This window comes from Aurantimicrobium minutum, from assembly GCF_029892845.1.
GTDB lineage: Bacteria > Actinomycetota > Actinomycetes > Actinomycetales > Microbacteriaceae > Aurantimicrobium > Aurantimicrobium minutum_B.
On sequence record NZ_JARXVT010000005.1, the window covers coordinates 1 to 56,511 of the forward strand.

Annotated in this window: 57 protein-coding genes, 3 tRNA genes, 1 rRNA gene and 2 pseudogenes (1 of these 63 only partly in view); 43 read left to right on the plus strand and 20 right to left on the minus strand. The window is 54.7% G+C overall.

What is annotated here, in order from left to right; translation table 11 throughout:
* The 3 genes and pseudogenes from M2118_RS07040 to M2118_RS07050 all read right to left on the minus strand — a co-directional run.
* Positions 1-269 (minus strand): annotated as a pseudogene (locus M2118_RS07040) (helix-turn-helix domain-containing protein); the annotation flags it as partial.
* 250 nt (positions 270-519) lie between these two features.
* Positions 520-1,890, minus strand: a complete 1,371-nt coding sequence (locus tag M2118_RS07045) for an NAD-dependent succinate-semialdehyde dehydrogenase (protein WP_280795231.1) — start codon at positions 1,888-1,890, stop codon at positions 520-522.
* 106 nt (positions 1,891-1,996) lie between these two features.
* Positions 1,997-2,069: transfer RNA gene (locus M2118_RS07050), tRNA-Arg, on the minus strand.
* A gap of 57 nt (positions 2,070-2,126) precedes the next feature.
* Between M2118_RS07050 and M2118_RS07055 the strand changes: the two genes are divergently transcribed.
* Positions 2,127-2,468 carry a hypothetical protein gene (locus tag M2118_RS07055; protein WP_280795232.1) on the plus strand — a complete coding sequence of 114 codons (342 nt, stop codon included), beginning with the start codon at positions 2,127-2,129 and terminating at the stop codon, positions 2,466-2,468.
* On the opposite strand, the gene M2118_RS07060 is transcribed toward M2118_RS07055, so the two are convergent.
* The gene (locus M2118_RS07060; protein ID WP_280795233.1) at positions 2,469-3,422 is read right to left on the minus strand and encodes an EamA family transporter; all 954 of its coding nucleotides are present in this window, start codon (positions 3,420-3,422) and stop codon (positions 2,469-2,471) included.
* Between the two features lie 58 nt (positions 3,423-3,480).
* On the minus strand, positions 3,481-4,569 hold the full coding sequence (locus M2118_RS07065; protein WP_280795234.1) for an alpha/beta fold hydrolase: 1,089 nt from the start codon (positions 4,567-4,569) through the stop codon (positions 3,481-3,483).
* Positions 4,570-4,607: 38 nt separating this feature from the next.
* Here M2118_RS07065 and msrA point away from each other — a divergent pair, with 38 nt between their 5' ends.
* From msrA to M2118_RS07090, 5 genes are all read left to right on the plus strand, one after another.
* Positions 4,608-5,132, plus strand: coding sequence for a peptide-methionine (S)-S-oxide reductase MsrA (msrA, locus tag M2118_RS07070; RefSeq protein ID WP_280795235.1), 525 nt, complete (start codon positions 4,608-4,610; stop codon positions 5,130-5,132).
* Positions 5,133-5,257: 125 nt separating this feature from the next.
* The gene (gene ssb, locus M2118_RS07075) at positions 5,258-5,728 is read left to right on the plus strand and encodes a single-stranded DNA-binding protein (protein WP_280795237.1); all 471 of its coding nucleotides are present in this window, start codon (positions 5,258-5,260) and stop codon (positions 5,726-5,728) included.
* Between the two features lie 84 nt (positions 5,729-5,812).
* Positions 5,813-6,292, plus strand: a complete 480-nt coding sequence (locus M2118_RS07080; RefSeq protein WP_280795238.1) for a DUF6993 domain-containing protein — start codon at positions 5,813-5,815, stop codon at positions 6,290-6,292.
* Between the two features lie 16 nt (positions 6,293-6,308).
* Positions 6,309-7,991, plus strand: a complete 1,683-nt coding sequence (ettA, locus tag M2118_RS07085; protein WP_280795239.1) for an energy-dependent translational throttle protein EttA — start codon at positions 6,309-6,311, stop codon at positions 7,989-7,991.
* A 9-nt stretch (positions 7,992-8,000) separates the two neighbouring features.
* Positions 8,001-8,489, plus strand: a complete 489-nt coding sequence (locus M2118_RS07090) for an acyl-CoA thioesterase (RefSeq protein ID WP_280795240.1) — start codon at positions 8,001-8,003, stop codon at positions 8,487-8,489.
* A 68-nt stretch (positions 8,490-8,557) separates the two neighbouring features.
* Here M2118_RS07090 and M2118_RS07095 read toward each other — a convergent pair whose 3' ends face one another.
* Together M2118_RS07095 and M2118_RS07100 are read right to left on the minus strand one after the other, a co-directional pair.
* On the minus strand, positions 8,558-9,055 hold the full coding sequence (locus tag M2118_RS07095; RefSeq protein ID WP_280795241.1) for a hypothetical protein: 498 nt from the start codon (positions 9,053-9,055) through the stop codon (positions 8,558-8,560).
* On the minus strand, positions 9,045-9,236 hold the full coding sequence (locus tag M2118_RS07100; protein ID WP_280795242.1) for a helix-turn-helix transcriptional regulator: 192 nt from the start codon (positions 9,234-9,236) through the stop codon (positions 9,045-9,047). Before M2118_RS07100 ends, M2118_RS07095 begins: the two co-directional genes overlap by 11 nt.
* A 145-nt stretch (positions 9,237-9,381) precedes the next feature.
* Here M2118_RS07100 and M2118_RS07105 point away from each other — a divergent pair, with 145 nt between their 5' ends.
* Positions 9,382-10,140 carry a DUF3800 domain-containing protein gene (locus M2118_RS07105; protein ID WP_280795243.1) on the plus strand — a complete coding sequence of 253 codons (759 nt, stop codon included), beginning with the start codon at positions 9,382-9,384 and terminating at the stop codon, positions 10,138-10,140.
* Positions 10,141-10,187: 47 nt separating this feature from the next.
* Here M2118_RS07105 and M2118_RS07110 read toward each other — a convergent pair whose 3' ends face one another.
* A complete protein-coding gene (locus M2118_RS07110) occupies positions 10,188-10,619 on the minus strand; it encodes a ubiquinol-cytochrome c reductase iron-sulfur subunit (RefSeq protein ID WP_280795244.1) in 432 nt (143 codons plus the stop codon).
* Positions 10,619-11,494 carry an acyl-CoA thioesterase gene (locus M2118_RS07115; protein WP_280795245.1) on the minus strand — a complete coding sequence of 292 codons (876 nt, stop codon included), beginning with the start codon at positions 11,492-11,494 and terminating at the stop codon, positions 10,619-10,621. Before M2118_RS07115 ends, M2118_RS07110 begins: the two co-directional genes overlap by 1 nt.
* Before the next feature lie 65 nt (positions 11,495-11,559).
* Here M2118_RS07115 and M2118_RS07120 point away from each other — a divergent pair, with 65 nt between their 5' ends.
* Positions 11,560-12,192, plus strand: a complete 633-nt coding sequence (locus M2118_RS07120; protein WP_280795246.1) for a hypothetical protein — start codon at positions 11,560-11,562, stop codon at positions 12,190-12,192.
* Positions 12,193-12,204: 12 nt separating this feature from the next.
* Here M2118_RS07120 and M2118_RS07125 read toward each other — a convergent pair whose 3' ends face one another.
* From M2118_RS07125 to pepN, 3 genes are read right to left on the minus strand one after another with little or no spacing between them, the layout of a single operon-like run.
* Positions 12,205-12,594 (minus strand): globin, encoded by a 390-nt coding sequence (locus M2118_RS07125; protein WP_280795247.1) that lies wholly within the window; start codon positions 12,592-12,594, stop codon positions 12,205-12,207.
* Positions 12,591-13,235, minus strand: a complete 645-nt coding sequence (locus M2118_RS07130) for a mechanosensitive ion channel family protein (RefSeq protein WP_280795248.1) — start codon at positions 13,233-13,235, stop codon at positions 12,591-12,593. Before M2118_RS07130 ends, M2118_RS07125 begins: the two co-directional genes overlap by 4 nt.
* 4 nt (positions 13,236-13,239) lie before the next feature.
* Positions 13,240-15,786 (minus strand): aminopeptidase N, encoded by a 2,547-nt coding sequence (gene pepN / locus M2118_RS07135; RefSeq protein WP_280795249.1) that lies wholly within the window; start codon positions 15,784-15,786, stop codon positions 13,240-13,242.
* Between the two features lie 64 nt (positions 15,787-15,850).
* Between pepN and M2118_RS07140 the strand changes: the two genes are divergently transcribed.
* The 6 genes from M2118_RS07140 to M2118_RS07165 all read left to right on the plus strand — a co-directional run bounded on the left by M2118_RS07140 (position 15,851) and on the right by M2118_RS07165 (position 20,902).
* Complete coding sequence (locus M2118_RS07140; protein ID WP_280795250.1) at positions 15,851-16,342, plus strand: ribose-5-phosphate isomerase; 492 nt, start codon at positions 15,851-15,853, stop codon at positions 16,340-16,342.
* Between the two features lie 6 nt (positions 16,343-16,348).
* On the plus strand, positions 16,349-17,329 hold the full coding sequence (locus M2118_RS07145) for an Fpg/Nei family DNA glycosylase (protein ID WP_280795251.1): 981 nt from the start codon (positions 16,349-16,351) through the stop codon (positions 17,327-17,329).
* A 3-nt stretch (positions 17,330-17,332) separates the two neighbouring features.
* Positions 17,333-18,817 (plus strand): amidohydrolase, encoded by a 1,485-nt coding sequence (locus M2118_RS07150; protein WP_280795252.1) that lies wholly within the window; start codon positions 17,333-17,335, stop codon positions 18,815-18,817.
* Between the two features lie 3 nt (positions 18,818-18,820).
* Entirely contained in the window at positions 18,821-19,741 is a 921-nt protein-coding gene (locus tag M2118_RS07155; RefSeq protein WP_280795253.1) for a carbohydrate ABC transporter permease, read from the plus strand.
* Positions 19,734-20,570, plus strand: a complete 837-nt coding sequence (locus M2118_RS07160; RefSeq protein WP_280795351.1) for a carbohydrate ABC transporter permease — start codon at positions 19,734-19,736, stop codon at positions 20,568-20,570. The genes M2118_RS07155 and M2118_RS07160 overlap by 8 nt, the downstream gene beginning before the upstream one ends.
* A 194-nt stretch (positions 20,571-20,764) precedes the next feature.
* Positions 20,765-20,902: a hypothetical protein gene (locus tag M2118_RS07165; RefSeq protein WP_280795254.1), complete on the plus strand. Its 138-nt coding sequence runs from the start codon at positions 20,765-20,767 to the stop codon at positions 20,900-20,902.
* On the opposite strand, the gene M2118_RS07170 is transcribed toward M2118_RS07165, so the two are convergent.
* Together M2118_RS07170 and M2118_RS07175 are read right to left on the minus strand one after the other, a co-directional pair.
* The gene (locus M2118_RS07170) at positions 20,899-22,203 is read right to left on the minus strand and encodes a Y-family DNA polymerase (protein WP_280795255.1); all 1,305 of its coding nucleotides are present in this window, start codon (positions 22,201-22,203) and stop codon (positions 20,899-20,901) included. The genes M2118_RS07165 and M2118_RS07170 overlap by 4 nt on opposite strands.
* Positions 22,196-22,633: a LexA family protein gene (locus M2118_RS07175; RefSeq protein ID WP_280795256.1), complete on the minus strand. Its 438-nt coding sequence runs from the start codon at positions 22,631-22,633 to the stop codon at positions 22,196-22,198. Before M2118_RS07175 ends, M2118_RS07170 begins: the two co-directional genes overlap by 8 nt.
* A gap of 181 nt (positions 22,634-22,814) precedes the next feature.
* Here M2118_RS07175 and M2118_RS07180 point away from each other — a divergent pair, with 181 nt between their 5' ends.
* Entirely contained in the window at positions 22,815-23,579 is a 765-nt protein-coding gene (locus M2118_RS07180) for a hypothetical protein (protein ID WP_280795257.1), read from the plus strand.
* Positions 23,580-23,684: 105 nt separating this feature from the next.
* Here M2118_RS07180 and M2118_RS07185 read toward each other — a convergent pair.
* Positions 23,685-23,758, minus strand: a tRNA-Gly gene (locus tag M2118_RS07185).
* A 129-nt stretch (positions 23,759-23,887) separates the two neighbouring features.
* Here M2118_RS07185 and M2118_RS07190 point away from each other — a divergent pair.
* The 3 genes from M2118_RS07190 (at position 23,888) to M2118_RS07200 (ending at position 25,705) form a co-directional block, all read left to right on the plus strand.
* Positions 23,888-23,965, plus strand: a tRNA-Pro gene (locus M2118_RS07190).
* Positions 23,966-24,005: 40 nt separating this feature from the next.
* A complete protein-coding gene (tig, locus tag M2118_RS07195; RefSeq protein ID WP_280795258.1) occupies positions 24,006-25,370 on the plus strand; it encodes a trigger factor in 1,365 nt (454 codons plus the stop codon).
* A gap of 74 nt (positions 25,371-25,444) precedes the next feature.
* Entirely contained in the window at positions 25,445-25,705 is a 261-nt protein-coding gene (locus M2118_RS07200) for a gamma-glutamylcyclotransferase (RefSeq protein WP_280795260.1), read from the plus strand.
* Here the strand turns inward: M2118_RS07200 and M2118_RS07205 are convergent.
* The gene (locus M2118_RS07205) at positions 25,694-26,326 is read right to left on the minus strand and encodes a LysE/ArgO family amino acid transporter (RefSeq protein ID WP_280795261.1); all 633 of its coding nucleotides are present in this window, start codon (positions 26,324-26,326) and stop codon (positions 25,694-25,696) included. The two genes, M2118_RS07200 and M2118_RS07205, sit on opposite strands and share 12 nt — an antisense overlap.
* 102 nt (positions 26,327-26,428) lie before the next feature.
* Between M2118_RS07205 and M2118_RS07210 the strand changes: the two genes are divergently transcribed.
* The 5 genes from M2118_RS07210 (at position 26,429) to M2118_RS07230 (ending at position 30,633) form a co-directional block, all read left to right on the plus strand.
* Complete coding sequence (locus M2118_RS07210; protein WP_280795262.1) at positions 26,429-26,683, plus strand: zf-TFIIB domain-containing protein; 255 nt, start codon at positions 26,429-26,431, stop codon at positions 26,681-26,683.
* Between the two features lie 184 nt (positions 26,684-26,867).
* Positions 26,868-27,455 (plus strand): ATP-dependent Clp protease proteolytic subunit, encoded by a 588-nt coding sequence (locus M2118_RS07215; RefSeq protein WP_280795263.1) that lies wholly within the window; start codon positions 26,868-26,870, stop codon positions 27,453-27,455.
* A gap of 27 nt (positions 27,456-27,482) precedes the next feature.
* Positions 27,483-28,115 (plus strand): ATP-dependent Clp protease proteolytic subunit, encoded by a 633-nt coding sequence (locus tag M2118_RS07220; RefSeq protein WP_280795264.1) that lies wholly within the window; start codon positions 27,483-27,485, stop codon positions 28,113-28,115.
* Between the two features lie 148 nt (positions 28,116-28,263).
* The gene (clpX, locus tag M2118_RS07225) at positions 28,264-29,559 is read left to right on the plus strand and encodes an ATP-dependent Clp protease ATP-binding subunit ClpX (RefSeq protein WP_280795265.1); all 1,296 of its coding nucleotides are present in this window, start codon (positions 28,264-28,266) and stop codon (positions 29,557-29,559) included.
* A 123-nt stretch (positions 29,560-29,682) separates the two neighbouring features.
* A complete protein-coding gene (locus M2118_RS07230) occupies positions 29,683-30,633 on the plus strand; it encodes a methylenetetrahydrofolate reductase (protein ID WP_280795266.1) in 951 nt (316 codons plus the stop codon).
* A 61-nt stretch (positions 30,634-30,694) separates the two neighbouring features.
* Here M2118_RS07230 and lexA read toward each other — a convergent pair whose 3' ends face one another.
* Positions 30,695-31,369, minus strand: coding sequence for a transcriptional repressor LexA (gene lexA, locus M2118_RS07235; protein WP_280795267.1), 675 nt, complete (start codon positions 31,367-31,369; stop codon positions 30,695-30,697).
* Positions 31,370-31,638: 269 nt separating this feature from the next.
* On the opposite strand from lexA, the gene M2118_RS07240 reads away from it, so the two are divergent.
* The 6 genes from M2118_RS07240 to M2118_RS07265 all read left to right on the plus strand — a co-directional run bounded on the left by M2118_RS07240 (position 31,639) and on the right by M2118_RS07265 (position 36,100).
* Positions 31,639-32,091 (plus strand): LysM peptidoglycan-binding domain-containing protein, encoded by a 453-nt coding sequence (locus M2118_RS07240; RefSeq protein ID WP_280795268.1) that lies wholly within the window; start codon positions 31,639-31,641, stop codon positions 32,089-32,091.
* A gap of 81 nt (positions 32,092-32,172) precedes the next feature.
* Positions 32,173-33,267 carry a histidinol-phosphate transaminase gene (locus tag M2118_RS07245; protein WP_280795269.1) on the plus strand — a complete coding sequence of 365 codons (1,095 nt, stop codon included), beginning with the start codon at positions 32,173-32,175 and terminating at the stop codon, positions 33,265-33,267.
* Positions 33,268-33,286: 19 nt separating this feature from the next.
* Entirely contained in the window at positions 33,287-33,895 is a 609-nt protein-coding gene (hisB, locus tag M2118_RS07250; protein ID WP_110233659.1) for an imidazoleglycerol-phosphate dehydratase HisB, read from the plus strand.
* Complete coding sequence (hisH, locus tag M2118_RS07255; RefSeq protein ID WP_280795270.1) at positions 33,892-34,524, plus strand: imidazole glycerol phosphate synthase subunit HisH; 633 nt, start codon at positions 33,892-33,894, stop codon at positions 34,522-34,524. Before hisB ends, hisH begins: the two co-directional genes overlap by 4 nt.
* A 20-nt stretch (positions 34,525-34,544) precedes the next feature.
* Positions 34,545-35,279, plus strand: a complete 735-nt coding sequence (priA, locus tag M2118_RS07260) for a bifunctional 1-(5-phosphoribosyl)-5-((5-phosphoribosylamino)methylideneamino)imidazole-4-carboxamide isomerase/phosphoribosylanthranilate isomerase PriA (RefSeq protein ID WP_280795271.1) — start codon at positions 34,545-34,547, stop codon at positions 35,277-35,279.
* Between the two features lie 8 nt (positions 35,280-35,287).
* Positions 35,288-36,100 carry an SseB family protein gene (locus tag M2118_RS07265; RefSeq protein ID WP_280795272.1) on the plus strand — a complete coding sequence of 271 codons (813 nt, stop codon included), beginning with the start codon at positions 35,288-35,290 and terminating at the stop codon, positions 36,098-36,100.
* A 27-nt stretch (positions 36,101-36,127) separates the two neighbouring features.
* Here M2118_RS07265 and M2118_RS07270 read toward each other — a convergent pair whose 3' ends face one another.
* Both M2118_RS07270 and M2118_RS07275 read right to left on the minus strand, forming a co-directional pair.
* Entirely contained in the window at positions 36,128-37,795 is a 1,668-nt protein-coding gene (locus M2118_RS07270) for a YhgE/Pip family protein (protein WP_280795273.1), read from the minus strand.
* A gap of 2 nt (positions 37,796-37,797) precedes the next feature.
* Positions 37,798-40,554, minus strand: coding sequence for an MMPL family transporter (locus M2118_RS07275; protein ID WP_280795274.1), 2,757 nt, complete (start codon positions 40,552-40,554; stop codon positions 37,798-37,800).
* Positions 40,555-40,660: 106 nt separating this feature from the next.
* Between M2118_RS07275 and M2118_RS07280 the strand changes: the two genes are divergently transcribed.
* A complete protein-coding gene (locus M2118_RS07280; RefSeq protein ID WP_280795276.1) occupies positions 40,661-41,335 on the plus strand; it encodes a TetR/AcrR family transcriptional regulator in 675 nt (224 codons plus the stop codon).
* Here M2118_RS07280 and M2118_RS07285 read toward each other — a convergent pair.
* A complete protein-coding gene (locus M2118_RS07285) occupies positions 41,332-41,688 on the minus strand; it encodes a DUF1844 domain-containing protein (protein ID WP_280795278.1) in 357 nt (118 codons plus the stop codon). The two genes, M2118_RS07280 and M2118_RS07285, sit on opposite strands and share 4 nt — an antisense overlap.
* A 257-nt stretch (positions 41,689-41,945) precedes the next feature.
* Here M2118_RS07285 and infC point away from each other — a divergent pair.
* The 13 genes and pseudogenes from infC to M2118_RS07350 form a co-directional block, all read left to right on the plus strand.
* Positions 41,946-42,500 (plus strand): annotated as a pseudogene (gene infC, locus M2118_RS07290) (translation initiation factor IF-3); the annotation flags it as partial.
* Between the two features lie 243 nt (positions 42,501-42,743).
* Positions 42,744-42,938: a 50S ribosomal protein L35 gene (rpmI, locus tag M2118_RS07295; protein ID WP_110233635.1), complete on the plus strand. Its 195-nt coding sequence runs from the start codon at positions 42,744-42,746 to the stop codon at positions 42,936-42,938.
* 32 nt (positions 42,939-42,970) lie between these two features.
* Complete coding sequence (rplT, locus tag M2118_RS07300; RefSeq protein WP_280795280.1) at positions 42,971-43,357, plus strand: 50S ribosomal protein L20; 387 nt, start codon at positions 42,971-42,973, stop codon at positions 43,355-43,357.
* 8 nt (positions 43,358-43,365) lie between these two features.
* Positions 43,366-44,169 (plus strand): TrmH family RNA methyltransferase, encoded by an 804-nt coding sequence (locus tag M2118_RS07305; RefSeq protein ID WP_280795281.1) that lies wholly within the window; start codon positions 43,366-43,368, stop codon positions 44,167-44,169.
* A 46-nt stretch (positions 44,170-44,215) separates the two neighbouring features.
* Positions 44,216-45,256 (plus strand): phenylalanine--tRNA ligase subunit alpha, encoded by a 1,041-nt coding sequence (gene pheS / locus M2118_RS07310; RefSeq protein ID WP_280795282.1) that lies wholly within the window; start codon positions 44,216-44,218, stop codon positions 45,254-45,256.
* A complete protein-coding gene (pheT, locus tag M2118_RS07315; RefSeq protein ID WP_280795283.1) occupies positions 45,256-47,796 on the plus strand; it encodes a phenylalanine--tRNA ligase subunit beta in 2,541 nt (846 codons plus the stop codon). Before pheS ends, pheT begins: the two co-directional genes overlap by 1 nt.
* Before the next feature lie 60 nt (positions 47,797-47,856).
* Positions 47,857-48,900, plus strand: a complete 1,044-nt coding sequence (gene argC, locus M2118_RS07320) for an N-acetyl-gamma-glutamyl-phosphate reductase (protein ID WP_280795284.1) — start codon at positions 47,857-47,859, stop codon at positions 48,898-48,900.
* A complete protein-coding gene (argJ, locus tag M2118_RS07325; protein ID WP_280795285.1) occupies positions 48,897-50,066 on the plus strand; it encodes a bifunctional glutamate N-acetyltransferase/amino-acid acetyltransferase ArgJ in 1,170 nt (389 codons plus the stop codon). The genes argC and argJ overlap by 4 nt, the downstream gene beginning before the upstream one ends.
* Before the next feature lie 16 nt (positions 50,067-50,082).
* The gene (argB, locus tag M2118_RS07330; RefSeq protein ID WP_280795286.1) at positions 50,083-50,976 is read left to right on the plus strand and encodes an acetylglutamate kinase; all 894 of its coding nucleotides are present in this window, start codon (positions 50,083-50,085) and stop codon (positions 50,974-50,976) included.
* Positions 50,976-51,899 (plus strand): ornithine carbamoyltransferase, encoded by a 924-nt coding sequence (gene argF / locus M2118_RS07335; protein WP_280795288.1) that lies wholly within the window; start codon positions 50,976-50,978, stop codon positions 51,897-51,899. The genes argB and argF overlap by 1 nt, the downstream gene beginning before the upstream one ends.
* Before the next feature lie 25 nt (positions 51,900-51,924).
* The gene (gene argH, locus M2118_RS07340) at positions 51,925-53,364 is read left to right on the plus strand and encodes an argininosuccinate lyase (RefSeq protein WP_280795289.1); all 1,440 of its coding nucleotides are present in this window, start codon (positions 51,925-51,927) and stop codon (positions 53,362-53,364) included.
* Positions 53,365-54,654 (plus strand): tyrosine--tRNA ligase, encoded by a 1,290-nt coding sequence (gene tyrS, locus M2118_RS07345; protein WP_280795290.1) that lies wholly within the window; start codon positions 53,365-53,367, stop codon positions 54,652-54,654.
* Positions 54,655-55,213: 559 nt separating this feature from the next.
* Positions 55,214-56,511, plus strand: a 16S ribosomal RNA gene (locus M2118_RS07350); it runs 223 nt beyond the window's last position.

Below are 56,511 nucleotides of genomic sequence, written 5' to 3' on the forward strand. Positions count from 1 at the left end.
CGTTTGACTTGCTGACGAAGCTGGTCGGCTTCGTTGGCCGTTGCTGGACTCGTGGAAGAACCGACAGGTCTTCCTTTGGGTTTGGGCATCAAAGCCTCATCCCCACCTGCTCTCCATTGACGAGTCCACGTGGTCACGAGTTGAACAGAACGCAACTCAAACTCAGCCGCGAGTTCCATCTTTGTTGCGCCAGCAAGGAAACGTTCGACTACTTCCTTTTTGATTTCAAAAGGAAAAGAACTTTTGGTTTTACTCTCCACAAGACAAAGCCTGCCATGAAGCATCCACCTGCGATGGAAGTGTTTGACCACAGCCGATGAAAATCCGTAACGGCTTGCGGCAGCAACATAACCGAGGCCGGATTCAAAGAGATCAACGAGCTGTTCTCGTTGAGAAGTTGTGAGTGAACTAGATGGTTTCAAAGAAATACTCCCCAGAAATTGGAAACTGATTAATCAGTCCAACTTTTGGGGAGCAGTTCATATCGGCCAGGGAATCTTTGGTAGCTCTATTTCTGAATTACTTCAGAATGCGGATGAGCTTGCGGTTGACGAACTCTTCGATACCGAAGCGACCCAGTTCACGTCCAAAGCCCGAACGCTTGATGCCACCGAAGGGAAGCTCAGGGCTGTCGAGGCCTACGCCGTTGACGTAAACCATGCCTGCTTCGATCTGGTTTGCTACGCGCATGACCTGTGCCTTATCGGTGGAGAACAGGTAGGAACCCAAACCGAATGGAGTGTCGTTAGCCAACTCAACAGCTGCAGCTTCATCCTTCACCGAGTAGACAATGGCGACAGGGCCAAAGAACTCTTCGTGGTGTGCGTCCATACCTGGCTTGACGTCAGTCAGGACAACACCGGAGAAGTAGGTACCGCTGCGGTCACCACGTGCGTGCAAGGTTGCACCCTGCTTGACGGCGCGAGAGACCTGCTCTTCAAGACCGTCTGCTGCACCTGCAGAGGAGAGAGGACCAAGGTATGTGCCCTCGTCCATGGGGTTCGAAGGAGTCATCTCGAGCATCTTGGCGGTGAACTTCTCCAAGAACTCTGCGTAGAGGCTTTCGATCACGACAAAACGCTTGGCTGCGTTGCAGGCCTGAGCGTTGTTGTCGTTACGACCAGCGATAGCTGCCTCAACAGTGGCATCCATGTCGTCGGTGCTCAACAGGATGAAGGGGTCTGAACCGCCGAGCTCAAGAACAACCTTCTTGAGGTGACGACCTGCGGTTTCTGCCACAGCAGCACCGGCGCGCTCGGAACCGGTCAGGGAAACACCCTGAACGCGAGGATCTGCGATGACGCCCTCGATCTGCTTCGAGTCTGCATACAGGTTCTGGTAGGCACCAGCGGGGAAGCCAGCGTCGTTGAAGATCTTCTCCATAGCGGCTGCCGACTCAGGGCACTGTGAAGCGTGCTTGAGCAAGATGGTGTTACCCAGAACAAGGTTGGGGCCGGCAAAGCGAGCTACCTGGTAGTAAGGGAAGTTCCAGGGCATGATGCCCAGGAGCACACCGAGAGAAGAACGGCGGATGAAGGCTTCGCCTTCACCTTCGAACTCGGGGATGGCTTCGTCGGCGAGGAACTTCTCGCCGTTGGTGGCATAGAAAGAGTAGATGTCTGCGGTGAAGTCGACTTCACCGAGAGCCTGCTCGTAAGGCTTGCCCATCTCGCGAACGATCGTCTCTGCCAGCATCTCTCGACGGTCGCGGTGGAGCTGAGCAACCTTCTCGATCAATACTGAACGCTCAGCCACAGTGGTGGTCTTGGACCAGCCCTGGTGAGTTGTGTGTGCAGCGTCAATGGCTGCAGAAATCTGTGCATCTGAAGCTTGGGCGAAAGGCGTTCCAGCTTCTCCGGTTGCAGGGTTAGTAACGATGTAGTTGCTCATATCCACTCCTATGTGGCACTAGATGGTGTTGATTCGATGATAACTGTTCGGCTCCTAATAGATATAGGGGGAGCAGATAGTCACAGCATTTTCTGGGCAAACAAAGTCCCCCCGGCAGGAATCGAACCTGCGACCAAGAGATTAGAAGGCTCTTGCTCTATCCACTGAGCTACGGAGGGTTGGCTTACAAGTTTACCCGTCCAGAACTGTTACCCCACCCTCGGTATGGTTGAACTATGGATGACGAAACTATCGAGGTAGTAGGCAAGATTACTCACACCTACCTCTTTGTCCTTCACACAGGTGAATCGGTCCACCGCAATATCGCTGTGAAGATGGTTGCCGAAGAGCTGGGCCTCATTGATGACACATCAAAGAAAGAACTCGTCGAGTTGGCTCAAGAAAAGCTGATGCCCTTTCTCGATGTGTTACTCGAGTCCGGCTTCCTGCTCTCACGTCCTCAAAAAGAGGTCATGATTGCGCCCAAGGGTCTCGACGCCCTGATTGATAACGAAGGTACGTTTGGGAAAGCGTTCCTCGAGGCACACATGCCACTCGCGCTCACTACCGAGCTATAGCTAGTTCTTTCGGGTGGGAATTGCACCCGTTGATATCGCGAGGTCAAGGTCAACGACCTTGCCACCTCGTGCAGTCTGAGCCAAGATGATGCCCGCAGTGACAATCAGTGCACCCAGGATTTGAATCAAACTCAGGGATTCTCCGAGCCACAGCCACGCCACGATGAAGGCAAAGATCACTTCAGACGAGGCGACAATGCCGGCAGAGGTGGCGCTGAGCAAGCTCAGTGACTTGAAAGACATGTAGAACGCTACGAAAGACCCCATTGTGAGGATCCAGAGCAGGGGTGCCCACAGCGGAACATAGACGGCTGCAAGTGATCCAGTTAACGAGATGGACTTGCTGAACATAGTGAAGTCCATGTCTTGCCAGCCGCTTAAGAAAAACCAGAACAGCGAAGCGAACAGCATTGACCAGAATGTCATCGCCACAACGTTCATACCCTTAAGGGCACGTTCACCGATTAGGAAGTAGATCGTGTAGGAAGCTGCTGCAATGAGGGCAAAGATCATGCCCAGGCCATCAACACTCGAATTCCACATCTCGGCCACAATGCCCAAGCCAATGAGCACCAAGACAATGGCCACCCAGAGCCTGGCGCGAACTTGTTCTTTGAAAAAGAACCGCGCAATAACGGCGACAGCAAGCACGGCCAAGTATTCGAAAAGCAGTGCGATTCCTACAGGGATGCGTTCAATTGCGAGTGCATAGAACCACTGCAACATCGCCACGCCCAGGACACCCAGTGCTGCCATGGCTAATAAGCGCTTGAAGCCAATTTTGAAGGCAGAGCGCTCGGTGAATAACAACACGATGCCGGCGACCACCATGGTTGCTGTGGCGCGGAAGAAGGTCATCTGGGCTGCGGTGACGCCCTCGGAGAGGACGAGTTTGACCACGCTTCCGTTCGAACCGAACAAGAGCGCGGCCAGGAAGCCAATGATGTAACCCATAACGTTTCTAATCTAACGAACAATGGCCCCCATGCTGGGGGCCATTGAGGGTAAATACCTAGAACTTGGCGTTGAGCCAGGTTCGTGCCTCGTCCACACTGCTCTGTGGCAGTGAGAAGTGGTCATCGTTGGGGTAGGTCGAGGAGCTAATGTCTCCACCGAGTGCCGTAATTGCATCGATGTATCCCAGCTGCCAGGGCAGTGGACATGGACCATTGGGGTCCTGTCCGTCAATGAGTACCAGCACTGGAGCGATCGGCTTCACACGAGCAGCAGAGGCCTCGATGAAAGCGGGAAGCCAGATGGGGAGTTTCTCCTTCTTGACGTCCAGGATTGCACCCTGGTGCTTCCAGGCGCGCACGAGAATATCGCTCAAGTGGTGAACGGGGGCAGTGTTGTAGTTCTCTTGGAAAATTTGCTTGCCCAGGGGAGTGAACACGTCATCGAGGGACAGTGTGTCCGGGAAAGCAGCAGTCATTGAGGCAAGCATCATGTACATGTGGCCATCCGGAGGAGTGGGTGTTCCGGTGCCGGCAAGTGCTGCCTGAGTCTCAGGAAGCTTGACGGCTACTCCTGGAACGCCGGGAGACATGGCAACAGTTCCGACAAGTTCCAGATCGCCATAGGCAGCTGCGTCGAGTTCAGCTGCTGCAGCTGACGTTCCGCCACCCTGGGACCAACCAATGCAGCCAAACTTGGTTCCAATACCAAGATCCATCTCGCGAGCAGCATGAACAATGTTCACGGCGTCCAGTGCATTGGTGCGGTTCACGGTGTATTGGTGAACTCCGGGAGTACCAAGACCCTGGTAGTCGGTTGCGACAACAACCCAACCTTCATCAAGGAACTTCTGAAGTCCCGGGATACCGTAGTCAATCTGAGTCGTAGAACCGGAATCAAAGTAGCTCACCAATTCGCGTGCAGGGTCTGGTTGTGCCGAAGGGCAACCGGCATCGCCGATACCGGTCGTGCCATGCGCCCACGAAAGAACCTTGCGGTCATTTCCAGCAACACTGGGGGTGATGACAAGACCTGTGGACTCGGTCTTCTTGCCATGCAGATCGGTCGAGTTGTAGTGAATGCGGTAAGCGACAGCATTCTTGATTGACGTTTCAATCTTTTCGCTCGTCAGCAGAAAAGTACTCATGTGTATCCCCTTGGCTCAGATGTCTCTAATCTAGAGCCATGACAACTTTCGTAGTAGCTGGTGGCTGTTTCTGGTGTTTAGATGCGGTCTACCGCAGTCTCAATGGCGTCTCTGATGTCATTTCCGGATATGCCGGAGGAGAGAAGCCCAACCCTACATATGAAGAAGTGTGCACCGGCACTACCGGCCACGCTGAAGTCGTCAAAGTTGTCTTTGACGAGGCAGTTATTCCTGCAGAGGTCATCTTGGATGTGTTCTTCACTCTGCATGATCCACGCCAGCTCAACCGTCAAGGTAATGACGTGGGAACCCAGTATCGCTCCGCCATGTTCTATGACGGCGAAGCACAGAAAGAACTCTTCCAAGCATCCATTGATCGCGCCAACGAGTACTGGGGTGGGGGACTGGTCACCACTCTTGAGCCCCTGGGCGAGTTCTTTGACGCAGAGGAATATCACCAGAACTTCTTTGCCCGTAACCCTGGGCAGGGCTACTGCCTTGCCGTTGCTGTGCCTAAGGTCAACAAGGTTCGCGCCTCGTTCGCGAGCTACATCAAGGACTAATTTCTCCTAGTCCTCCACAGGGCTATGTCTTTCGTCATTCGCCTCAGATGAGGGTGACCTTGTGCTGCCTTGGATTGATCTGACGCATTCTTCGTTCACGTATTCACGAACGAAAGGACGTCATCATGACGGACAACATCACCCTCACCGGATTGGTTGCGACCACTCCGCGTCACCTCACTACAAGCGAGGGACTCGCCATCACGAGTTTCCGTCTGGCTTCCAGCCAGCGTCGCTTTGATCGAGCGAGCAACCGCTGGGTTGATGGCGACACCAATTGGTACACCGTCTCTAGTTTCCGCTCGCTTGCTGAAAATGCGGCAACCTCTGTGTCCAAAGGAGATCGCGTCATCGTGACGGGAAAGCTGCGCATTCGAGATTGGGAAAACACCGATCGCTCCGGCACAACAGTTGAAGTTGAAGCTGAAGCGCTGGGTCATGACCTCAGCTGGGGTATTTCTTCCTACACCCGTAACTCGTCCTCATCAGAGGTTTCCTCTGTCGCTGAAGATGACTGGGGTGGAATTCCTGACAAAGATGGCGACGAAGAGGACCTTCCTCTTGCAGCCAAAGGTCGCAAGAAGGTTGCCGCATAGCTTCTAAGCCGTGCTTGGAGTTAAAACTCAGAACGCCCCCTTTAGACTTGGGGGCGTTCTGTCGTTATGGAAGAAAGGGGAGTCGTGAACACTCGCGTTATTGCCGCCGCACTTGCTCTTTCCAGCGTTTTCGCCCTTTCTGCCTGCGCAACGACCGCCACTGCTCCTGATGATCAGAAGAACTCAACAGCAACAGCAACGACCACAGAAACTAGTAAGCCAGCACAAGACCCCGTGCTTCTGCCCAACGGCAGCGCAAAAGACAACTTGTATTACTTCACGTGGGTGATTGAGAAAACCCTTGCTGCAGATCCTGCAGCAGATTCCTTTGCTGTTGCACAAGCAGTTGGTGCTGCTGGCTTTGATCCGGCCACTGTGCAGTTCACTTTCTCGCGCACTGCCGCAGGTTTAGCTGCCGACACTTCTGAAGTTGCAGTTCAATTTGGTGGGCAATGTCTGATTGGCCAGTTTGGCCCTGTCGCGCCCAAGGTCATCTCACGAGTGTTGCCGGTTTTGGCCACAGGTGGATGTCTTCTTGGAACGGAAGTTCAGAGCCTGGGCTAACACCTAGAATTGAGCCATGGCTGAGTTCATTTATTCCATGGTTCGTGCCCGCAAGGCAGTGGGCGACAAGCTCATTCTCGATGACGTCACAATGTCGTTCTTCCCTGGCGCCAAGATTGGTGTCGTTGGACCCAACGGTGCTGGTAAGTCGACCATTTTGAAGATCATGGCGGGACTCGACACCCCCTCTAACGGTGAAGCCAAACTCAGCGCTGGATACTCGGTGGGCATCCTGATGCAAGAGCCTGTACTTGATGAGACCAAGACTGTTTTGCAGAACGTGCAGGACGGCGTTGGCGAAATCATGGGCAAGATCAATCGTTTCAACGAGATCTCTGCCGCCATGGGTGAGCCCGATGCAGACTTTGACACCCTTCTCGCTGAGATGGGCACCCTCCAGGAAGATATTGACGCAGCAAACGGCTGGGACCTTGATTCTCAGCTTGCACAGGCCATGGACGCCCTCCGTTGCCCTCCCGGAGACTGGCCCGTAGACAAGCTCTCTGGTGGAGAAAAGCGTCGTGTTGCGCTCTGCAAGCTCTTGTTGCAAAAGCCTGACCTGTTGCTCCTCGATGAGCCCACTAACCACCTCGATGCGGAGTCTGTGCTCTGGCTCGAGCAGCACCTATCCAAGTACCCCGGCGCTGTCCTTGCCGTCACACACGACCGTTACTTCCTCGACCACGTCGCTGAGTGGATCGCCGAAGTTGACCGCGGTCACCTCTACCCCTACGAGGGTAACTACTCCACCTACCTCGAGAAGAAGCGTGAGCGTCTTGAGGTACAGGGCAAGAAGGACGCCAAGCTTGCTCGTCGTCTCTCAGAAGAACTCGACTGGGTTCGCTCGAACGCCAAGGGTCGCCAGGCAAAGTCCAAGGCACGTCTGGCACGTTACGAAGAGATGGCTGCGGAGGCTGAAAAGACCCGCAAGCTCGACTTTGAAGAAATTGTTATTCCTGCAGGTCCTCGTTTGGGTTCTGTCGTTCTTGAGGTCAAGAACCTCAAGAAGGGCTTCGGTGATCGCACGTTGATTGACGGCCTGTCTTTCTCGTTGCCCCGTAACGGCATCGTCGGCATCATCGGTCCCAACGGTGCTGGTAAGTCGACCCTGTTCAAGACCATTGTGGGTTTGGAAGAGGCAGATGGTGGTGAAGTCAAGATTGGTGAAACCGTCAAGATTTCCTACGTTGACCAGAGCCGTGGCGGCATTGACCCCAACCTCAACCTCTGGGAAGTTGTTTCAGACGGTCTGGACTTCATCCAGGTCGGAAACGTCGAAATCCCCAGCCGCGCGTATGTCTCCACCTTCGGATTCAAGGGGCCAGACCAGCAGAAGAAGGCGGGTGTGCTCTCCGGTGGTGAGCGCAACCGCTTGAACTTGGCGCTAACCCTCAAGCAGGGTGGAAACCTTCTCCTGCTCGATGAGCCCACAAACGACTTGGACGTGGAAACTCTTGGAAGCCTTGAGAACGCTTTGCTCGAGTTCCCCGGTTGTGCTGTGGTCATCACACACGACCGGTGGTTCCTTGACCGCATTGCGACCCACATCCTTGCCTACGAAGGCACGGACGAGAACCCCAGCTACTGGCACTGGTTCGAGGGCAACTTCGAGTCGTACGAAGAAAACAAGATCGAGCGCCTCGGTGCCGATGCGGCTAAGCCACACAGCAGCACCTACCGCAAGCTCACCCGCGACTAGGACATGACAATGCGTTTACACATCCCCACCAGTATCCGATGGTCTGACCTGGATGCCTACGGGCATGTGAACAACGCAGCCATGTTTGGCCTGCTCGAGGAAGCACGTATTCACGCGTTCTGGGCAGGAGACTCCGGTCACGGAGATGATCACTTAGCAACCCGCATTCTTGAAGGTGGGCCTACGGCTGACACCTTTACTCTGATTGCGCATCAAGAAATCGAGTACCTGGCTCCGATTCCGTACATGCGTGAACCGCTTGATTTGCAGATGTGGCTCGGCCACGTTGGTGGTGCCAGTCTGGACGTTTGTTACGAGATTTACTCGCCCACCCAAACAGCTACTGAGGAAAACCCACAGCAGCTTTTTGCCAAGGCGACGACCACCATCGTGCTCGTTGAAGCCAAGACCACAAAGCCTCGACGCCTCACGGAAATTGAGCGTGAAGCGATTGCGCCTTACACAGGCGAGAACATCGCGTTCAAGCGCCGTAGTTAATTGTTTACAAACCATAAAGTTCCCGTGAGTTTTCACGGGAACTTTATGGTTTGAGGTAAACGAAGGAGCTACTTCACTTTTCGCGTTACGGCTATCACACTGGACAAGATAGCAATCACTCCGAAAATAGCTAGGACATAAACGGATGAGTAGCTGTAGTAATACAAGGCAGTGGGGGAGCAGACTAAATCACTTGATCCGTGGGGCTTAAAACAGTCGGAGAATCCAAAGTCATCTGAGTACCATACGTATCCGCTGTAGAACAGAATGCTGGCGAAAATAGCGAATATCAAGGCCAGGGTTAGTTTGCCAACGAGGCTAAATCCCCACTCAATCTGCTTGGCTTCGCGTTCATCCCTGGGGTTCAACATCAAGATACGCTCAAAGGGAGTGCTTGATTTTCTTTTCACGACAAAACTGAGCGTCAGCAAAATTACTCCCAGGATGATTGCTGGTATCGAAATATTTGGGGATTGAAAAACAAGGAATTCAATCCCGAAAATAATGGCGATAATCCCCAGAAGAACGGGAATTGCTGAACTGTTTACCCGTCGTTTAGTCAACATAAAATACCTCTTCTACATTTGATTTGAAATATCGTGCAATACGGACAGCGAGTTCAAGCGAAGGGGAGTATTTCTCAGTTTCAATGGCATTGATTGTTTGGCGAGATACGCCTAACAACTCTGCCAAGTCTGCTTGAGAGAGTTCCGCTTTGGCTCGAAGATCGCGGAGTGAACTTTTCATATGTAAAGCATGCTTTACATCTTCTTGAATGTCAAGCAAACTTTACAACTGAATTTCCAGAGAAATTGGAAATCAAAGGCATCGCTTTGAGCGGTGCCTGTTATAGTTATCTCGTTGGGCTGGTCGCGAGACCCGGGTCCACATCATGGCGAAGGAAGTCCTTCGCTACACAAAAATGACGGGGGATTTTTCCTCCGTCATTTTGTTTTTGGCGAATGGGGTAGCGGTGTCGACGCTAAGTATTTTCGTCGATGAGTCGGGGGACTTCGGCGAGTCAAGCCTGGGATATTACGTTGTTTCAATGGTTTTTCATGAACAGAAACAACTGCTCCAAAAGGATTTGGATGTACAGCAAGAGAATCTCACATACACCGATATGGGTGACCACACTGTCCACAGCGGGGCAGCAATTCGGGGCGAAGCGGAATATCGAAATATTTCGCTGAATGTTCGCAAGGCAGTCGTTGACCGACTATTTTCATTTGTTCGTAGCGCGCCAATTTATCATGAGACACTCTTTTTCAAGCGGAAAGATGTGAAGGACCGACTTGCTCTGGAAGCAGCAATTTCCAGAGGTCTGGGCGGTTTTCTTCAAGAACTAAGCACATATTTTCGATGTTTCGATAACGTCATCATTTATTACGACAATGGCCAAGCGGAACTCACCAGAATTCTTAATGTTGTTATGAATGCATATTTTTTGAACGTTGAATTTAGAAATGTTGCACCATCTGAATACCGACTTTTCCAAGCTGCTGATCTTTATTGCACCCTAGAACTCCTTAGAGGAAAAGACGAAGACAATGCATTGACAAAGTCAGATCTCTATTTCTTTGAGTCTGCTCGAAAGTTGCGCCAGCAATATCTCAAGAAGATTTCGAAAAAGAGACTGCCAAGTACTTAATCGTGAGTCGTGAGTCGTGAGTCGAGGGGGCTAAGTATCTAGCGCGCTTACGCGGTGTAAATCACGCCGTCCCGAACCTCAATAGGAATTTCGGGAAGTGGCGTCGGAGCAGGACCGCTGAGAACCTTGCCGTTGGTGGGGTCAAAGAACGACGCGTGGCAATCGCACACGATTTCCTTGTCGCGACATCCCACTAAACAACCCTGGTGAGTGCAGACAGCACTAAATGCTTTGAACTCACCTTCAGTAACTTGGGTGACAACCACGGGGACGTCGTCAACAGTGAAGTTAAGTCCGCCACTGACGGGGACGGCGCTGGCTTTGCCAACCTCAACGCCTGTCTGTGTGGCAACTGTTGGCGCTGCCGTTTCTTCTGCAGAACAACCGGCCAAGCCGATAGCAATTCCAGCTGCTCCAACTGCGCCAAGGCCCAGCACTTCGCGTCGAGAAAGCTTGGGAGTGAGATTACGTGCAGCCATTACTTGTCCAATCCGGGAACGCGAACCATGCCCTCTTGGGCAACAGAAGCAAGAAGTATTCCTTCTCGAGAATAAATCCGCCCAAGTGATAAACCGCGACCGCCCTGAGCACTCGGCGATTCTTGGACATAGAGCATCCACTCATCCACCCGGCCAGTGCGGTGGAACCACATCGCGTGGTCGAGGCTGGCTGCTTTGAGTCCAGGAGTGGCCCAGGGGATGCCGTGCTTGCGATAAATCGGTTCAAGAATTGTGTAGTCACTGGCATAGGCCAATGCTGCACGGTGAAGCTGAGGGTCATCGGGCAGGGGAGAGAGTGCCTTCATCCACACTGCTTGATGCGCAACTTTCTCACCTTTCACACTCATGTAGATAGGTGATTCACAGTGGCGAAGATCAAAGGGGCGTTGCGTCGCCCAGTACTGTGCCACAGGGTGGTCAATGGGACCAAGAAGTTCTCCTGCGGTGGGCAAGGACTCAGGTTCTGGTAATCCAGAAGGCATCTCCATCTGGTGATCCACACCAGGATCTTCATCCTGGAACGAGGCAATCATGGAAAAGATGGGTAAACCATCTTGGTAAGCCTGTGTTCTGCGCGTGGAGAACGAGCGACCGTCGTGGATACGGTCAACAGAAAACTCGATCGGCTTGGTAATGTCGCCTGCGCGCAGAAAATATCCATGCAAAGAGTGAACGGGGCGGTCATCCTGGAGAGTCTTTGAAGCTGCAATCAGGGACTGCGCAAGCACCTGTCCGCCATACACGCGACCGTGTGGCATGAATTGGCTGGGCGCAGAAAAACGGTCTTCACCATTGACGGCAGGTTCTTCGGTCAGGTGCAGAGTCTCGAGTAAAGCCTCGATGTTTTCGTGCATATGTTCTGGCTGCATAAGTCCCTCGTGCGTGGAGATGTGTTTCATTCGCTAGTTTAGGTTGCGAGATGACGAATACGGTGACCCTCGCAAGCGAGCACGACTCTGCAGACCTGCAGACCTTCCTTGAACGTGCAGAACGCCTCGGCGCAGAACATGTCTGGCTGGTCGGTGCAGGTACTGCTCTTGCTGCATACGTGGCGGTTCTGACCCCGCAAGGTTTGCTCGACATCGCTCCTACTGTGCTTGGTTTGCGGGTCTTCGAGCGCGTGGAAACCGAGTCACTCGACATGGTGGTCCAGGTTCGAGCCATGCTCGATCGCCTGGCCCACGACAAAATCACTATTCCTTTACCCGTGGGGCAAGCAGGTATTTCGTGGACAGGTGTTGCGCCACCCCGTTCAGGCTGGGCGCCTCTGGGCACCATGTTGGAGATTGAACTTCAGCTCACTGCGAAGGCAGGAATCGAAGAGGTAGCCAAAGCCAACGGCTTGGGAACCAACATTGTCACTGCTGTTCGCGAGGAAGTGTGGCGCAGACCACTCAATGTTCAGAACACAGAAACTCCCAAGACTGTCCCAGCTGGTGTTGCTTTTGCAGGCTTTGGCTTGGGGTTCTTTGGAACTGGAATTGCCCAAGTGACGTCGTCAGGGGCATGGACCCGCATTGCGACCGAGCGCGGTCACATTTTGACTAAATAGCTAGCGAAGTAGCTAGTCCTCGAACGTATTCGTCATTGCATATGCCGCACGCTCGAGGTACTCGAGCAGTGTTTCGCGCTGTAGAGGCGGGAGCTTGAGGGTGTCCACAGCATGCTCCATGTGACCTAACCAGCGGTCACGTGCATCAGGGTTGATTTTGAAGGGCATGTGGCGCATGCGCAGGCGAGGGTGTCCACGGGTGTCGCTATAGGTGCTGGGGCCACCCCAGTACTGCTCAAGGAACAGTTTGAGGCGCTCTTCTGCTGGGCCTAAGTCTTCCTCGGGATACATGGCCTTCAGAACTGGATCCTTGGCTACGCCCTTGTAAAACTCATGAGCAAGCTTGGCAAAGACAGGCTCGCCGCCCACTTCGTCATAGAAGGAGAGAAGTTCTTCGCTCATGCTTTCTTGGCCGAGCTAGGCTTCTTGGTTTTTGCCGCAAAGCGCTTGGGGTCACCATAAGACTTGTTTCCCACCCGCACGATCTCACCGTTGCGCACGAACCAGATCGTGCCATCTTCACCGCGCAACGTCGTGATGCGCAAGCCGACTGATTCCACAACACCGGAAGCCAGACCTAGGTCAACAACATCTCCCACACCGAGCTGGTCTTCAAAGACCATGAACATGCCGTTGAGAACGTCCTTGATGATGTTCTGAGCGCCAAAACCCAGTGCTGCAGTTCCGATACCGGCGGTTGCAACAATCGCGGTCACCGAGACGCCGAGGACCTGCAGGATCTGAATGATCGAGACGCAGACAATGCTCCACGTGATGAAGTTGTGGAACACAGTTCCCATGGTCTTGGTGCGCTGCACCTGACGACTGGCTGTGACGCCTGCTGGAACTCCTACAGGGCCGATGTGGTCTGATGCGCCACCGTTCTTTTTGCGGGCCTCAGAGACCAGTCGTTTGATGACTTTGTCGCTGACTGCTAGCAGGATGGCGCGCAAGATGATGGCAACAAGAATGATCAATGCCACATTGAAGGGAATCTCTGCTGCGTGATAGACCGCAGCAACCCATGACCAGAAGGAATCCATAGTTCTATCCTTGCTTGTCGCGTGCCTGAGCTGCGAGTGTGCGCTCAGTGCCAGCCAAGTTCTCCACGATCAAACGACGTAGAGGTGCAGGAGGGTTGTTCTTCGCGAGGTAGTCACGAGTTGCCTGCGCCAGTGCTTCGTTTGCCAGGGGAGCGGGGTAGTAGCTCTCGACGAGTTCTTCTGCGATGGCGTAGCTGCGGCTTGCCCAGATCTTCTCGATGGAGTCGAAGTACTGCTTCACAAAAGGTTCGAGCACTGCGAGGTCCTGAGCCTTATTGAAGCCGAGGCCTGTTGCGCGCACGATCAAGTTGGGCTTGTCGTCGTCAACCCAGACCGAGTTCCAGGCAGTCTGCTTCTGAGCCAGCGAAGGCAGTGCTGCCTTCGCATGCGCAGCGGACTGTGCACCGGTCGCTGTGTTGTCTTCTGCAAGATAGCCATCGATGTCTGCCTCGGTGGCGTGGCCACCGGCAGCGAGAGAAATGAGAAGTTCCCAACCCAGGTCAGTGTCGATGTCGAGATCACCGAGTGAAATCTTGCCATCGCGCAGTTCTTTCACATGAGTGAGGTGCTCATCAGTTGCGGCAAGGGCTGCGAAGCTACGTAGGAACTGGAACTGGTTATCGCTACCTGCTTCTGCTGTTTTGGCTAGGGTCCACAAGGCATCTGCCACGCGCACGGTCTGTGCTTCGCGGGTAGCAGGATCCACATAGCTGGAAGCAACCAGCAGAAGCTGTCCCAAGACGGTGCGGACAACAGTGGATTCGGACTCCGTGGCAATGTTGCCGAGAACCAAGTCGATGAAGTCGCGACCGGCAGTTTCAGCATCGCGGGTGGAGTCCCAAACAGATCCCCACACCAGGGAACGTGCTAGTGGGTCTTCAATGTCCTTGAGGTTCGCAATAGCCACACGCAGTGATGCCTCATCGAGACGAATCTTGGCGTAAGCAAGGTCGTCATCGTTGATGAGGATCAGGTCAGGGCGCTTGAGCCCGACAAGCTCAGAAACTTCTGTGCTCACACCATCTACATCGAGCTCCACGCGGTGGTCGCGCACGAGCTTGCCGTTGTTGAGATTGTAGAAACCAATTGCCATGCGGTGAGGGCGAATAGTGGGCCAGTCTGCGGGTGCAGTCTGCTCAATGGTGAATGCGGTGATGGTGCCATCCGCGTCGGTTGTCAGCGCTGGGCGAAGAGTGTTCACACCGGCGGTTTCCAGCCAGAGCTTGGACCAGGTGGTCAGGTCGCGGCCCGAAGTTGCCTCGAGCTCAACAAGAAGATCCTTCAGTTCTGTATTGCCATAGGCGTGCTTCTTGAAGTACTGACCCACACCAGCAAGGAACTGCTCCTGGCCAACCCAAGCACCCAGTTGCTTGAGCACGGAACCACCCTTGGCATAGGTAATGCCGTCAAAGTTCACGCGCACAGCATCGAGGTCAGGAATATCCGCCACGATCGGGTGAGTGGAAGGAAGCTGGTCTTGGCGGTATGCCCAGCTCTTCTCCATCACGGCAAAGGTGGTCCAGGCTTCATGCCATTCGGTTGCTTCTGCTGTGGCCAGCGTGGAGGCATATTCCGCGAAGCTCTCGTTGAGCCACAGGTCATTCCACCAGCGCATGGTGACGAGGTCTCCAAACCACATGTGAGCAAGTTCGTGCAGGATGGTGACCACGCGACGCTCTCGGATTGCGTAGGTGACCTTGGAGCGGAATACGTAGGCTTCCGTGAACGTGACACAACCAGCGTTTTCCATTGCTCCTGCGTTGAACTCAGGAACAAAGAGCTGGTCATACTTGTCAAAGGGGTAGGCGTAGTCGAACTTGGATTCGAAGTATTCAAAGCCTTGACGAGTCTTTTCAAAGACGTAGTCAGCATCCATGTATTCCGACAGTGACTTACGGCAGAACACACCGAGGGGAATCACTCGTCCATCAGCACTGGTGAGCTCACTGCGCACCACGTCATAGGGGCCAGCAACAAGAGCAGTGATGTAGCTGGAGATGCGAGGAGTGGGCTCAAAACTCCATGTGGCAGAACCATTATCGTGCTTAACCGGTGCGGGAGTGGGCTGATTGCTGGTGACTTCCCACTTTTCGGGAGCGGTCACGGTGAACTGAAAAGTTGCCTTGAGATCAGGCTGCTCAAAGACGGCAAACATGCGGCGCGAGTCAGGAACTTCGAACTGGGTGTAGAGATACACCTCACCGTCAACGGGGTCGACAAAGCGGTGAAGACCCTCGCCAGTATTGGTGTACTTCGCTTCAGCGACCACGGTCAAGGAGTTGTGTGCTTGCAGGTTATCGAGCTGAATGCGGGTGCCGTCTGACACCTGTGCAGGGTCCAAATCAACACCGTTGAGGGTCACGCTGTGCACGCTGAAGGTGATCGCATCAATGAAGGTGGAGTATCCAGCAGTTGCTGAGAACGTCACCGTTGTGGTGGCTCCGAATACGTCAGCACCTCGCAAGAGATCCAGGTCTACGGCGTAGCTTTCTACGGCGATGTTCTTCGCACGTTCGATGGCTTCGAGGCGGGTGAGGTTCTCTCCGGACACGTGAATTCCTTCCAGCGGTTTAGTAAAGAGCCTAACCCGGCCAGGTCGCCCCTAAAATCGAGAAATGCGCATTCACATCGCCACAGACCACGCTGGACTCGAATTTAGCCAGTTCCTTCAGAACCACCTGACCGAAGCCGGTCATGAGGTCATTGACCACGGGCCGAAAGAATATGACGCGTTGGATGACTACCCCGCGTTCTGTATCAACGCAGCAGCAGCGGTCGCTGCCGACCAGTCTGTTGGCGTTGACGCTCTCGGTATCGTCTTTGGCGGTTCCGGTAATGGCGAGCAAATTGCGGCCAACAAAGTTGACGGCATTCGTGCCGCCTTGGTGTGGAGCCAAGCAACTGCTCAGCTGGCTCGTGAGCACAACAACGCCAACGTTATTTCTATCGGCGCCCGCCAGCACACCCTTGAAGAGGCTGTTGGCTTCATCGACACCTTTATTGCGGAGCCATTCCCAGGAGACGAACGTCACGTGCGCCGCATTGCTCAGCTGGCTGAATATGAGACCACTGGCGATATTGCGGGCAAAGGCGTCGACAAGTACTAGTCGCTCATGCCTGAGGGTCACTCCGTTCACCGCATTGCGCGGCAATTTGAACGCAACTTCGTCGGACACCGCATTGCAGTGTCGTCCCCACAGGGACGCTTTGCCGATGGTGCGGCTGTGCTCAACGGAACAGAACTCATCGAAGTGTGGGCCGTGGGCAAGCAGATGTTCATGGGGTTCGCCGGAGGTCACTGGCTGCGCATTCACTTGGGGATTTATGGAGCTTGGGATTTCTCGGGCGATATCCAAGCTGATGCCACAATTGCCTCGGCTAACGGCCGGATGGGTCAAACCAATCAGCGTGGAACTGTCTTTGATAGCGACGGCGAGAATTCACTGACCTCTATTGGTGCACCACGCAAGACGCGGGTGCGGATGGCAGAAGCTGAGAAAGAATCAGCACTAGATACTGCGAATGTTTTTCCACCTGAGCCCATTGGTCAAGTCCGCGTTCGCCTGCTGACCGAAACGGTCTGTGCAGATCTCCGCGGTCCCACCGCATGTGAAGTACTGACACAGGAACAAGTTGATGTTGTGTTGGACCGGCTAGGTCCAGATCCTCAGCGGGACCCCAGTGATGCGGCGGGCCAGAGATTCGTTGACGCCATTCGCAAGAAGAACACCGCAATTGGACTGTTGTTGATGGACCAATCTGTGGTGGCAGGTATTGGAAACGTCTATCGTGCTGAGATGCTTTTCCGTGCGGGTATTGACCCCTATCGCACCGGCAAACTCATCACCGAAGATGAGGCCTGGGCGCTGTGGCGGGACTGGGTTTATCTCTTGGACATCGGAGTTCAGACCGGGCAAATGATGACCAAAGATGGGCTCACGGGCGACGCCTGGCGCAAGGCTATGGCTAACCGTGCTGACCGCCACTGGGTTTACAAACGTGAAGGTTTGCCCTGCCTTACCTGCGGCACGAATATTCGTCTCGATGAGATGGCAAACCGCAAGCTTTATTGGTGTCCTTCGTGCCAAACTTGAGCCATGCAGCTCACCCTCACTAATGCTCGAATCCCTGGTGAACGCGGCCTGATTGGCAGCTTGATCAATGTGGTCATCACTGATGGCGTCATCAGTGATATTCAATTCGTGGGCGCTACCGGGGCTATTAGCCTCGACTTTGACCCGGCAGGTGAAACCATCGATCTCGGTGGTCGCTTCCTGATTCCAGGGATGTGGGATACCCACACCCACTTCACTTCGTGGTCCATGTTGTTGCAGCGTTTGAACCTTGAAGGAGTCGGCTCTGCACGTGAAGTGGGGGAGCGCGTCAAGGCTCGTCATGAAACTCACCCTGGAACCATGGTTGGTTTCGGGTGGCGTGGAAGCTTGTGGGAAGAAGATCCTCACTTCAGCATTCTGGATGAGGCCTGTCCAGACGAAGAGGTGTACCTGTTCTCAGGTGATGGTCACAGCGTGTGGCTGAACTCGAAGGCTTTGGAAGTTCGAGGCCATGCAGGCCACCCCACTGGTTTGCTCGTGGAAGACGACTGTTTTGCCATATGGGGTTCTCTTGGAGACCTGAGTCCTGAAGAACTCGACAAGGCCGTTCTGGAAGCGTCCAAGGTTGCAGCTGCTCGCGGCATTGTCGGCATCGTTGACTTCGAGATGGGCTGGATTCTTCCCGACTGGCGTCGACGTATTGGCAACGGTAATGACTACCTGCAGGTGGAGTTCAGCGTCTATACGGAGAACCTCGAACGTGCGATCGAGACGGGTCTGCGCACCGGGGACACCATTGCCTCTACCGAAGGATTGCTTCGGATGGGTAATTACAAACTCATCTCCGATGGCTCACTCAACACGCGCACCGCGTTCTGTCATGACCCTTACCCAGGACTGACAGGAAAGCATGCCCGTGGCATGCTCAACACCTCTTACGACGACCTGGTTACTTTGATGACTAAAGCCAGCTCGGGCGGGATCAACTGCTCCATTCACGCCATCGGTGATGATGCGAACACCTTTGCCCTCAATGCTTTCGAAGAAGTGGGTTGTGAAGGAACGATCGAGCACGCCCAACTTTTGGCTTGGGAAGATATTCAACGTTTTGCTGATCTGGGAATTACTGCATCTGTGCAGCCGGAGCACGCGATGGATGACAGGGATGTGGCAGACGTCCTCTGGGCTGGTCGCACCGACCGGTGCTTCCCCTTCGCCTCCATGCTGGATGCAGGAGTCAAGCTCTCGATGGGGTCAGACGCTCCCGTTGCCCCGCTCGATCCATGGTTTGCAATTGCGACTGCGGTGGAGCGCACCCGCGATACGCGTGAACCCTGGCATCCCGAGCAGCGCATCGAGCCCCAAGCAGCATTAGATGCCTCTGCGCGAACCCGAATTGCTGTGGGGCAGCGCGCTGACCTGTGTGTTGTCGATATTGACCCCCTATATGCCTCGGTTGACGAGCTTCGAACAATGCCTGTGGCTGCCACACTGCTCGGTGGTCGCTTCACTCACAACGCCCTCTAACTCATGGCATTGCGAGGACAGGTCGCTCAGCGACAACGAGGATATGGCTGGTTTCTCTACCCAGGCGTAGCCGTACTCGTCCTGTTTTTCTTTGGCATGTTCTTTTGGAACGTCGGCATCAGCTTGCTCAAGTGGCCAGGTTATGGGCCTGCCAAATGGGTTGGTTTTGATAACTTCCGAATCATTTTTGAAAACAAGGATTTCTGGGAGTCCTGGTCTCACGCCGCGTTTTATGTGATTCCGTTCTCCTTGCTACCTACTGCTTTTGGTTTAGTTCTCGCCGTCGCCACCTATGACGCTTTCGTGGGCAGATTTGGTTCCAAGCTGGTGCCCGTTGCGCGCACCGGATTCTTTCTGCCGCAGATTGTTCCCATCGCTGTTTCGGGAATGATCTGGATGTGGATGCTGGATGGTTCAGGCGGTGCCCTCAACTCACTCCTTGATGGGCTGGGTTTGGGTTCACTCACTCAAGAATGGTTGCGAGAACCGGACACTGCATTACTTGCTGTTTCCGCGTTCATGCTCTGGCTTCAAACTGGTTTTGCCTATGTGGTCTTCTTGGCGGGGCTATCTAGGCTGGATCCCTCCATTTTGGAAGCTTCACAACTTGATGGCGCGAATTGGACGCAGCGTCTGCGTTGGATCACGGGACCCTCACTGCGACCAGAAGCTTTTGTTGTGTTGTTGTTCTTGACCGTCGGCGCGCTCAAAGTCTTTGCCCCTGTCTTCTATCTCACCGGTGGTGGCCCCTATTCCAGCACCACCTCTCCTGCCACCTTTGCCATCGATAGTTTCTTTGGCGGAGCATCTGTGGGGATTGGTTCCGCTCTTGTGACAACGTTGGCGCTCATCATTGGTGGCATGTTGGGAATCACATTCCTGATTGTTCGACTTCGAGCACGGGTGGTGAAGCGTGATGCGTAAAGCACTTTCTCGCCTCCCTCGCAGCCTCGTTGTGTTGCTTGTGATTGCAATTGCCGCTATCTGGTTACTCCCGGTCATCATGGTGGTTTTGGCATCACTCAAGAGCAGCCAGGACTTCTCCACCAGTGGTTTCCTAGACCTGCCCACAGAGATTGCGTGGAAGAACTTTGAAATGTTCTTTGGCGGTATCAATATCGGCCAGAAGATCCTCAACTCCTTCACCATCAGCATTGGTGCGGTACTCATCAGCCTGTTGCTGGCGTTTCCGGTCGCTTATGCCGTGAGCGTGGGCAAGCATCGTCTGCGTCCTGTTGTCATCACATTGAGTGTCTTGATCTTCCTGCTCCCTGTTGAGTCGGTCGCATTCCCCATCTACTTGCTATCCAAGATGACCGGTCAATATGGCAGTGTCGGGTTCCTCATCATGCCGTTAGGAATTATTGGCAGCGCATTCGCCATCTTCCTCCTTGCCAACGTCATGAATCACATCCCTTCCTCACTTGCTGAAGCTGCAGAGATCGATGGCGCCAACAAGTGGCAGGTGATGTGGAAGGTGGTGCTTCCGCTGATGACCCCCACGGTGTTGACCGTTGCTCTGCTTCTGTTCGTGAACAACTGGAATGAGTACTTGCTCACGCTCCTGCTGTTGCCTGATACCGAAAGTCAGACTGTTCCGTTGGCTATCTCAATGGTGAACTATGGCCAGTTCGGTGGGGCTCCTGGTGAGCTCATCGCCGCAGCCAGTGTTCTTGCCGCGCTGCCATCCCTGCTCGTTTTCTTGTTCTTCCAGCGCACCTTGGTGCGGGGTATTACGGCGGGGACGCAGTAGTTCCTAGAATTCGTGTTGAGGGGGGAATTATGAAGAAAAATCGTAAGAAATCTACCGATGAGGGAAACAACCTCGTGTGGTCAACGATTGTTGAAGGATTTGTTTATGTCATGAACTTCATTTCCCACTTGTTTCATTAATCTTTCCAACTCCATTTTTCCTTCCGAGCACCTAGGCTTTCCGCAGGGGGCATTGTGAAAAAGAACGAAGAACTCGATGATGATCTCAACATCGAAGAGGCCATGGAAGATGATGGCGCCATGTCCAGCCCCGGAATTATCGGCACGTTTGTCGTTGGAGTTATTAACTTTCTCGGTAACTTCTTCCGCTAACGAGCGTGAACGGTCGCGAGCTCATCCCAGCGGGTGGTGGCGCGTAAGGAGAGCATCTCTCGCTTCATCTCCCAGTGACGTGGGGATTTAAAGCCGGCGGCGCCTAAGCCAATGCTGAAGGCGCCGTGCTTCTCCATCACGGTATCTAGCACTTCACCGAGCTGTCTGCTCTCATGAACGGGAGTGAACAGGTCGAGATATTGGTGGGAGGTCTTGGGACTGACGTCATGCAACATGATTCCTGCCCGCACATACTTCCTGCCATCCTCAACGCATTCCAAGAGAACAGAGCTTGCTGCTTTGAGAATCTCCACCGGATCATTGGTGGGAACCGAGAACACGGCGTTTCTGTAGGGGGAGTGGAAGGGTTCATTGGCAAAGCGGGACGTACCGGCAAAGCAGGTCAATGCTCCGGCCACAGAACCCTGCTTACGCAGGCGTTTACTGACTCTCTGGGCATAGACCGCCAGAACCTCTTCCATCTGCTTACGCGTGGTCACAGGGGTGGCGAAGCTGCGGGAATACATCACTTGGTTCTTCACTAAACGCTCACCTTCGAGCTTGATGCAGTCAATACCGCGCAGCTCATAGAGCGAGCGCTGCACCACCACGCCAAACTTCTTCTTGATGCGGACCGGGTCCGCATCTCTGAGGTCTTTGATGGTGTGGATGCCCATGCTGTTCAGGCGCTTACTCAGACGCCTGGCAATGCCCCAGATGTTGTCCACTGGCAGGGCTTCCATAATCCGGTCAATGTGTTCGGGGGAGAAGGTGTCGAGATTACACACGCCATTCAGCCCAGCAGATTTCTTTGCCCCGCTATTAGCCAGCTTGGCCTGGGTCTTGGAGCGGCCAATGCCCACGCAGACGGGTAAGCCCAGCTTGTTTTGAATAGCAGCTTTGATCTCATAGCCCAGGGCAACGAGTTCCTCGGGCGTTCCCTTGACCTCGAGGAATGCTTCGTCGACGCTATAGACCTCGACGTGAGCGGAGAACTCATGCAGGATGCTCATCACGCGGGAGGACAGGTCGCCATAGAGCTCGTAGTTGGAGGACTTGGCCACCAGGCCTACGGACGGTGCCCAGGCAGAGATCTTGAACCAGGGGATGCCCATCTTCACGCCGAGGGCCTTGGCTTCTTTGCTCAGTGCCACCACACAGCCGTCGTTGTTGGAGAGCACCACAACAGGCTTGCCTTCCAGGCTGGGGTCAAAGACGCGCTCGCAGGAGGCGAAGAAACTGTTGACGTCAACTAAGGCAATGCGGCGCTGAGATTCGGGCAGAGAAGCTGAATCAAACATGGTGGAGGCACCTGGTGACAACACCCCAAATGGTGAGTTCACTCAAGGTGTCCACGGCAATATCGGGAAAGCGAGGATTCTCTGCTTTCAAAAGAACGCGTTCAGAGCGAATGTAGAGCCGCTTGAGGGTCAGTTCACCGTCGAGCACTGCCACCACGACGTCACCGTCGCGAGGTGTCAGGGCTCGATCCACGATGACTTCATCACCATCGCTGATGCCAGCATTTTTCATACTGTCGCCGGCAACTCGCACGATGAAGGTGGAGTTCACGTCTTTGATCAAGTGAGTGTTGAGGTCTACTCGGCCATCAAAATAATCTTGCGCGGGGGAGGGGAAACCTGCTTGAACTGCAGTGGAGGCAGCCAGAATTGCCGGGAGTGACTCTCCCGAGAGTGGTCGAACCACTAACTCTGGTGTTGGCGTTGCCATCTGGATCCCCTCCTGCTGCTCGAATATATATTCGAATAGTCGAGCATAGCCCACGGACAGTGGGAACAAAAGACAGAGAAATATCTAGTTTCTTGTGAAAAAATTTCACCCGTCGAGGGAATGCGCCAGTAACGTTTGACATAGTTGTGAAAAACATGACGACTCAACTGACTGGAAAATCGTGAGAGAAGACGAGACAGGCCAAAATTTTGTCTTGAGTATTCACCCAGCGCTGAATGGAATCCTCAAGGGCTTGCCAGAGTCAGAGCTCAAAGATTCACTCAAAAGGCGTCTACAAAGCTTTATTGCTCGGACATTTCTCCAATCGCCTGCAGATCTAGAACAAGCACTCGCACCACATCTGTGGGTATTGAGGGAAGCAAATATGCGTGGGTTAGATCTCACGCCGGCTGGATATATTAGGCCAGCAGAAGTCAAGGCGCTTGCTGGATTATTGCCAGAGATGCGTCAATGGACATTTCCCATAGAACGTGAAGTGAATACGCCGCCAGTTCTATTTTTCCGTCACTACTTGAAAGACATCGGACTACTTCGAAAATATAAAAATTCGTTAAAAGTCAGCAGGCTTGGCAAGACGTTAGCTTCAGCTCCAGATCTCTTGTGGGCTGAATTGGCTCGAACTCTTGTCCTCGATACAAGCGAATTTGAAGCGACGGTCACTGCTCTCTTTTTGTTGTATGTGGGCTCGGAGCAGACGCTCAAATGTAGTCGTGACGAGATCTTGGACATTCTTCTTGCGCGTGGCTGGCGAGACGGCCGAGGGGTTCCTGTTGACCTTTTCGATCTCTGGGATTCTTTCGATTGGGTAGAAACTGCGTTGAATAGCATCGGAGAAAATTCTCCTTCGCTTACTCTGAACGCACAATTGCTTGTTAGAGATGCACTGTTTGCTGTCTCTGTTGATGACTCAGGAGAGTGGGGTTAAATATCACGTTTCTCGATTTTGTGAGAGTGAGAGAGTTGAGAATATTCGTTCCCCCTGCGAGATAAAGCCAAAAATCCCCCGGAATTCCGGGGGATTTTCTGTGTTTGGAGGGGATGACGGGAATCGAACCCGCGTGATCAGTTTGGAAGACTGAGGCTCTACCATTGAGCTACATCCCCGTGCTGCCCACAACCAGTTGGCGCGGGGCACTCGACCTATCTTATACGTTAGAGTGGTACTCGGTCATTTCGCCTCGGCGAATACCGGCCTTGCTTGAGTTTCTTTCATGAATAACTTCAGTGCAAGACCGGGGCGTAGCTCAGCTTGGCTAGAGCGCCCGCTTTGGGAGCGGGAGGTCGCAGGTTCGAATCCTGTCGCCCCGACCACATCCAGATCCATCACCATCACAAGCAGGAGTACCCCTTCGTGAAGACTAAGGTCGAAAAACTCAGCAACACTCGCGCAAAGCTCACCATCACGGTGGCCGCAGATGAGCTGAAGCCAGCAATCAAGCACGCCTACGAGCACATTGCTGAATCCCTCAACATCCCCGGCTTCCGCAAGGGCAAGGCACCTGCGGCACTGATCGACCAGCGCGTTGGTCGCATGGCTGTGCTCGAGCACGCTGTGAACGAAGGCCTCGAAGGTTTCTACCGCCAAGCAGTCGTCGACGAGAAGGTGCGCCCCATGGGTCGCCCCGAAGCAGACATCACCACCTGGCCAGCCGAGAAGGACTTCACCGGTGACCTGGTAGTCACCATCGAGGTTGATGTTCGTCCCGAGGTTAAGCTTCCCAAGCTCGACGGAATCACCGTTGAAGTTGAAGCAGCTGCCGTGTCCAAGGAAGACGTTCAGAAGGAACTCGACGAGCTGCGTAGCCGCTTCGGCACCCTCGTCACCGTTGACCGTCCAGCTAAGAAGGGCGACTTCGCTCAGCTTGACCTGGTTGCAACCATTGGTGGCACCGAGGTTGACACTGCTCAGTCCATCTCCTACGAGGTTGGCTCGGGCGAGCTCATCGAGGGTATCGATGAAGCTATTGACTCTCTCACCGCTGGTGAGTCCACCACCTTCGAGTCCAACCTGCTTGGTGGCGACCACGAAGGTGAGAAGGCACAGATTGCTGTCACCGTTACTGCTGTCAAGGAGCGCGAGCTTCCCAAGGCTGACGATGACTTCGCTCAGATCGCTTCTGAATTCGACACCATCGCAGAGCTGACCGAAAGCCTCAAGGCTCAGGCAGAGCAGCGCAAGGTTGCAGTTCAGGCTCGTGAAGCACGCGAGAAGCTCGTTGCTCAGCTTGTTGCTGAAGCAAAGATTGAAGTTCCTCAGGCAGTTATCGATGACGAGGTGCACCGCCACCTCGAGGGTGAGGGTCGTCTCGAAGATGACAAGCACCGTGCAGAGGTCATCGAAGAGTCACAGACTCTGTTCGCAACTCAGATCTTGCTTGACACGATTGCTGAAGCAGAAGACGTTCAGGTTAGCCAGGACGAGCTCACTCAGTACATCATCCAGGGTGCAATGCAGTACCAGATGGATCCTTCCGAGTTCGCCAAGATTCTCACCGAAAACAACCAGATCGCTTCCATGGTTGCTGAAGTTGCCCGTAACAAGGCTGTCAGCATCATCTTGGGCAAGGCCAAGGTTGTCGACACCAAGGGCAAGGCTGTCGACATGAGCGCATTCGCTCTCGTAGAAGACAAGAAGGCTGAGAAGCCCGCCAAGGCTGAGAAGGCACCTGCTGAGAAGAAGCCTGCTGCTAAGAAGCCCGCAGCAAAGAAGGACTAGTTCTTCACACTTTTATGCGTTTAGCCACGTATGGAACATTGGGGCCAGGTAAACCCAACCATCATCACCTTTCGATGATTGACGGGAACTGGTCAACAGGTTCTGTGCGTGGCTTTTTGCATGACGCTGGCTGGGGTGCTGATCTCGGTTTCCCCGCGATAGTTCTTGATCCAACAGGTCCAGAGGTTTCTGTCGATGTGTTGGAGAGTGAGCAGCTCTCAGAACATCTCGAACGTCTAGATGATTTTGAAGGTCCCGCTTATGCGAGAGTGCTCACCGAAGTGGCTACTTCTTCAGGCAAGGTTGAAGCGTTTATCTACGTTCTAGCCCAGTAGGTGCTGAACAAAACTCACTAAGAGGCTCATACCCAGGGTGAACATCACTACGGCAATGATCGCGTCAAGCACGCGCCATGCTGAAGGCTTCTTGAAGACGGGGTCGAGCAGACGTGCTCCGAAGCCCAGGGTGCTGAACCAGATCACGCTGCCGAGCATGGCGCCTGCGGCAAACCACCAGCGGTTTGCTTCATAGGTGCCAGCAATGGATCCCAAGAGTAGAACAGTGTCGAGATATACGTGGGGGTTCAGGTACGTCAGCGCTAATGCTGTTCCGGCAGCAACCTTGAGGCTGACTGCTTTACCGCCGGTGTCTGTGGTGAGAACTTCTGGTTTCCATGCGCGCTTTGCTGCCATCACGCCATAGGTGCACAGGAACAACCCGCCTACGAGTTCGATCAGAAGCAGGAGCCACTCGAGCTGTTGAATGATCGCGCCAAGTCCGGCGACGCCCAAAGCAATCAGCAGGGCATCTGAAACAGCGCAGATGGCCACGATGACAAAGACGTGTTCTTTGCGCAGTCCCTGGCGCAGAACGAAGGCGTTCTGTGCACCAATGGCCACGATCAGTGAGAGTCCGAAACCTAAACCGGCGAGCGCAGCAGTCAGGAGCGGAGTCATGATTCGAGCATACTCGCCGGTTATTCTCAGGTAGCTACCTGCTATTTCTCAGTTTCGCTTGATTAACTGTGAAGACATCCACAACTTTCTCGGGAGCTATGCATGAACTGTCCAACTGACGGCGCAACACTGGTCATGTCTGACCGTGCAGGTGTCGAAATCGACTACTGCCCTCAATGCCGCGGAGTCTGGTTAGACCGCGGTGAATTAGACAAGATCCTTGAACGTTCCGTCACTGCCAGTGCTCCTTCTGCAGCAGCTGCTCCGCGCTTGGATGCTCCACAGCCTCGATATGACAACTACAACCAGGGTTATCAAAAGCGACCTAAGAACTGGTTGAGCGAAATATTCGACTAGACCCCCAACGCCTCATTGGGTAGTCAGGCCTCCACCTCCTTGTGGAGGCCTGATGTCGTTAACGCGTCGCTGTGGGCGAACGCCACTCCGCCTGAGGCGAACACTGCCGTGTTGAGCGTGTTTGCTCCGCTAGATTCGAAACACCGCAAGAGAAATGTCTCGTGGTTGTTGAAATGGAGCTGACATGGCCGAAATGGTAATGCCGAACAATGTGTTTGAGCGTCTTCTGAAGGACCGCATCATTTGGTTGGGCTCAGACGTGCGTGACGACAACGCCAACGAGATTTGCGCGAAGATGTTGCTTCTTGCCGCAGAAGATGCCGAGAAGGACATTTACCTCTACATCAACTCTCCGGGTGGTTCGATTACTGCCGGTATGGCGATCTACGACACCATGCAGTTCGTGCCCAACGACATCGTGACTGTCGGTATCGGCATGGCTGCTTCCATGGGCCAGCTGTTGCTGACTTCAGGAACTAAGGGCAAGCGTTACATCACCCCCAACGCTCGTGTTCTCCTCCACCAGCCCCACGGTGGCTTCGGTGGAACCGCTTCTGACATTCAGACTCAGGCGGCCCTCATCAACTCGATGAAGCAGAGCTTGGCAGAGATCACTGCATCACAGACGGGCAAGACCGTTGAGCAGATCAACGCTGATGGTGACCGCGACCGTTGGTTCACCGCTCAGGAGGCTCTCGAGTATGGCTTTGTTGACCACGTTCGTGCATCCGCAAGCGACGTCGCTGGTGGCGGCGGAACCAAGACTGCGTAAGCGCCGGAAAAGATACGAGGACTTATTATGACTATTCCTAACTTTGAGAGCCGTTACGTACTTCCTACTTTTGAAGAGCGCACCGCTTACGGTTACAAGCGCCAGGACCCCTACGCCAAGCTGTTCGAAGACCGCATTATCTTCCTCGGTGTTCAGGTCGATGACGCATCTGCTGATGACGTCATGGCTCAGCTTCTCGTTCTGGAGAGCCAGGACCCTGACCGCGACATCGTGATGTACATCAACTCTCCCGGTGGCTCGTTCACCGCGATGACCGCAATCTACGACACCATGCAGTACATCCGCCCCCAGGTTCAGACTGTCTGCCTCGGCCAGGCAGCTTCCGCTGCAGCTGTGCTGTTGGCAGCTGGTGCTCCCGGTAAGCGTTTGGCACTTCCTAACGCTCGAGTACTCATTCACCAGCCTTCAGCTGGCGATGGTGGACGTGGCCAGGCTTCGGATATCGAAATCCAGGCCAAGGAAATCATGCGCATGCGTGAATGGTTGGAAGAGACCCTGTCTAAGCACTCCAACCGCTCGATCGAGCAGGTCAACAAGGACATCGACCGCGACAAGATCCTCTCGGCTGCAGAAGCACTCGAGTATGGTCTGATCGACCAGGTTCTGACCTCGCGTAAGAACGCTGTCATCACCGCGTAATTTGAAGAAATTCAGAGAAAACCCCGGCTTCGGTCGGGGTTTTCTGCATTTCGGCACGCCGACACCCAAATCCACAGGTGAACGGGAAGGTCTGTGGTTCGGGTTAGGCTCGAATGTCTCATAAAACAGACGTTCTAAGGAGTTGACCATGGCACGTATCGGCGAAAGCGCTGACCTGCTCAAGTGCTCCTTCTGTGGCAAAAGCCAGAAGCAGGTAGCTCAGCTGATTGCGGGCCCTGGCGTCTACATCTGTGATGAGTGTGTTGAACTCTGCAACGAGATCATTGAAGAACGTCTGGCGGAAGCCAATGAAGAGGGCATCATCGCAGATTTCGATCTGCCTAAGCCCCGCGAAATCTTTGCCTTCCTTGAGGAATACGTCATTGGCCAAGAGCCTGCTAAGAAGGCTCTCTCGGTTGCGGTCTACAACCATTACAAGCGCGTGCGCGCAGGTGAGGGTGTCAAGACCGCCGAGGACAAGGCCAACGAAGTTGAGATTGCCAAGAGCAACATTCTTCTCATTGGTCCCACCGGTTGTGGAAAGACCTACCTCGCTCAAACTCTTGCTCGTCGTCTGAACGTTCCGTTCGCTGTTGCAGATGCAACATCGCTGACGGAAGCCGGTTATGTCGGTGAAGACGTCGAAAACATTCTCCTGAAGCTCCTCCAGTCCGCTGACTTTGACGTGAAGCGTGCTGAGCAGGGCATCATCTACATCGATGAAATCGACAAGATCTCCCGCAAGGCTGAGAACCCTTCGATTACACGCGACGTGTCCGGTGAAGGTGTTCAGCAGGCACTGCTGAAGATCCTTGAAGGAACGATTGCTTCTGTTCCACCACAGGGTGGTCGTAAGCACCCCAACCAGGAATTCATTCAGTTGGACACCACCAACGTGCTGTTCATTGTTGCTGGTGCGTTCGCAGGTCTGGAAGACATCATTCAGTCCCGTGCGGGCAAGACCGGTATCGGCTTCGGAGCTCCCTTGCAGAGCAAGGACGAAGCACGCGACTTCTTTGCTGAGGTTCTTCCTGAAGACCTCCACAAGTTTGGTCTGATTCCTGAGTTCATTGGTCGTCTGCCTGTTATTGCCACGGTGTCGCCATTGGACCGAAGTGCCCTCATCGACATATTGACCGAGCCTAAGAATGCCCTGGTCAAGCAATACCAGCGCATGTTTGCTCTCGATGATGTGGAGCTTGAGTTTGAGCCTGCAGCTCTGGATGCCATTGCTGACTTGGCAGTCGTTCGCCAGACCGGTGCTCGTGGCCTCCGTGCAATCTTGGAGAACGTCCTCGGTCCAATCATGTTCGAGGTTCCCTCAACAGATCAGATCTCTAAGGTCATCATCACGGCAGAGTGTGTGAGCGAGAACGCAGCGCCCACCATCATTCCTCGCTTGGCATCTGCCATCGTTGATGAGCCTGAAGAACGCACTGCATAACTCGCCCTGCTAATATTTCTTTATCGCCATCACTGGTGAGTAAGCGACTGCCGAGCCCGGCCCACGCTTCGCGGATAACCATCCTGTTTATCCTTCATGCGAATTGTGACCCGAGGAATATCGATGAGTAACGCACCTGCCTCTAGCTCTTCTGAGCTCAACATTGGCGTGCCCTTTTCGTTCGAGGTCTATCCGCCCCGCAAACCTGAGCTCCAAGAAGCACTTCAGCGCACCATTCTTGAGCTGGCTGCCTCTGGCCCAGATTTCATCTCTGTCACCTATGGCGCGGGTGGTTCTTCCCGTGATGCCACCTTGGACTGCGTGAAGTTCATTCTCGCGAACACTGACGTGGAGCCCATGGCCCACCTCACCTGTGTCGCCGAGTCCTACCAGGGCGCCAATGAGCTTGTCAGGACTTTTCTTGATGCAGGCGTGCGTTCATTCCTTGCCCTGCGTGGAGACGCTCCAGAGGGCACACAAGAGGGCGAGAACTTCCTCGGAGACCTAGGGAGTGCCGCAGAGCTCACCCAGCTCATTCACCGCGTTCAGGCCGAGCGCGAGCCATTCGTCTTTGAAGAAGAACCCCGCTGGCATGCAGGTGCTACCCGCCTGAGCCAAAAGCGTGAGTTTGTTCGTATTGGCGTTGCTGCATTCCCTAACGGCCACCCACAGTCACGTTCCAAGACTCAAGACATTGATGTTCTTCTGGCTAAGGAAGCTGCTGGTGCCAACCTGGCCATCACACAGCTCTTCTTCCACGCTGATGACTATCTTTCTTTTGCGCAGAAGGCGAAAGAAGCAGGCCTCACCATGCCCATCATTCCGGGAATCATGCCCGTGATTAGTCCGGGTCGTCTGCGCCGCATGATTGAGATCTCGGGCGAAGAGATGCCCAGTGATCTTGAGATTGCTCTCGAGATTGAGCCCACCGCTGAAGGGCAGCGCGAGATTGGTGTTGAGCACGCGGCCAGTCTGGCCAAGGAGCTCATTGCTGGGGGAGCACCAGGTATTCACTTGTATGCGTTCAACCAGAGTGGTCCTGTTCTGGATGTACTTGGTCGGCTCAATAACTAAATCACAACGTAAAAGGCCCCACACGCTGTATTCAGCATGCGGGGCTTTTGGTTTGTGTCGACTAAACCGAGCGGAGTACGGTGACGACCTTGCCCATGATGGTGGCGTGGTCGCCCAGGATGGGCTCGTAGTTGCTGTTACGGGGCAATAGCCACGTGTGACCATCTCGCTGACGGAAGACCTTGACTGTAGCTTCGTCATCGAGGAGTGCAGCGACGATGTCACCGTTCTCTGCAGTTTGCTGCCTACGAACCACAACAAAGTCGCCGTCGCAGATAGCAGCGTCGATCATGGATTCACCCTTGACCTTGAGCATGAAGAGTTCACCCTGGCCAACAAGCTGTCGGGGGAGAGCCATGGTGTCTTCGGTGTTCTGCTCAGCAGTGATAGGCCCACCGGCTGCAATCTGTCCTACGAGAGGAACGTGGACTGCTTCACCCATGGGGAAGACGTTGTCTGCAACAGGTGCTGGTGTGCGAGCAGCAGTGCCTTGACCAAGTACCTCAAGAGCTCGGGGGAGCTTGGGGTCGCGGCGGATGTATCCGCCGAGTTCAAGCTGCTGAAGTTGGTAGGTGACACTCGCCAGTGAGGAGAGACCTACAGCGTCACCGATCTCCTGCATGGAGGGCGGGTAGCTGTTCTGATCAATGTAGGCAGTGATGACGTCAAGGATGAGCTGCTGCTTGGCGCTCAGTCCTTTGCGTCGTTTGCTTTCGCCAGCTGGTGACTCAGTCATGGCTTATCCGTTTCTGTTGGGTAAGTTCCAAGCTTCCCGACGTGAATGTCCGTGGCTCGTGATGAACTTTTCTCAATACCGAAAGAGTATTCGAAGAATGTCAATAAAACAAACACATATTCGAAGATTCTTGAGGAATTATCCATAACAACCTTCAATATGTACTTGACATTGAAGAAATACGAATATATCTTCGAAACATATCTTCGAATCGGGTTCTCCCGGCCGAGGGCCCGATTCGAGATAAACACAAGGAAAAGGAGAATCTCATGAGCGCAGTACTCGCATTCACCGCACCAATCCACCGTCCCGTTGAGCCCGAATACATTGATGAGCCATGCAGTGAAGCTGGCAATGTCCGTGGGTCGCACCAGATTAACAACGTGACTTACGTGAACTTCCTCCCCGCAGCAGAACCCAAGACCCGTCTTCGCATCACCAAGCGCGGACGTCGTGTCCTTACAGCCGCAGTTGCACTGCCTCTCGTGATCGGTGCTCTTGTCGCCGCTCTCAACAGCGGTGGTGCAGCAGCAGTTGCTGAAGGTGCCTCTAACGACTTCACCTATGTCACCATCGCACAGGGTGAAAGCCTCTGGCAGCTCGCTCAGGAGATCGCACCGAATGCAGATCCTCGCGACGTTGTTGCTGAAATTGTCTCCCTCAACCAGCTCCACGGAGAAGTCCAGGCTGGTCAGAAGATTGCGATTCCAGCCGGGTACTAAAACCTCAATTCCCTTTCCTGTGAATGCCGGTCCCTTCGGGGGCCGGCATTTGTGTGTTTGCTACGCCCGTAAACTTGTTGTGTGACCAGCTTTGAAGATCTCCCTATCCGTGATGACCTGCGTGGAATGAAGCCCTATGGCGCTCCCCAGGAACACGTGCGGGTTGAGCTCAACGTGAACGAGAACACGCACCCCGTTCCGCCACAGGTCGTAATGGACATCATGGGGCGCATTCACACTGCACTCGGTCGCATCAACCGTTACCCTGACCGTGAATTCACCAACCTTCGTGTTGCTCTCGCTGACTACCTCGGCCACGGTCTGGATGCCGAGAACATCTGGGCAGCAAATGGCTCAAATGAGGTTATTCAGCAGCTCCTGCAGGCATTTGGTGGCCCAGGGCGTTCGGTTCTAGCTTTTCCCCCGACCTATTCCATGCACTCGATCATTGCGGCGGGAACAGGAACCCAGTGGATCCCAGCTCAGCGTGATGCTGACTTCGAGATTTCACCGGCAACTGCGGTTGCTGCAATTGCAGAGCACAAGCCCGACATCGTCTTCTTCTGCACGCCCAATAACCCCACTGGTACTCCTGTGTCATTGGAAACCATTGCAGCTGCCTATGACGCCACCGAAGGAATTGTCTTTGTCGATGAGGCCTACGCCGAGTTTGCCCCCGAAGGTGAGCCCACAGCTCTGAGTTTGTTGGCTGGACGCCCACGCCTGGTTGTCTCTCGCACCATGAGTAAGGCCTTTGCTTTTGCAGGTGCTCGTGTGGGTTACCTCGCTGGTGACCCTGCAGTCGCAGACGCTCTGCGCTTGGTGCGCTTGCCGTATCACCTCTCTGCATTGACTCAGGCTGCAGCTGAAGGCGCTCTTGCTCACACTCCTGCCATGTTGGCCATGGTGGATGACATCCGTGTTCAGCGTGACCGTTTGGTCACTGAGCTGGCAGCCCTCGGATACACGCCCTATCCCTCGAGTGCGAACTTCGTACTCTTTGGCGGAGTTCGCGATCCACAGGATGTCTTTGAGAAGCTTCTTGCACAGGGAATCATCATTCGTGACATCGGAATGCCACACCACCTGCGTGTGACGGCGGGTACAGAAGCAGAAACAACCGAGTTCTTGAACGCACTTGCTGCCCTCGATGGCTCGATCAATGGGGCTCTCTAAGCCCTACTAAACTGGTGTTATGACTACAGCACCGCGCATTGCGAGCATTTCTCGCACCACGAGCGAGTCAAGCATTGAACTCACGATCAATCTTGACGGCACGGGTGTGAGCAACATCGAGACGACTGTTCCGTTCTTCGACCACATGCTGACTGCGTTTGCTAAGCACTCTCTGTCTGACCTCACCGTCAAAGCTTCCGGTGACATCCACATTGATGTTCACCACACTGTTGAAGACATTGGTATTTCTCTGGGTCTCGCTATTCGCGAAGCACTCGGCGACAAGGCGGGTATTTCCCGCTTCGGTGACGCACTTGTTCCTCTCGATGAGGCACTCGTGCAGGCCGTCGTGGACATTTCTGGTCGGCCCTTCCTGGTTCACTCAGGTGAGCCTGCAGGTTTTGAATTCCACCTCATTGGTGGCCACTTCACTGGCTCCATGGTTCGCCACGTTTTCGAAGCAATCACCTTCAATGCGGGTCTCACCACCCACATCACTGTGTTGAACGGCCGCGACCCTCACCACATTGCTGAAGCTGAATTCAAGGCGTTTGCTCGCGCATTCCGTCAGGCCAAGGCTCTTGACCCTCTCGTGCAGGGAATCCCCAGCACTAAGGGTGCTCTGTGACCCAAAAGTCCGTCGTTGTTTTCGACTACGGCACGGGGAACATCCACTCCGCCATCAAAGCGGTTGAGCTCGCAGGAGCGAAGGTCGAACTGACGCGCGACAAAACAAAGTGCGCTGAAGCTGATGGTCTGCTTGTTCCAGGTGTGGGAGCATTTGCTGCCGTCATGGAAGCGTTGAATGCTGTTGATGGTGGCGAGATCATTGAGCGCCGCCTTGCTGGTGGTCGCCCTGTGATGGGTATTTGTGTGGGCATGCAGGTGATGTTTGCCAACGGCCTCGAAGGCGGCGTGGAAACTCCTGGACTGGGCGAGTGGGACGAAACCGTGCACAAGCTCGATGCACCTGTCCTTCCCCACATGGGTTGGAACACCGTTGAGGTGGGCGAGAACTCGCAGCTGTTCAAGGGCATTGAGAATGAACGCTTCTACTTCGTGCACTCCTATGGCGTGACCGAGTGGAACCTCGATGTCATTCCTCCCTTCCCCAAGCCCTCAGTGACGTGGGCTGAACATGGGCAGCGCTTCATTGCTGCTGTGGAAAATGGCCCACTTGTTGCTACCCAGTTCCACCCTGAAAAGTCGGGCGAAGCAGGTATTCAGCTGCTGCGCAACTGGCTCGAGACTCTCTAAAAACTAAGGAATATACCCTCATGTCTGCGCCTATTCTTGAGCTGCTGCCCGCTGTTGACGTTGCTGAGGGCAAGGCTGTGCGCCTGACTCAAGGTGCTCTCGGCACAGAGACAGACTTCGGTGACCCTGTTGATGCTGCAGCAGACTGGGCCCGTCAGGGTGCTGAATGGATTCACCTCGTCGATCTCGACGCAGCATTCGGTCGCGGTGAAAACCGCGCCTTGCTGCGCCGCGTGATTGTCGAGGTTCCTGGCGTCAAGATTGAGCTCTCCGGTGGTATTCGCGATGACGCCTCGCTTGAGAATGCTTTGGAAAGCGGTGCTACCCGCGTGAACCTGGGCACTGCAGCTTTAGAGAACCCAGAATGGGCAGCGTCAGCTATTGAACGCTTTGGCGACAAGATTGCTGTCGGTTTGGACGTGCGCGGTGAAACTCTTGCAGCTCGTGGCTGGACCGAAGAAGGTGGAAACCTCTGGGATGTGCTCGCTCGTCTCGAAGATGCTGGGTGTTCACGTTACGTCGTCACCGATGTCACTCGTGACGGCATGCTCAACGGTCCCAACCTCGAGCTTTTGACAGCGATTACGGAGAAGACCGGTAAGCCTGTTGTGGCATCAGGTGGCATTGCCAGCTTGGATGACTTGGTTGCGCTGCGCTCACTCGTGCCAATCGGTGTTGAAGGTGCCATTGTGGGCAAGGCACTCTATGCTCAGAAGTTCACGCTGGAACAGGCCATCGCGGTCGCCTACAACTAGGACACACCATGTCACACAACCACGACGGTCACATGTTCGGCTCCTCGGACAGCGCCGATTCTGCTGGACAGCCCTGGGAAGGTCGCGAGTTCGAAGAGAACCCCTTCGCAGACGATGATGGCACCACTCCTGAGCACCTCAAGCTCGCTCTTGATGCCTTCCATGGCCTGCCTCTGGACTCTGAAGAGCGTGCTGGTCGCCACATGAACGTGGTGGATGCACTTCGTGTCTCCCGTTTCCTTGTTCCCTTGCTTGCAGAAGCTGGCGATGTGGGAGTGAACGCTGCAGGGCTTGTCGTCGACAAAACTCAAGAGCTCGCAATTGTTACAGTCGCTGGCCCCACTGGCCAGAAAGTCCTCCCTGTGTTTACCTCCGTCGAGGCTATGCAGAAGTGGAAGCCAGAAGCACGTCCCGTACCTGTTGAAGCACGTCGTGCTGCGCTGGCAGCTGCTGCTGACGGTGCACAGTGGATGGTTGTTGATCCTCAGAGTTCCACTGAGATTGTCTTGCGTCGCCCTGCTGTTGAGGCGATTGCGAAGGGAACCCCCTGGGTTCCCAACCAGATTGACCCCATGTTGCAGCAGGTGTTCAACGAATCCATTGAGGACGAACCCTTCGTGAAAGCGATTCGCCTCACCTCGGGTGATCCTGATGCCCGTGGCTTTGATGAAGAACTCGTTGTTCAGGTAGTTCTGCCACCAAGCCTGGAACAAAACGAAGTGGAGCGCGTCGTGCGATCACTCTCAAACAAGTGGGCTCAGCAGAGCATCTTCTCTGAACGTGTGGACTCGATGCGTTTACAGCTCGTTCCAGCTGTCTAGAGCAAGAACGTCAACTGAAACCCAGCCCTAGACGGGCTGGGTTTCTTTGCTGAGTGTGGTGATGGAAACGTGACGCTTACGGGAGATGGCCAGTGCTGTGAACAGCACGCCACCCAAGCTCCACAACACTAAGGAAGTCACCGCGGAGGCAAAACCGGAGACATCACCTGAATTGATAACGGCTTGGAGTGCCGTCACAGCATCATTTGCTGGGGTGAAGCTCAACAACGTGTCTAAGAGCTCAGGAACTGTCGAGATCACGCCAGTGACCAGGATGAGAACTGCCACTGCGAGAGAGACCATACGGCCAAAGCCGCCCAGAATGGCGTTCAGAGCCTGGTTGGTTGCCGTGAAGGCAATTCCAATCAAGGCGGCAATGGACGTCACACTGGCCCATTCGCCAAGGCCATAGCCGTTAGCCACGGCGATGACCGTCGCAACCGCAGCGCCTTGAATAATTCCTACAATTGCGGGAACCACGAAGGATCTGGTTGCTAGCGACAATGAAGACCTGGTTGATTCGAGCAAGCGCTGGGGGAGTGTGCGCAGGCCTACGAAGATTGCCAGTGCGCCGATCCAGAGCGAGAGCACCACATAGAGCGGGGTGCTGTTCGCTCCGAAGGTCAACGTGCCTGCGTCTTTGAGAGCAACAGGTGCGGTGACGACCTCAGAGAGCTTCTTGCTTTCTGCTTCGGTGTAGACAGGAATGTTTGCCACTGCAGTGTCGAGACCAGTTGCGAGACCAGCAGCACCACCTGCAACGGCGGTAGTTCCTGAGGCAATTCCTTCAACGCCAGTGGCAATGCCCGTGCTGCCGGCGGCAAGCTCGGTGATTCCACCGCTCAGGCTAGAAAGACCTCCGGCAAGACCTGAGGTTCCTGCAGTCAGCCCTGCCAAACCGCCACAGAACTGAGCCTGTGCTGGGGCAACAACAACTTGTGAACAGGTTGCGGACAAGCCTGCCAAGCCATCAGCGATCTGTTGGGCGCTACCTGGAATGGCAGCTGCTTGTGCTTGAAGAGTCCACATTCCATTCGAGAGCTGGTTTGCACCAACAGAGAGTTGGTTTGCACCGTCAGCCAGGGAAGCTATACCGGAAGAGAGTTCTTGTGCACCAGAGGCAGCTTCACCCAGGCTTTCACTTAAGGTGCTGAAACCGATCAGAACGTTCTCGATATAGCTGGCACTGAGTTGCTGGTTTAACAAGGTCACAGCAGTTGAGGTGATCGCAGTTGTCAGGGCGTCATCGACGAGTCGAGTCTTGTCACTTGACGTGACATCAATGATGGCTTGTTCAGGATTTGCTGCGTCACTGAATGAGGAGGTGGCAACTTCGGAGAAGTTTTTCGGGATCGTCACAACGGCAACATAGTCACCACTGCGTAAGCCCTCTTTCGCGCCAGCTTCGTTCGTGATGACCCAGTTGTAGTTGGAGGCGCCGTCAGCACCATCTACGAGTCCTGCAGTGAGTAATCGGCCTAGGGGAGTGAGTTGACCATTGATGGTGACCGGCTCGTCATTGTTCACAATGGCTGCGGTGACAGTGTTGAGGCGGTCTGTGGGGTTCCACAGCCCCCACATCAGGGTGCCGACCACGATGAGAGGAACAAAGATCAGCGCGGCGAGGGTGAGAACGCGAGGCTTACCCTCGGTCTTTGCTGAGTTCTTGGACAGGCGTGTGATGAGTGTGGCCATGATTATGCCTGCACTTTCTTGCTCGAGGACGAGGCATGGTCGAGGTCAAGCACCACCGAGTCAACGCGGGCACTGAGGAAGTTACCCCAGGTCTCCACAGGCATATCGTTGGTTGTTCCGACAAAGACGGTGAGGGTGCGACCAGCCTTGGAAGCTGCTTCGCGGGCTGCGTTGAGGGCATCAGCGACGCCATAACGCTCGCTCTCTGAGGAGAGGAAGTCAATGTTGTCGAGAATGATGACGTGGGGCTTCTCTGAGGAGGCGTCCTCAATGGCCGCCACGGTGTTGCGGTTAGCGTGCTCGGCAACATCAATCAGTGCCACACGCGAACGCACCGCTCCCGAACGCACGGGAAGGACCATGTCTGCGACCTTGAGCTTGCCGGCATCAGGATCGAGGCGGCCACTGAGTGTCAACAAGAGAGCCGAGGTGGCAATCTTGTCGCTCCCGGTGACAAACAGGGTTGTTCCGTTTGGAACGGTGAAGTTGAGGTTCTTGAAGTAAGAGCGTGTGCCTTCAGCATTCTTGAGGCTGAGGCCTTCCGCTGCGACAACCACGTTCTTTTCTGCAGGCCAGTCGGCAAGTTCGAGTTCGTGCTGAACTCCCTCACCCTCCACATCAAAGTGGGGGAGAACGCGGTCTAGCCACTTGGGGATATACCAAGCCTTGTCACCCAGGAGCTGGAGTACAGCAGGAACGAAGGTCATACGCACAATAAAAGCGTCAACAAAGATTCCTACTGCCAGGGCTAGGGCAATTGCCTTGAGGCTGCCATCACCCTCGGGAACGAATGCGGCGAAGACGGCGAACATAATCACCGCAGCAGCGGTGACGACCTTTGCAGAACCGACAAAGCCGGTGATGATGGACTTTCGCGCCTTGCCCGAGTGGACGTAGTCCTCTCGCATACGAGCCACGAGGAAGACCTCGTAGTCCATCGCCAGGCCGAAGAGGATGCCCATCACCAAGATCGGCATGAAGCTAATGACGGGTCCTGGCTTGTCCACGTGGAAGAACTCAGCTCCCACGCCCTCTTGAAGTACGAGTGTGACCACACCGAAGGCAGCTACAACGCTAAAGAGGTAACCCACGGCTGCCTTGATCGGCACCCAAATGGAGCGGAACACCATGGTCAACAGAATGAGGGACAGCCCCACCACCACAATGCCGAAGGGCAACAGCGCGTTACCCAGCAAGGTGGAAATATCAATACCGCTTGCGGTGAAGCCAGTTACGGAGAGATCAACGCCATATTTCTGCTGGAAATAGTCATGCTTATCACGAATGGCCTGAACTAGAGCCTTGGTTTCAGGGGAGTCAGGTGCACCCTCGGGGATGACCTGAATAATGCCCGTGTCTGCGGTCATGTTGGGCGTAGCCAGGGGAACTGCGGCCACACCTGGAATCTTTTCTAGCTCAGACTTGAGGTCATCCATTAGGCCAAGGGGGTCGGTGCTGGTGACAATGGTGCCGGTTACCAACAAGGGACCGTTGAAGCCCTCACCAAAGTTCTCTGCAACTAGGTCATAGGTAATGCGCGAGCGGTCCTCGAGTGAATTACTGCCTGCATCAGGCAGTGCCAAACGCAGGTTAAGCGCAGGCAAGGCAACGATGGTGATCGCTGCTATCACAGCCAGGATTGTCACAATGGGGAAGCGAGTAACAGCTTTAACCCAGCCCAAGAAGAAGCGGTTGGGTTTGTGCGCAGCGGCTTCTTCCTTTTTAGTTTTCTTCTTCTTTGGACGCAGGCGCTCGCCCGCAAAGCCGAGCAGAGCAGGAATTAACGTGATGGAGATCAGGACGGATACGCCAACGCCAACTGCCGCCGCTACACCCATCGTGGTGAGGAACGGAATGCCAGCAATTCCCAAACCGAGGAGGGCAATCATGACGGTCAGGCCGGCAAAGATCACGGCAGAACCTGCAGTTCCATTAGCCCTGGCCGCAGCTTCCGCAGGAGTATCACCCTTGCGCAGCTCGTCCTGGTGGCGAGAAATGATGAACAGGGCGTAGTCGATACCCACTGCAAGTCCCAGCATGAGTGCAAGCATCGGGGTTGTTGAGGTCACCTTGGCGAATGCTGTTGCAACGAAGATGAGGGAAATTGAGATTCCGACACCGAGCAAAGCTGTGAGCAATGGCATGCCGGCTGCGAGGAATGAGCCGAAAGTAATGATGAGCACCACGAGGGCAATTCCCACACCGATGAGTTCGGTGGGGGTGATGGTTGGCATGCTCTGGCTGTAGATCTGACCGCCGAGGGAAACAGTGGAGCCTGCTGGCAGATCTTTGCTCAGTTGCTCCGTTGCCGCCTCAAGTTCACTCAGTGATGCAGGCGTGATGGTTGAGGTTGCGCCATCAAACTGGACGCTGAGTAGACCAGCTTTGTCGTTCTCGCTAATGGCACCATTAATGCGCTCGTTGAAAGGGGAGGTGACGTTCTCAATCTGCGGGAGCTTCGTCATCTCGTCTGCAACGGAGTTGAGAGCGTCTTTGTATTCGGGGTCAGTGATCAGCTGACCGTCTGCTGCCACCACAATGATCTGGGCAGATGCGCCACTGACCTGGGGGAATGTCGTCGAGAGGGAGTCGAGGGCAGCCTGTGACTCGGTTCCCGGAATACTGATGCCGTTGTCGAGGCCCTTACTGAATACTGCTGCGCCACCACCGATTGCAACGAGGACAATCAACCAGCCAATGAGTACGAGGCGGCGGGCTTTGAATGCCCAGTGTCCGAGAGAGTAAAGCAGTGATGACATGGCTGTCCTTGTGTGTTGGCAACCGCCGGAGATCAGCCGGCGGTGCGGGGATAAATCACGTTTCGATACACCGGTGTATCCGATACATCAGTGTATCCTTAATTTCGTGAGCACCACAACCGAGACAGAATCAAAGCCCGCAGAGTCAGCCAGGCGTCAAAAAACGCGTGAACGCCTGATGGATGCGGCCTTTGAAGTCTTCTCAGAGGTGGGTATCCACGCAGCAAGTGTCGAAATGATCGCCGAACGTGCAGATTTCACCCGCGGGGCTTTTTACTCAAATTTCGACACGAAGGAAGAACTCTTCCTCGCGCTCGCCGAACGAGGCAACAATGAACGGCTCGCGTTGCTGCGGGGAAGCGTGGCCAACATCGATGTGATCTTGCCCACGTTGCTCGGCAACTCGGGTGGGAAGCTCACTGCCCAGGAGCTAGGACCGATCGTGGCGAGCTTCCTGGAACAACAGGGAGAGAACCGCCTCTGGTTTCTATTCCAATCAGAACTTCGCCTCTTGGCAATGCGCGATGGGGAAGTGGGCAAGCTCTATCTCGAGCAGAAGAGAGCTGCAGATCACGAATTTGGCAGCATTATTTCCGCTGCCTTTGATGCAGTCGGACTGACCCCTGCACTGGATTCGGTTGAACTGGCCAACGTGCTCATGAATACCTATGAAGCTGCTCTCCAAGAAGCCATCATGCGTGGCGGAGAACACGTGCAGGAATCTGCACACCAGCTGTTTATGCAGCGGTTACTTGGCCTTATTGGCCAACTAGCGAGCTAGTTGACGGGACCTGTCCACTTTTCGCCGGGACCCTTGCCGATTTCATCGGGGATAGGAGAAGCTTCGCGGAAAGCCAACTGAAGCGAACGCAGACCATCGCGCAGTGGACGAGCGTGAGAGTCACTAATGTCTGGTGCTGCTGCCGTAATGAGACCTGCAAGAGCATTGATGAGCTTGCGCGCTTCATCGAGGTCAGTCAAGGAAGCGGCATCAGGGCCTTCGGCGAGACCACACTTGATAGCGGCTGCGCTCATCAGGTTCACGGCAACCTCCACGATGACCTCAATGGCAGGCACTTCTGCGATGTCCAAAACAGCCTTCTGGACTGCCTCGTTTTCGGCGCTTTCGCTCACAATGTATTCCTCTGCTAGGCTTATGCAGGTTTCTTAGCTCATGCCAAGAAATTGAAAGAGGAGTTATCTCCCACCCGTAACCCGCAACATCAGGTTACTGGGTTCTTGCACTCCGCCGGTTCAGCTTGCTGGGCAGGTAGGTCAGGGTGCCACAAGGTTTACCTTGTGTCGTGTTAACCACGGATGTATATCTGTGCTGCGCGTAAGACTCCTCTTTCTCCCCGTAAGGGTTTCAGAGAAATAACAAGGAGCACCGCATTAGCGATCCACGTACAAACGACCGTATCCGCGTCCCTGAAGTTCGCCTCGTTGGTCCCAACGGCGAGCAGGTAGGTGTCGTGGCGATCGATGTTGCCCTTCGACTTGCACAGGAGGCTGACCTCGATCTCGTTGAGGTTGCTCCCGAAGCCAAGCCGCCGGTTGCAAAGATCATGGACTACGGAAAGTTCAAGTACGAAGCTGCGCAGAAGCTCAAGGAAGCTCGACGTAACCAGGCCAACACCATCCTCAAAGAGGTACGTTTCCGCCTGAAGATTGACGTTCACGACTACGAAACCAAGAAGAAGCGCGCAATCGGCTTCCTTAACGATGGTGACAAGGTCAAGGCCATGATCCTTTTCCGCGGTCGTGAGCAGTCACGTCCCGAACAGGGTGTTCGCTTGCTTCAGAAGTTCGCTGAAGAAGTTGCAGAATTCGGCACCATCGAGTCCAGCCCCACCATTGATGGCCGCAACATGGTCATGATTATTGGTCCCCTCAAGAGCAAGTCCGAAGCCAAGGCAGAGCAGAACGCCAAGCGTGATGCCAACAAGCGTGGCGACAAGAAGGAAGCCAAGTCTGGCGAATCCGTTCTTGCTGTTGAAGATGACAAGGCAAATGCCGTTCAGGTTGTTGAAGCAGAAGTAGTTGCTGAAAAGCCTGCCAAGGCAGCCCCCAAGACCACAGCTACGAAAGCAGCTGCACCCAAGAAGTCCACCAAGTCGGTCTCAGACGAGCTCGACGACTAAAAGCCCCGCTTTCCCTCACCAGGGAATGTGAAACCCCAAGGAGATCCAATGCCAAAGATGAAGACCCACTCCGGGTCCAAGAAGCGCTTCAAGGTAACCGGTACCGGCAAGCTCAAGAAGCAGCAGGCCGGCATGCGTCACAACCTCGAAGTTAAGTCGGGCAAGCGCAAGCGCAGCCTGAACCAGGACCAGATCCTGTCTCCAGCTGACTCCAAGGTCATCAAGAAGCTTCTCGGTCTGTAATCAGACTTAGCGAATACTAAAAGGATAAGAAAATGGCAAGAGTAAAAAGAGCCGTTAACGCTCACAAGAAGCGTCGCGTCATCCTCGAGCGCGCTAAGGGTTACCGCGGTCAGCGTTCGCGCCTGTACCGCAAGGCAAAAGAGCAGGTCATCCACTCGCTGGTCTACAGCTACCGCGACCGTCGTGCCCGCAAGGGTGACTTCCGTCGCCTCTGGATCCAGCGCATCAACGCAGCAAGCCGTGCAAACGGCCTGACCTACAACCGTTTCATTCAGGGCCTCGCTCTGGCTGACATCCAGGTTGACCGTCGCATGCTTGCTGAGATCGCTGTAACCGATCCTGCAACCTTCACCCAGCTGGTTGAAGCTGCACGCAAGGCACTTCCTGCAGACACTTCTGCACCCAAGGTCAAGGCCTAAGGAACATCATGCTCGACAACCCCCGCGCTCCTCGCGTGAAGGCGGTTGCGAAGCTAGCCACGAGGGGAGCCCGGTCCGAGACCGGGCTCTTCCTCTTGGAAGGCCCGCAAGCCGTTTCAGAGGCATTGGCATATCGCCCACAGTTGATTGTGGAGCTCTATGCCACGCCCACCGCGCTTGAGCGCTACCAAGACATCGCAGCAACTGCTGTTGATGCCGGGGTAGATGTCGAGTTCGTTTCGGAAGAAGTCCTCGCCGCGATGGCGGACACGGTCACCCCGCAAGGATTCATTGCGGTCGTGCACCAGTTCCCCACGGCACTGAAGGAAATCTTCGCTGAAGACCCCAAGCTGGTCATCATCCTCGAAGAGGTACGTGATCCCGGTAACTTGGGCACCATCATCCGTGTGGCAGATGCCGCCGGGGCTGATGCGGTCATATTGACCGGTCGCTCGGTTGATCTCTACAACCCCAAGGTTGTGCGCTCCACCACGGGTTCCTTGTTCCACTTGCCCATCACGGTGGATGTAGAGCTGGAAAACGTACTTCCCTACGTTCGCGAAGCAGGGCTTCAGCTCCTCGCTGCGGACATCAAGGGTGAAGACCTCGTTCTAGCTCGAACCAATGGTGTCCTCGATGCTCCCACTGCGTGGTTATTCGGTAACGAAGCCCGCGGTTTGACCGATGAGCACTTTGCGATGGCAGAAAAAGCCATCACCGTGCCCATCTACGGAGATGCTGAATCTATGAACTTGGCCACAGCTGCTGCTGTGCTCATCTACGAGAGCGCTTTCGCTCACAACAAGGCCTAGCCTGTCGAGTCGGCTCTGGCCCACTCCCGACATAAAATTGAGAACTGTGTCTGCACCTACTGAAATCACCGAAGCAACCGTTACGGCTGCGGTTACTGACGCGCTGGCAGCTATTGCTGCCGCTGCGGATTCCGCAGCGCTGAAGGCTGTCCGCACTGCCCACGTGGGGGAGTCCTCGACTCTCGCCCAGTTGAACGCCCTGATGAAGGATGTTCCTGGCGACCAGAAGGCAGCTGCGGGCAAACTCGTCGGTCAGGCTAAGGGTGAAGTCAACCAGGCATTCGCTGCCCGTGAAGAAGCCATCGTGCGCGAGGAGCAGACTGCTCAACTTGCTGCCGAGAAGGTAGATGTCACTGCTGCAGCCTCGCGCTGGAGTGCAGGTGGACGCCACCCGCTCATGCTTCTACAGGAAAGCATTTGTGATGCCTTCGTCGGTATGGGCTGGGAAATTGCGGAAGGTCCAGAGCTCGAAGGTGAATGGTTCAACTTCGACGCCCTGAACTTTGATGCAGACCACCCTGCCCGCGCCATGCAGGACACTTTCTTCGTTGAACCTGTTGACTCTCACTTGGTACTTCGCACCCACACATCACCTGTTCAGGTGCGCTCCATGCTGGAACGCGAAGTTCCTATCTATGTCTTGGCTCCTGGTCGCGTGTACCGCACCGATGAACTCGATGCCACTCACACTCCTGTGTTCACCCAGGTCGAGGGTCTTGCCGTTGACAAGGGTCTGACCATGGCTCACTTGCGTGGAACGCTCGAGCACGCTGCGCGCATCATGTTCGGTGACGGCGCCAAGATTCGCCTGCGCCCCAACTACTTCCCCTTCACTGAGCCTTCTGCTGAACTCGATGTTTGGCACCCCACCTTTGCCGGTGGTGCACGCTGGATCGAGTGGGGTGGCTGTGGCATGGTGAACCCCAATGTTCTGCGCTCGGCAGGCATTGATCCTGAGGTCTACTCCGGTTTTGCTTTCGGTGTCGGCGTGGAGCGCACGCTCATGTTCCGCAACGACGTCAGCGACATGCACGACATGGTCGAAGGCGATGTTCGCTTCAGCCAGCAGTTTGGAATGGTGGTCTGATGCGCGTCCCACTGAGTTGGCTCGGCGAATACGTCGACCTCGCCTCTGACATCACTCCTGAGCAGGTTCAAGCGGACCTGGTCAAGGTTGGCTTTGAAGAAGAAGACATCCACGGCGGAGACATTTCTGGCCCCATCGTGGTCGGTGAAGTTCTCGAATTCACTCCTGAAGAGCAGAACAATGGCAAGACCATTCGCTGGTGCCAGGTTCGCGTTGCTCCAGATGGTCAGGTCGCTGCCGATGGCGGCGACGCTATCCACGGCATCGTCTGTGGTGCTGGAAACTTCTTTGTTGGTGACAAGGTTGTTGTCACACTTCCCGGTGCTGTTCTGCCTGGCCCGTTCCCGATTGCTGCACGCAAGACCTACGGACACGTTTCCGACGGCATGATGGCCTCGGCCAAGGAATTGGGCCTCGGCGAAGGTCACGACGGCATTATTCGTCTGGCAGAGATGGGCCTTGACCCTGAGGTTGGCACTGATGCACTCGAGCTGCTCGGCCTGTCTGAGTCTGCTGTGGAGATCAATGTCACACCTGACCGCGGATATGCGTTCTCTATTCGCGGTGTTGCCCGTGAATACGCTCACTCAACCGGTGCTGCATTCCGTGACCCTGCAACGGAGGTCATCTCCGCTCACGGTGTGACGGAAGCAAAGAAATTTGGCACCGAATTTCCTGTTTCTGTCGACGATAAGGCGCCGATTCGTGGACGCGTGGGCTCGAATGTCTTTGCTAGCCGCATTGTGCGCGGCATTGATGCTACCGCTCCCACTCCGTCGTGGATGGTGTCGAGGCTGAAGCTTGCAGGCATTCGTACCATCTCGCTTCCGGTTGATATCTCGAACTACGTCATGATCGAGATGGGTCAGCCCAACCACGCGTATGACCTCGACAAGCTCTCTGGAGACATTGTTGTTCGTCGCGCCGCTCAGGGTGAGAAGATCGTCACCCTCGATGAAGTAGAGCGCACGCTAGACATCGAAGACCTGCTGATCACCTCAGGCGGTAAGGCGATTGGTCTTGCAGGCGTGATGGGTGGTGCAGATACTGAGATCACTGACGGCACGACCAACGTGCTCATTGAAGCTGCCAACTTCGATCCCGTATCGATTGCACGTTCAGCACGCCGACACAAGCTTCACTCCGAAGCTTCCAAGCGTTTTGAACGCGGAGTGGACCCCGAAGTTGCTGCTGTTGCAGCAGGCCGCGTTGCTCAGCTTCTGGTTGAACTTGCTGGCGGGGAGATCGTGGATGAAGGTTCCTACTTCAACCACTTTGCAGCTCCCGTTGCTATTGAACTTCCTGCCGGTTTTGTGACCAACCTCATTGGTCTCGAATACACCGACAAGCAGATCGAGTCCTCGCTGACCGAAATCGGGTGTGCTGTCGCCAAGTTAGGCACGGGATTCTCTGTCACTCCACCCACCTGGCGTCCTGACCTCACTGACAAGTGGACTCTGGCAGAAGAAGTGGCCCGTATTGTCGGCTACCACCTGATTCCTGCAGTTCTTCCTGTGGCGCCTCCTGGACGCGGTTACACCGTCGCCCAGGACGTGCGCCGCCGCGTTTCCAACACCCTGGCCGCTACTGGCCACACCGAGGTGCTGAGCTATCCCTTCTTTGATGAAGAGACCAACAATCTCTTTGGTTCGGCAACTGAGAAGAGCGTTCCTCAGGTTCGCCTAGCTAACGCATTGGATGCAACCCAGGGTTGGATGCGCACATCGCTACTTCCAGGTCTTATTGGCACCGCTGCTCGCAACCGCTCCCGCGGAATGACTGACTTGGCCCTGTTTGAGACTGGTCTGGTGTTCCTTCCTGAGCAGGGAAAGACCTACGGTCAGGACATCGTTGCTGGTGGAGTTCGTCCCGCACCTGATGTGGAAGCCAAACTCTATGCCGGCATCCCACCCCAGCCCCGCTACATCTCTGGTTTGTTTGTGGGAGATGCCATCTCTAAGCAGGTTGGCCAGAAAGCTGTTGCTTACGACTGGCAGGACGCGCTCTCCGCTGTGCAGCAGATTGCTCTCGGTGCAGGAATCCAGATCTCTGTACGCCAGGGAAGTCACAAGGCATTCCACCCCGGTCGCACTGCAGAGCTGCTCCTAGGTGATGCTGTTATCGGATATGCCGGTGAACTCCTGCCTTCCGTGGCTGAAGACGCACACCTTCCACGCACTGTTGCTGCATTTGAATTGAACCTGGATGCTGTGACGGATGCTGCTGGTGTTCCTCACGTGGCTGTGGATGTCAAGACAATGCCTGCGGCAACCCAAGACCTCTCTCTTGTTGTCGCAGACACTATCCCTGCATCAGATGTTCTTGATGCTGTGGTGGAAGGTGCGGGAGAACTGCTGGAAACAGCAACTCTTGTGGATGTCTACCAAGGCACAGGAATTCCAGAAGGCCAGCGTTCGCTGACCTTCGCTCTGCGATTCCGTGCTGAAGACCGCACACTTACTGCTGCTGAAGCAACAGCTTCCAAGGAAGCTGGTGTTGCGCTCGCCGCATCACGCTTCGGTGCGACTATTCGCGAGTAGGCATCGCCACGCCTTCATCAGGGTTCAATAACTGGTTGAAGGTTTAGATAGAGTTATCTAATGACATACTCGGTTGCCATTGCTGGAGCCAGCGGTTACGCCGGTGGCGAGGTCCTGCGCCTGCTCGCTGGACACCCCGAGTTTGAGGTGCGCACAGTTACCGCACACTCCAATGCAGGTCAGCGTTTGGTTGATGTTCAACCCCATCTGCGCAGCTACGGCGACCTTGTGCTCAAGGACACCTCTGCTGAGATTCTTGCTGGTCATGACGTTGTTTTCCTTGCACTGCCCCACGGTTCTTCAGGTGCGCTCGCCGCACAACTGAGTGCTGACACACTCGTCATTGATTGTGGTGCGGATCACCGTCTTGAAGATGAAGAAGACTGGGCTGCTTTCTATGGTGGAGAGTTCAACTCTGCATGGACCTATGGCATCCCTGAGCTTCCTCTTTCCTCCGGTTCGCAGCGTGAATTCCTTGCTGGAACCAAGCGCATTGCCGCCCCTGGCTGCAATGCTTCTGCAATCTCTCTTGCCATCGCACCCGGCGTTCAGGCAGAACTCATTGAAGCCATAGATATCGTTTCGGTTCTCTCCGTTGGCCCTTCTGGAGCTGGAAAGAGCCTCAAGGTTGACCTGTTGGCCAGTGAAATCATGGGATCCGCTTCTGCGTATGCCGTCGGTGGTGTCCACCGTCACACTCCAGAGATTGCTCAGAACTTGCGCAAGGCAGGCGCTGCTGAAGTTACTGTGTCGATGACTCCTGTGCTGGTACCCATGTCTCGTGGCATCTTGGCCACCACTACTGCGCGTATCAAGCCCGGCGTGACGCTAGAAAAGCTCCACGCTGCGTGGAGCGCTGCGTATGCGAATGAGCCGTTTGTTCAGGTGCTGCCTCTAGGTCAGTTCCCACGCACTGCTGACACTGTGGGCGCAAACACCTGCTTGATTGGTCTTGCTCTTGATGAGAACGCCGGTCGCGTCGTTGTTATCAGTGCCCTCGACAACCTGACCAAGGGAACTGCGGGAGCTGCTATTCAGTCGGCCAACATTGCCCTGGGTATTCCCGAAACCACTGGTTTGACCACGAATGGAGTTGCACCGTGAGTGTGACCGCTGCAGCCGGCTTTAGTGCCGCAGGTGTTGTGTGTGGACTGAAGTCCACTGGAAAGAAGGATTTCGCCATGGTGCGAAACCTGGGGCCCTTGAAGTCTGTGGCTGCTGTGTTCACTTCGAACCGCTGCAAGGCAAACCCTATTCTGTGGAGCCAGCAAGTCATGGCCGATCCAGTCGTGGAAGCCATTGTGTTGAACTCGGGTGGAGCTAATTGCTACACCGGTGCTCGTGGATTCCAAACCACGCATGCAACTGCAGAAGCTGTTGCAGAGCGTCTCGAAGTTTCCGCTGGTGATGTGCTGGTGTGTTCCACCGGCCTGATTGGCGAACAACTCGACCTGGACAAGCTCAAGACCGGCGTCTGGGATTCAGGCCTGGAAGTACTTTCTGAGGCTGGAACCAGTGAACAAGCAGGCATTGATGCCGCTCACGCCATTATGACCACTGACTCAGTTCCCAAGATGTCTGTTTCTACCGGAGCTGGATACACTATCGGTGGAATGGCCAAGGGTGCCGGCATGCTCGCACCAGGACTGGCCACCATGCTCGTTGTTATCACGACGGATGCTGTACTTTCGAGCGAACAGCTCGACACTGCCCTTCGTGCATCAACTCGTGTCACTTTTGACCGTCTGGACTCTGACGGCTGTATGTCTACTAATGACCAGGTGACCCTGATGGCCTCTGGCGCTTCTGGGGTGGAGCCTGAGCTTTCTGAATTCACTGCTCGTTTGACGCAGTTGTGCCGCGACCTAGCCATTCAGCTCCAGAAGGATGCAGAAGGCGCGAGCCACAACATCCACATCACCGTTTCAGGTGCTGCGTCAGAGCAGGATGCCGTGGACGTGGCTCGAGCTGTCAGTCGCTCTAACCTCTTCAAAGCAGCCATCTTTGGCAATGACCCCAACTGGGGACGTGTGCTGGCGGCTGTGGGAACAACTTCTGCTGAGTTCGATCCCTACAACATTGATGTCAGCTTCAATGGTGTTGCCGTCTGCACTGCGGGGGAGCCTGATCAGTCTCGTGACTTGGTAGACCTCACTCCTCGCGAGGTGGATATTCGTATTGAACTCCACAGTGGTAACGAAACTGCCACTATTTGGACCAACGATTTGACCCACGACTACGTGCACGAAAACAGCGCGTACGCGAGCTAGAACTCAAGGATTACTCATGACACAAATGCGTGAAGAAGACGCAGCAGCAACTATCAAAGCTGCCACGCTGATTGAGTCGCTGACGTGGCTCAAGAAGTTCAATGACCAGATCATTGTGGTCAAGTTTGGTGGCAATGCCATGGTGAGCGAAGAACTCACTCGTGCGTTTGCCGAAGACATGGTGTACCTGCGCACAGTGGGTATCAAGCCCGTTGTTGTTCACGGCGGTGGCCCTCAGATCACCAAGATGCTGGAACGTCTGGGAATTGAGAGCGAATTCCGTGGTGGTTACCGCGTCACTAGTCCCGAAGCCATGGAAGTGGTTCGTATGGTGCTCACTGGTCAGGTCTCGCGTGATTTGGTTGGCCACATGAACGAACATGGCCCACTTGCTGCTTCCATCTCAGGTGAAGATGCTGGCTTATTTGTCGGCGAGCGTCGCGGTGTCGAAATCGACGGTGAAATGGTTGACCTGGGTCTCGTCGGCGACGTTGTCGCCGTTGACCCAGAAGCAGTTCATGCTCTGATTGATGCAGGGCGTATTCCCGTGGTGTCCTCGATTGCTCCAGATAAGGACACACCCGGACAGTCACTCAATGTGAATGCTGATGCCGCAGCTGCCTCGCTTGCTGTTGCTCTAGGCGCTGCCAAGCTCGTGATTCTTACTGATGTTGCTGGTCTTTATAGCGATTGGCCCAACATGGACTCACTCGTTTCAGAAATCGGTGCTGATGAACTTCGTGAACTGCTGCCTTCGCTCGAATCGGGAATGATCCCGAAGATGTCGGCCTGTTTAGAAGCTGTTGATGGGGGAGTGCCCAAGGCTGCCATCATCGATGGCCGTAACCCTCACTCGATTTTGCTCGAAATCTTTACCCAGACCGGTTCTGGAACGGAAGTAGTGGCCTGATGACTAAGCACTTCCTTCGTGATGATGACATCACTCAGGCAGAACAGACAGAGATTCTTGACCTCGCTGTTGCACTGAAGGCTCAGCCCTATTGCGAAAAGCCACTTGCAGGTCCTCAGACCGTCGCTGTCATCTTCGACAAGACCTCCACACGAACACGTGTCTCCTTTGCCGTGGGTATTGCTGATCTCGGCGGTGTTCCGCTAATTATGGACTCAGGTTCCAGCCAACTCGGTGCCAAGGAATCTGTTTCAGATACTGCTCGTGTCCTGGAGCGCATGGTTGGTGCGATTGTCTGGCGCACGTTCTCTCAAGCTGGTTTGGAAGAGATGGCTGCTGGAACAACCGTTCCAGTTGTGAATGCGCTGAGCGATGAATTCCACCCTTGCCAGCTTCTGGCAGATCTGCTCACTATTCGTGAACATAAGGGTTCTCTTGGGGGACTTACCGTGGCTTTCGTCGGTGACGGCAGCAGCAACATGGCGCACTCGTACTTGCTTGCCTGCGCTGTTGCTGGAATGCACGTGCGCATTGCTGCCCCCGCTGGTTACCAGCCTGACCCTGCCATCGTTCGCGATGCAGACGAGATTTCAGTGGAAACCGGCGGCTCTGTTGCTGTGACCGAGGATGCAGCACTTGCTGTTGATGGTGCTGATGTTGTCGTTACTGACACCTGGGTGTCGATGGGGCAAGAAGACCAGAAGGCGCAGCGTGTTGCTGATTTTGGTGCGTACCAAGTTGATGCTGCGCTGATGGCCAAGGCGGATGCGGCTGCAATCTTCCTGCACTGCTTACCTGCCTACCGTGGCTATGAAGTTTCTGCAGATGTGATCGACGGCAAGCAGAGCGTGATCTGGGATGAAGCAGAGAACCGCCTGCATGCTCAGAAAGCTCTGTTGACCTGGCTGCTACGCCACAAGTAATTCCTGACAACCCTAGGATTGAACCATGACTACCTCGAATAACGCTGCAAACCGTGCTGGTGAAGCCGGAGCGCTTTGGGGTGGTCGTTTCGCTTCGGGGCCGTCTCCTGAACTGCAGAAGCTCAGCAAGTCCACCCACTTTGACTGGGCACTTGCCGACTACGACATCACTGGTTCCCAGGCACATGCCAAAGCACTCCATGCAGCTGGTTACCTCACTGCTGACGAGTTGAAGATCATGACCGGCTCACTCGAGAAGCTGCGCGCAGCAGTTGCATCGGGCGAGTTTGTCGCTCTGGAAAGCGATGAGGACGTTCACTCTGCTCTCGAGCGTGGTCTGATTGATATTGCTGGCGTCGAGGTTGGTGGAAAGCTTCGTGCTGGCCGCAGCCGTAACGACCAGATTGCAACACTGGTGCGCATGTATTTGTTAGATCATGGCCGCATAATTGCACACGAAGTCACTCAGCTGATTGATGCGATTGCGGGGCAGGCTGCTGCGCATCCTGCGGCAATCATGCCGGGACGAACTCACCTGCAGCATGCTCAGCCTGTTCTGCTGGCCCACCAACTGTTGGCACACGCGTGGCCATTGGTGCGTGACCTCGAACGTTTAGCTGACTGGACGGCACGTGCATCCAAGTCTCCTTATGGTTCTGGTGCACTTGCTGGTGGCTCCCTGGGGCTAGATCCTCAGTTGGTTGCTGCAGAGCTGGGCCTCTCTGGCCCCACAGAAAACTCAATTGATGCCACAGCAAGTCGTGATGTGGTTGCCGAGTTTGCTTTCATCACCTCGTTGATTGGCATCAACCTCTCACGCTTCTCAGAAGAGATCATCATGTGGAACACCCGCGAGTTTGATTTTGTGAAGCTCCACGACGGCTACTCCACAGGGTCGTCCATCATGCCTCAAAAGAAGAACCCTGATATTGCTGAGCTTGCTCGAGGTAAGTCCGGTCGTCTGATCGGTAACCTCACGGGTCTGCTGGCCACGCTGAAGGGTTTGCCGCTGGCATATAACCGCGACCTGCAGGAAGACAAAGAACCCGTCTTTGACTCTGTGCAAACACTTGAAGTGCTTCTGCCTGCCTTTACAGGCATGGTTGCCACGCTGACCTTCAACACCGCACGTATGGCGGAGCTGGCACCGCAGGGCTTCTCGCTGGCGACTGATGTTGCAGAGTGGCTAGTCAAGCAGGGTGTTGCTTTCCGCGATGCTCACGAAATCTCAGGCGAACTGGTCCAGTTCTGCGAGACCCGTGGCATTGAACTGCATGAACCATCTGATGCCGACTACCTCAGTGTCAGTGAACACCTCACCCCTGATGTTCGTGGTGTTCTCACCATTGAGGGCTCTGTGAACTCGCGCAATGGCGCTGGTGGCACTGCACCTGCCCAGGTGGCAAATCAACTGAGCTCATTGACCGAGCGAGTGAAAGATCTCAATAAAGCGTTAGGGCTCTAAGTGTCTCTAGAAACACAAGCAAACGATTCCAGTTTCGATACTCTCTGGGATGAATTGGTCTGGCGTGGTCTCATCCACGTCTCAACTGACGCAGATGAGCTCAAGAAGCTCTTCCAGGGCCCTCCCATCACGTATTACTGCGGCTTTGACCCCACAGCTCCTTCCTTGCACCTCGGTAACCTTGTGCAGCTCTTGTTGCTTCGTCGTATTCAACTTGCAGGACACAATCCTCTTGGGCTTGTGGGTGGCTCTACAGGCCTCGTGGGAGATCCACGTCCCACTGCAGAGCGCACACTCAACACCAAAGAGACGGTGAATGAGTGGGTCGGTTACCTCAGCTCACAGATTTCTAAGTTTCTGAGTTTTGATGGCGCTAACGCTGCCCGCATGGTGAACAACCTGGACTGGACAGCTCCGATGTCAGCCATTGACTTCCTGCGAGACGTGGGGAAGTACTACCGCGTGGGCACCATGCTCAAGAAGGACGCTGTTTCGGCACGTTTGAACTCTGAAGCAGGTATTAGTTACACCGAGTTCAGCTACCAGATCTTGCAGGGCATGGACTTCCTTGAGCTCTACCGCAACTATGACTGCGTTTTGCAGACTGGTGGTAGTGACCAGTGGGGCAACCTGACCAGCGGCACTGATCTGATTCACCGCGCTGAGGGTAAGAGCGTTCACGCTATTGGAACACCACTCATCACCAATAGCGATGGCACCAAGTTTGGTAAGAGCGAAGGTAATGCTGTCTGGCTCGATGCCTCGATGACCAGTCCTTATGCGTTCTACCAATTCTGGCTCAACACTGACGATGCTGATGTGATTGATCGCATCAAGGTCTTTACGTTCTTGACTCGTGCTGAGATTGACGAATTAGCTCAACAGGTGGCTGATGAGCCTTTCAAACGTGCTGCACAGCGTCGTTTGGCGCTTGAGGTGACCTCATTGGTGCATGGCGAAGAAGCAACTCAGGCTGCCATTGCAGCCGCCGCTGCGCTCTTTGGACAGGGGGAGTTGTCAGAACTCGATGCCGCCACTCTTGAGACCGCGCTGCGTGAACTTCCTCACACCACGACACCGGCGAATACTCCTGTGGCGCAGCTTTTGGTCGATACGGAGCTCTCGCAGAGCCTAGGCGCCGCACGGCGCTCTATTGCAGAGGGCGGTGTCTATCTCAACAACGAGAAGATCACTGCAGAAGACGAACTACTTGAAAATCACGTACTACCCAGTGGAATGGCGGTTTTACGCCGTGGCAAGAAGACCCTGGCTGGCATTTTCGTCGAGTAAATCTTGTGCGTTCCCGGGAACACAGCGTGCGACACGCCCGGGATGCGGCAGTGATTTGCTCGGACCGTAATAAACCCGTAATGTAATCACTTGTCACCCCAAAGGTGCAGAAAGCCTCAGAGCTTCTGACCTCAAGCGGGGACATTCTCAGCTACTTCGAGAAAACGCTTACGCGCACACTTGGTAGCTGAACAGGATGAAAATCCGCCACTGATCGCAATGTTGCGAACGGCAGCCTGAGTTTCAAACACTCCGGTGATGAGTTTGACAAGATCAGATTCAGTGGTAAGTTAGGACAGTTGCCCTAAACTGGTTCCGGAAGGAACTGGAGTAGGAGCGCCCGATCCTTGAGAACTCAACAGCGTGCACAATGTCAAATGCCAAAACCCGGCATCAGCTTTTAGCTGATGTACGGATTCCTTTGGATAAAAATTAAAACAACAAAGCAAGTCAGTAATGATTTGTTCTGTCAGTTTCAAACTCGTGACATTCGCCCTTATTCCGGGGAATGTCACATAAATAGATTTGCCACCAGACCTCGGTCAGGTGGCTATCAACTTTTACGGAGAGTTTGATCCTGGCTCAGGACGAACGCTGGCGGCGTGCTTAACACATGCAAGTCGAACGATGAAGCCGGAGCTTGCTCTGGTGAATTAGTGGCGAACGGGTGAGTAACACGTGAGTAACCTGCCCTTGACTCTGGGATAACTGCTAGAAATGGTAGCTAATACCGGATACGACCCTCGGAGGCATCTCCAGGGGGTGGAAAGAATTTCGGTCAAGGATGGACTCGCGGCCTATCAGCTAGTTGGTGAGGTAAAGGCTCACCAAGGCGACGACGGGTAGCCGGCCTGAGAGGGTGACCGGCCACACTGGGACTGAGACACGGCCCAGACTCCTACGGGAGGCAGCAGTGGGGAATATTGCACAATGGGCGCAAGCCTGATGCAGCAACGCCGCGTGAGGGACGACGGCCTTCGGGTTGTAAACCTCTTTTAGTAGGGAAGAAGCGAAAGTGACGGTACCTGCAGAAAAAGCACCGGCTAACTACGTGCCAGCAGCCGCGGTAATACGTAGGGTGCAAGCGTTGTCCGGAATTATTGGGCGTAAAGAGCTCGTAGGCGGTTTGTCGCGTCTGCTGTGAAATCCCGAGGCTCAACCTCGGGCCTGCAGTGGGTACGGGCAAACTAGAGTGTGGTAGGGGAGATTGGAACTCCTGGTGTAGCGGTGGAATGCGCAGATATCAGGAAGAACACCGATGGCGAAGGCAGATCTCTGGGCCATTACTGACGCTGAGGAGCGAAAGCGTGGGGAGCGAACAGGATTAGATACCCTGGTAGTCCACGCCGTAAACGTTGGGAACTAGATGTAGGGTCCATTCCACGGATTCTGTGTCGCAGCTAACGCATTAAGTTCCCCGCCTGGGGAGTACGGCCGCAAGGCTAAAACTCAAAGGAATTGACGGGGGCCCGCACAAGCGGCGGAGCATGCGGATTAATTCGATGCAACGCGAAGAACCTTACCAAGGCTTGACATATACCGGAAAAGCGTAGAAATACGCTCCCCGCAAGGTCGGTATACAGGTGGTGCATGGTTGTCGTCAGCTCGTGTCGTGAGATGTTGGGTTAAGTCCCGCAACGAGCGCAACCCTCGTCCTATGTTGCCAGCACGTAATGGTGGGAACTCATGGGAGACTGCCGGGGTCAACTCGGAGGAAGGTGGGGATGACGTCAAATCATCATGCCCCTTATGTCTTGGGCTTCACGCATGCTACAATGGCCGATACAGAGGGCTGCAATACCGCAAGGTGGAGCGAATCCCAAAAAGTCGGTCTCAGTTCGGATTGAGGTCTGCAAC

Coding starts and splice junctions, on each gene's coding strand:
- M2118_RS07045 (WP_280795231.1), bottom strand. CDS start 1,890: ATGAGCAACTACATCGTTACTAACCCTGCAACCGGAGAAGCTGGAACG.
- M2118_RS07055 (WP_280795232.1), top strand. CDS start 2,127: ATGGATGACGAAACTATCGAGGTAGTAGGCAAGATTACTCACACCTAC.
- M2118_RS07060 (WP_280795233.1), bottom strand. CDS start 3,422: ATGGGTTACATCATTGGCTTCCTGGCCGCGCTCTTGTTCGGTTCGAAC.
- M2118_RS07065 (WP_280795234.1), bottom strand. CDS start 4,569: ATGAGTACTTTTCTGCTGACGAGCGAAAAGATTGAAACGTCAATCAAG.
- msrA (WP_280795235.1), top strand. CDS start 4,608: ATGACAACTTTCGTAGTAGCTGGTGGCTGTTTCTGGTGTTTAGATGCG.
- ssb (WP_280795237.1), top strand. CDS start 5,258: ATGACGGACAACATCACCCTCACCGGATTGGTTGCGACCACTCCGCGT.
- ettA (WP_280795239.1), top strand. CDS start 6,309: ATGGCTGAGTTCATTTATTCCATGGTTCGTGCCCGCAAGGCAGTGGGC.
- M2118_RS07090 (WP_280795240.1), top strand. CDS start 8,001: ATGCGTTTACACATCCCCACCAGTATCCGATGGTCTGACCTGGATGCC.
- M2118_RS07095 (WP_280795241.1), bottom strand. CDS start 9,055: ATGTTGACTAAACGACGGGTAAACAGTTCAGCAATTCCCGTTCTTCTG.
- M2118_RS07100 (WP_280795242.1), bottom strand. CDS start 9,236: ATGAAAAGTTCACTCCGCGATCTTCGAGCCAAAGCGGAACTCTCTCAA.
- M2118_RS07105 (WP_280795243.1), top strand. CDS start 9,382: ATGGCGAAGGAAGTCCTTCGCTACACAAAAATGACGGGGGATTTTTCC.
- M2118_RS07110 (WP_280795244.1), bottom strand. CDS start 10,619: ATGGCTGCACGTAATCTCACTCCCAAGCTTTCTCGACGCGAAGTGCTG.
- M2118_RS07115 (WP_280795245.1), bottom strand. CDS start 11,494: ATGCACGAAAACATCGAGGCTTTACTCGAGACTCTGCACCTGACCGAA.
- M2118_RS07120 (WP_280795246.1), top strand. CDS start 11,560: ATGACGAATACGGTGACCCTCGCAAGCGAGCACGACTCTGCAGACCTG.
- M2118_RS07125 (WP_280795247.1), bottom strand. CDS start 12,594: ATGAGCGAAGAACTTCTCTCCTTCTATGACGAAGTGGGCGGCGAGCCT.
- M2118_RS07130 (WP_280795248.1), bottom strand. CDS start 13,235: ATGGATTCCTTCTGGTCATGGGTTGCTGCGGTCTATCACGCAGCAGAG.
- M2118_RS07140 (WP_280795250.1), top strand. CDS start 15,851: ATGCGCATTCACATCGCCACAGACCACGCTGGACTCGAATTTAGCCAG.
- M2118_RS07145 (WP_280795251.1), top strand. CDS start 16,349: ATGCCTGAGGGTCACTCCGTTCACCGCATTGCGCGGCAATTTGAACGC.
- M2118_RS07150 (WP_280795252.1), top strand. CDS start 17,333: ATGCAGCTCACCCTCACTAATGCTCGAATCCCTGGTGAACGCGGCCTG.
- M2118_RS07155 (WP_280795253.1), top strand. CDS start 18,821: ATGGCATTGCGAGGACAGGTCGCTCAGCGACAACGAGGATATGGCTGG.
- M2118_RS07160 (WP_280795351.1), top strand. CDS start 19,734: ATGCGTAAAGCACTTTCTCGCCTCCCTCGCAGCCTCGTTGTGTTGCTT.
- M2118_RS07170 (WP_280795255.1), bottom strand. CDS start 22,203: ATGTTTGATTCAGCTTCTCTGCCCGAATCTCAGCGCCGCATTGCCTTA.
- M2118_RS07175 (WP_280795256.1), bottom strand. CDS start 22,633: ATGGCAACGCCAACACCAGAGTTAGTGGTTCGACCACTCTCGGGAGAG.
- M2118_RS07200 (WP_280795260.1), top strand. CDS start 25,445: ATGATTGACGGGAACTGGTCAACAGGTTCTGTGCGTGGCTTTTTGCAT.
- M2118_RS07205 (WP_280795261.1), bottom strand. CDS start 26,326: ATGACTCCGCTCCTGACTGCTGCGCTCGCCGGTTTAGGTTTCGGACTC.
- M2118_RS07210 (WP_280795262.1), top strand. CDS start 26,429: ATGAACTGTCCAACTGACGGCGCAACACTGGTCATGTCTGACCGTGCA.
- M2118_RS07215 (WP_280795263.1), top strand. CDS start 26,868: ATGGCCGAAATGGTAATGCCGAACAATGTGTTTGAGCGTCTTCTGAAG.
- M2118_RS07220 (WP_280795264.1), top strand. CDS start 27,483: ATGACTATTCCTAACTTTGAGAGCCGTTACGTACTTCCTACTTTTGAA.
- clpX (WP_280795265.1), top strand. CDS start 28,264: ATGGCACGTATCGGCGAAAGCGCTGACCTGCTCAAGTGCTCCTTCTGT.
- M2118_RS07230 (WP_280795266.1), top strand. CDS start 29,683: ATGAGTAACGCACCTGCCTCTAGCTCTTCTGAGCTCAACATTGGCGTG.
- lexA (WP_280795267.1), bottom strand. CDS start 31,369: ATGACTGAGTCACCAGCTGGCGAAAGCAAACGACGCAAAGGACTGAGC.
- M2118_RS07240 (WP_280795268.1), top strand. CDS start 31,639: ATGAGCGCAGTACTCGCATTCACCGCACCAATCCACCGTCCCGTTGAG.
- hisB (WP_110233659.1), top strand. CDS start 33,287: ATGACTACAGCACCGCGCATTGCGAGCATTTCTCGCACCACGAGCGAG.
- priA (WP_280795271.1), top strand. CDS start 34,545: ATGTCTGCGCCTATTCTTGAGCTGCTGCCCGCTGTTGACGTTGCTGAG.
- M2118_RS07265 (WP_280795272.1), top strand. CDS start 35,288: ATGTCACACAACCACGACGGTCACATGTTCGGCTCCTCGGACAGCGCC.
- M2118_RS07270 (WP_280795273.1), bottom strand. CDS start 37,795: ATGGCCACACTCATCACACGCCTGTCCAAGAACTCAGCAAAGACCGAG.
- M2118_RS07275 (WP_280795274.1), bottom strand. CDS start 40,554: ATGTCATCACTGCTTTACTCTCTCGGACACTGGGCATTCAAAGCCCGC.
- rpmI (WP_110233635.1), top strand. CDS start 42,744: ATGCCAAAGATGAAGACCCACTCCGGGTCCAAGAAGCGCTTCAAGGTA.
- rplT (WP_280795280.1), top strand. CDS start 42,971: ATGGCAAGAGTAAAAAGAGCCGTTAACGCTCACAAGAAGCGTCGCGTC.
- M2118_RS07305 (WP_280795281.1), top strand. CDS start 43,366: ATGCTCGACAACCCCCGCGCTCCTCGCGTGAAGGCGGTTGCGAAGCTA.
- pheT (WP_280795283.1), top strand. CDS start 45,256: ATGCGCGTCCCACTGAGTTGGCTCGGCGAATACGTCGACCTCGCCTCT.
- argC (WP_280795284.1), top strand. CDS start 47,857: ATGACATACTCGGTTGCCATTGCTGGAGCCAGCGGTTACGCCGGTGGC.
- argB (WP_280795286.1), top strand. CDS start 50,083: ATGACACAAATGCGTGAAGAAGACGCAGCAGCAACTATCAAAGCTGCC.
- argF (WP_280795288.1), top strand. CDS start 50,976: ATGACTAAGCACTTCCTTCGTGATGATGACATCACTCAGGCAGAACAG.
- argH (WP_280795289.1), top strand. CDS start 51,925: ATGACTACCTCGAATAACGCTGCAAACCGTGCTGGTGAAGCCGGAGCG.